Source organism: Nocardia lijiangensis NBRC 108240 (genome assembly GCF_001613045.1).
GTDB lineage: Bacteria > Actinomycetota > Actinomycetes > Mycobacteriales > Mycobacteriaceae > Nocardia > Nocardia lijiangensis.
This window is the reverse complement of record NZ_BDBP01000070.1, coordinates 1-56,120: the sequence shown is the minus strand read 5'-3', so window position 1 is coordinate 56,120 and position 56,120 is coordinate 1. Positions and strand designations below refer to the sequence as shown.

Annotated in this window: 59 protein-coding genes; 28 read left to right on the top strand and 31 right to left on the bottom strand. The window is 69.9% G+C overall.

Annotated features, from left to right (window positions below; all coding sequences use genetic code 11):
* Window positions 1–272 precede the first annotated feature (272 nt).
* Window positions 273–974, top strand: a complete 702-nt coding sequence (locus tag NL1_RS24745; RefSeq protein WP_067843931.1) for a DUF4132 domain-containing protein — start codon at window positions 273–275, stop codon at window positions 972–974.
* A gap of 17 nt (window positions 975–991) precedes the next feature.
* Here the strand turns inward: NL1_RS24745 and NL1_RS24740 are convergent, their stop codons facing one another.
* A complete protein-coding gene (locus tag NL1_RS24740; RefSeq protein WP_067843928.1) occupies window positions 992–2,161 on the bottom strand; it encodes a sensor histidine kinase in 1,170 nt (389 codons plus the stop codon).
* A gap of 204 nt (window positions 2,162–2,365) precedes the next feature.
* Here NL1_RS24740 and NL1_RS24735 point away from each other — a divergent pair, with 204 nt between their 5' ends.
* Window positions 2,366–3,133, top strand: coding sequence for a TSUP family transporter (locus tag NL1_RS24735; protein WP_067843925.1), 768 nt, complete (start codon window positions 2,366–2,368; stop codon window positions 3,131–3,133).
* A 9-nt stretch (window positions 3,134–3,142) separates the two neighbouring features.
* Here NL1_RS24735 and NL1_RS24730 read toward each other — a convergent pair whose 3' ends face one another.
* Window positions 3,143–3,799 carry a TetR/AcrR family transcriptional regulator gene (locus NL1_RS24730; RefSeq protein ID WP_245673506.1) on the bottom strand — a complete coding sequence of 219 codons (657 nt, stop codon included), beginning with the start codon at window positions 3,797–3,799 and terminating at the stop codon, window positions 3,143–3,145.
* Window positions 3,800–4,009: 210 nt separating this feature from the next.
* Here NL1_RS24730 and NL1_RS24725 point away from each other — a divergent pair, with 210 nt between their 5' ends.
* Window positions 4,010–5,554, top strand: coding sequence for a TldD/PmbA family protein (locus NL1_RS24725; RefSeq protein WP_169813606.1), 1,545 nt, complete (start codon window positions 4,010–4,012; stop codon window positions 5,552–5,554).
* Between the two features lie 89 nt (window positions 5,555–5,643).
* Window positions 5,644–6,960, top strand: a complete 1,317-nt coding sequence (locus NL1_RS24720) for a metallopeptidase TldD-related protein (protein ID WP_084510926.1) — start codon at window positions 5,644–5,646, stop codon at window positions 6,958–6,960.
* A gap of 100 nt (window positions 6,961–7,060) precedes the next feature.
* Here the strand turns inward: NL1_RS24720 and NL1_RS24715 are convergent, their stop codons facing one another.
* The 3 genes from NL1_RS24715 to NL1_RS24705 form a co-directional block, all read right to left on the bottom strand.
* Complete coding sequence (locus NL1_RS24715) at window positions 7,061–7,558, bottom strand: DUF4333 domain-containing protein (RefSeq protein WP_067843924.1); 498 nt, start codon at window positions 7,556–7,558, stop codon at window positions 7,061–7,063.
* A gap of 222 nt (window positions 7,559–7,780) precedes the next feature.
* The gene (locus tag NL1_RS24710) at window positions 7,781–8,167 is read right to left on the bottom strand and encodes a PPOX class F420-dependent oxidoreductase (protein WP_067843955.1); all 387 of its coding nucleotides are present in this window, start codon (window positions 8,165–8,167) and stop codon (window positions 7,781–7,783) included.
* A 52-nt stretch (window positions 8,168–8,219) separates the two neighbouring features.
* On the bottom strand, window positions 8,220–8,768 hold the full coding sequence (locus NL1_RS24705; protein ID WP_067843922.1) for a PadR family transcriptional regulator: 549 nt from the start codon (window positions 8,766–8,768) through the stop codon (window positions 8,220–8,222).
* 118 nt (window positions 8,769–8,886) lie between these two features.
* Here NL1_RS24705 and NL1_RS24700 point away from each other — a divergent pair, with 118 nt between their 5' ends.
* A complete protein-coding gene (locus NL1_RS24700; RefSeq protein ID WP_067843919.1) occupies window positions 8,887–9,603 on the top strand; it encodes a DUF8817 family protein in 717 nt (238 codons plus the stop codon).
* Between the two features lie 16 nt (window positions 9,604–9,619).
* Here the strand turns inward: NL1_RS24700 and map are convergent, their stop codons facing one another.
* A complete protein-coding gene (gene map / locus NL1_RS24695) occupies window positions 9,620–10,387 on the bottom strand; it encodes a type I methionyl aminopeptidase (protein ID WP_067843952.1) in 768 nt (255 codons plus the stop codon).
* Between the two features lie 206 nt (window positions 10,388–10,593).
* Window positions 10,594–10,740 (bottom strand): hypothetical protein, encoded by a 147-nt coding sequence (locus tag NL1_RS37825; RefSeq protein WP_156095024.1) that lies wholly within the window; start codon window positions 10,738–10,740, stop codon window positions 10,594–10,596.
* Between the two features lie 439 nt (window positions 10,741–11,179).
* Between NL1_RS37825 and NL1_RS24690 the strand changes: the two genes are divergently transcribed.
* The 8 genes from NL1_RS24690 (at window position 11,180) to NL1_RS24655 (ending at window position 17,561) form a co-directional block, all read left to right on the top strand.
* Window positions 11,180–12,955, top strand: coding sequence for a hypothetical protein (locus NL1_RS24690; RefSeq protein ID WP_245673509.1), 1,776 nt, complete (start codon window positions 11,180–11,182; stop codon window positions 12,953–12,955).
* Window positions 12,952–13,143 (top strand): hypothetical protein, encoded by a 192-nt coding sequence (locus NL1_RS24685; protein ID WP_067843916.1) that lies wholly within the window; start codon window positions 12,952–12,954, stop codon window positions 13,141–13,143. Before NL1_RS24690 ends, NL1_RS24685 begins: the two co-directional genes overlap by 4 nt.
* Window positions 13,140–13,523 (top strand): hypothetical protein, encoded by a 384-nt coding sequence (locus NL1_RS24680; protein WP_067843913.1) that lies wholly within the window; start codon window positions 13,140–13,142, stop codon window positions 13,521–13,523. The genes NL1_RS24685 and NL1_RS24680 overlap by 4 nt, the downstream gene beginning before the upstream one ends.
* A complete protein-coding gene (locus NL1_RS24675) occupies window positions 13,520–14,857 on the top strand; it encodes a hypothetical protein (RefSeq protein ID WP_067843910.1) in 1,338 nt (445 codons plus the stop codon). The genes NL1_RS24680 and NL1_RS24675 overlap by 4 nt, the downstream gene beginning before the upstream one ends.
* A 58-nt stretch (window positions 14,858–14,915) precedes the next feature.
* A complete protein-coding gene (locus NL1_RS24670; RefSeq protein WP_067843907.1) occupies window positions 14,916–15,179 on the top strand; it encodes a helix-turn-helix domain-containing protein in 264 nt (87 codons plus the stop codon).
* A gap of 66 nt (window positions 15,180–15,245) precedes the next feature.
* Entirely contained in the window at window positions 15,246–15,644 is a 399-nt protein-coding gene (locus NL1_RS24665) for a TOBE domain-containing protein (protein WP_067843905.1), read from the top strand.
* A 112-nt stretch (window positions 15,645–15,756) separates the two neighbouring features.
* On the top strand, window positions 15,757–16,515 hold the full coding sequence (gene modB / locus NL1_RS24660; RefSeq protein WP_373862591.1) for a molybdate ABC transporter permease subunit: 759 nt from the start codon (window positions 15,757–15,759) through the stop codon (window positions 16,513–16,515).
* Window positions 16,512–17,561, top strand: a complete 1,050-nt coding sequence (locus tag NL1_RS24655) for an ABC transporter ATP-binding protein (RefSeq protein ID WP_067843903.1) — start codon at window positions 16,512–16,514, stop codon at window positions 17,559–17,561. The genes modB and NL1_RS24655 overlap by 4 nt, the downstream gene beginning before the upstream one ends.
* 25 nt (window positions 17,562–17,586) lie before the next feature.
* Here the strand turns inward: NL1_RS24655 and NL1_RS24650 are convergent, their stop codons facing one another.
* Window positions 17,587–17,988 carry a Dabb family protein gene (locus NL1_RS24650; protein WP_067843901.1) on the bottom strand — a complete coding sequence of 134 codons (402 nt, stop codon included), beginning with the start codon at window positions 17,986–17,988 and terminating at the stop codon, window positions 17,587–17,589.
* Between the two features lie 107 nt (window positions 17,989–18,095).
* Here NL1_RS24650 and NL1_RS24645 point away from each other — a divergent pair, with 107 nt between their 5' ends.
* Window positions 18,096–18,740: a TetR/AcrR family transcriptional regulator gene (locus NL1_RS24645; RefSeq protein ID WP_067843899.1), complete on the top strand. Its 645-nt coding sequence runs from the start codon at window positions 18,096–18,098 to the stop codon at window positions 18,738–18,740.
* Window positions 18,741–18,831: 91 nt separating this feature from the next.
* Window positions 18,832–19,281, top strand: coding sequence for an SgcJ/EcaC family oxidoreductase (locus NL1_RS24640; RefSeq protein ID WP_067843898.1), 450 nt, complete (start codon window positions 18,832–18,834; stop codon window positions 19,279–19,281).
* Window positions 19,282–19,892: 611 nt separating this feature from the next.
* Here the strand turns inward: NL1_RS24640 and NL1_RS24635 are convergent.
* The 3 genes from NL1_RS24635 to NL1_RS40440 form a co-directional block, all read right to left on the bottom strand.
* Complete coding sequence (locus tag NL1_RS24635; protein WP_067843897.1) at window positions 19,893–20,402, bottom strand: DUF8020 domain-containing protein; 510 nt, start codon at window positions 20,400–20,402, stop codon at window positions 19,893–19,895.
* Between the two features lie 325 nt (window positions 20,403–20,727).
* Window positions 20,728–24,384, bottom strand: a complete 3,657-nt coding sequence (gene cobN / locus NL1_RS24630) for a cobaltochelatase subunit CobN (protein ID WP_067843896.1) — start codon at window positions 24,382–24,384, stop codon at window positions 20,728–20,730.
* Window positions 24,385–24,448: 64 nt separating this feature from the next.
* Window positions 24,449–24,715 carry a hypothetical protein gene (locus NL1_RS40440; RefSeq protein WP_162272766.1) on the bottom strand — a complete coding sequence of 89 codons (267 nt, stop codon included), beginning with the start codon at window positions 24,713–24,715 and terminating at the stop codon, window positions 24,449–24,451.
* Window positions 24,716–24,731: 16 nt separating this feature from the next.
* On the opposite strand from NL1_RS40440, the gene cobG reads away from it, so the two are divergent.
* Window positions 24,732–25,913, top strand: a complete 1,182-nt coding sequence (gene cobG / locus NL1_RS24625) for a precorrin-3B synthase (protein WP_067843894.1) — start codon at window positions 24,732–24,734, stop codon at window positions 25,911–25,913.
* 152 nt (window positions 25,914–26,065) lie between these two features.
* Here cobG and ddaH read toward each other — a convergent pair whose 3' ends face one another.
* Window positions 26,066–26,911, bottom strand: coding sequence for a dimethylargininase (ddaH, locus tag NL1_RS24620; RefSeq protein WP_067843891.1), 846 nt, complete (start codon window positions 26,909–26,911; stop codon window positions 26,066–26,068).
* 136 nt (window positions 26,912–27,047) lie between these two features.
* Between ddaH and NL1_RS24615 the strand changes: the two genes are divergently transcribed.
* The 5 genes from NL1_RS24615 (at window position 27,048) to NL1_RS24595 (ending at window position 31,070) form a co-directional block, all read left to right on the top strand.
* Window positions 27,048–27,485: an Lrp/AsnC family transcriptional regulator gene (locus tag NL1_RS24615; protein ID WP_067843888.1), complete on the top strand. Its 438-nt coding sequence runs from the start codon at window positions 27,048–27,050 to the stop codon at window positions 27,483–27,485.
* A gap of 94 nt (window positions 27,486–27,579) precedes the next feature.
* Complete coding sequence (locus NL1_RS24610) at window positions 27,580–28,215, top strand: precorrin-8X methylmutase (protein ID WP_067843884.1); 636 nt, start codon at window positions 27,580–27,582, stop codon at window positions 28,213–28,215.
* The gene (gene cobJ, locus NL1_RS24605; RefSeq protein ID WP_067843882.1) at window positions 28,212–29,771 is read left to right on the top strand and encodes a precorrin-3B C(17)-methyltransferase; all 1,560 of its coding nucleotides are present in this window, start codon (window positions 28,212–28,214) and stop codon (window positions 29,769–29,771) included. Before NL1_RS24610 ends, cobJ begins: the two co-directional genes overlap by 4 nt.
* 98 nt (window positions 29,772–29,869) lie before the next feature.
* A complete protein-coding gene (locus tag NL1_RS24600; RefSeq protein WP_067843880.1) occupies window positions 29,870–30,475 on the top strand; it encodes a TetR/AcrR family transcriptional regulator in 606 nt (201 codons plus the stop codon).
* Window positions 30,476–30,545: 70 nt separating this feature from the next.
* Entirely contained in the window at window positions 30,546–31,070 is a 525-nt protein-coding gene (locus NL1_RS24595) for a PadR family transcriptional regulator (RefSeq protein WP_067843878.1), read from the top strand.
* Here NL1_RS24595 and NL1_RS24590 read toward each other — a convergent pair whose 3' ends face one another.
* The 4 genes from NL1_RS24590 to dprE2 form a co-directional block, all read right to left on the bottom strand.
* Window positions 31,071–31,820, bottom strand: a complete 750-nt coding sequence (locus NL1_RS24590) for a cobalt-precorrin-6A reductase (RefSeq protein WP_067843944.1) — start codon at window positions 31,818–31,820, stop codon at window positions 31,071–31,073.
* Entirely contained in the window at window positions 31,817–32,422 is a 606-nt protein-coding gene (locus NL1_RS24585) for a DUF8020 domain-containing protein (RefSeq protein ID WP_067843873.1), read from the bottom strand. The genes NL1_RS24590 and NL1_RS24585 overlap by 4 nt, the downstream gene beginning before the upstream one ends.
* A 112-nt stretch (window positions 32,423–32,534) precedes the next feature.
* The gene (locus tag NL1_RS24580; RefSeq protein ID WP_067843863.1) at window positions 32,535–33,770 is read right to left on the bottom strand and encodes a bifunctional cobalt-precorrin-7 (C(5))-methyltransferase/cobalt-precorrin-6B (C(15))-methyltransferase; all 1,236 of its coding nucleotides are present in this window, start codon (window positions 33,768–33,770) and stop codon (window positions 32,535–32,537) included.
* Between the two features lie 85 nt (window positions 33,771–33,855).
* Window positions 33,856–34,611, bottom strand: a complete 756-nt coding sequence (gene dprE2 / locus NL1_RS24575; protein ID WP_067843859.1) for a decaprenylphospho-beta-D-erythro-pentofuranosid-2-ulose 2-reductase — start codon at window positions 34,609–34,611, stop codon at window positions 33,856–33,858.
* 104 nt (window positions 34,612–34,715) lie between these two features.
* Here dprE2 and NL1_RS24570 point away from each other — a divergent pair, with 104 nt between their 5' ends.
* Entirely contained in the window at window positions 34,716–35,114 is a 399-nt protein-coding gene (locus NL1_RS24570; protein ID WP_067843846.1) for a PPOX class F420-dependent oxidoreductase, read from the top strand.
* 16 nt (window positions 35,115–35,130) lie between these two features.
* Here the strand turns inward: NL1_RS24570 and NL1_RS24565 are convergent, their stop codons facing one another.
* Window positions 35,131–36,258, bottom strand: a complete 1,128-nt coding sequence (locus NL1_RS24565) for a M24 family metallopeptidase (protein WP_067843841.1) — start codon at window positions 36,256–36,258, stop codon at window positions 35,131–35,133.
* Window positions 36,259–36,381: 123 nt separating this feature from the next.
* Between NL1_RS24565 and NL1_RS24560 the strand changes: the two genes are divergently transcribed.
* The gene (locus NL1_RS24560) at window positions 36,382–37,350 is read left to right on the top strand and encodes a 5'-3' exonuclease (RefSeq protein ID WP_067843840.1); all 969 of its coding nucleotides are present in this window, start codon (window positions 36,382–36,384) and stop codon (window positions 37,348–37,350) included.
* A gap of 491 nt (window positions 37,351–37,841) precedes the next feature.
* Here NL1_RS24560 and NL1_RS24555 read toward each other — a convergent pair whose 3' ends face one another.
* The 7 genes from NL1_RS24555 to NL1_RS24525 all read right to left on the bottom strand — a co-directional run bounded on the left by NL1_RS24555 (window position 37,842) and on the right by NL1_RS24525 (window position 45,864).
* Complete coding sequence (locus NL1_RS24555) at window positions 37,842–38,570, bottom strand: DUF4333 domain-containing protein (RefSeq protein WP_067843942.1); 729 nt, start codon at window positions 38,568–38,570, stop codon at window positions 37,842–37,844.
* 123 nt (window positions 38,571–38,693) lie between these two features.
* The gene (locus NL1_RS24550) at window positions 38,694–41,393 is read right to left on the bottom strand and encodes a DEAD/DEAH box helicase (RefSeq protein ID WP_067843839.1); all 2,700 of its coding nucleotides are present in this window, start codon (window positions 41,391–41,393) and stop codon (window positions 38,694–38,696) included.
* Between the two features lie 3 nt (window positions 41,394–41,396).
* Entirely contained in the window at window positions 41,397–42,335 is a 939-nt protein-coding gene (gene tatC, locus NL1_RS24545; RefSeq protein ID WP_067843837.1) for a twin-arginine translocase subunit TatC, read from the bottom strand.
* A 141-nt stretch (window positions 42,336–42,476) separates the two neighbouring features.
* Window positions 42,477–42,737: a Sec-independent protein translocase subunit TatA gene (gene tatA, locus NL1_RS24540; RefSeq protein ID WP_067843836.1), complete on the bottom strand. Its 261-nt coding sequence runs from the start codon at window positions 42,735–42,737 to the stop codon at window positions 42,477–42,479.
* A gap of 103 nt (window positions 42,738–42,840) precedes the next feature.
* Entirely contained in the window at window positions 42,841–43,872 is a 1,032-nt protein-coding gene (locus tag NL1_RS24535) for a 2-dehydropantoate 2-reductase (RefSeq protein ID WP_084510924.1), read from the bottom strand.
* 19 nt (window positions 43,873–43,891) lie between these two features.
* On the bottom strand, window positions 43,892–44,827 hold the full coding sequence (locus NL1_RS24530) for a helix-turn-helix transcriptional regulator (RefSeq protein ID WP_067843937.1): 936 nt from the start codon (window positions 44,825–44,827) through the stop codon (window positions 43,892–43,894).
* Window positions 44,828–44,868: 41 nt separating this feature from the next.
* A complete protein-coding gene (locus NL1_RS24525; protein ID WP_174553463.1) occupies window positions 44,869–45,864 on the bottom strand; it encodes a helix-turn-helix transcriptional regulator in 996 nt (331 codons plus the stop codon).
* Between the two features lie 103 nt (window positions 45,865–45,967).
* Between NL1_RS24525 and NL1_RS24520 the strand changes: the two genes are divergently transcribed.
* Window positions 45,968–46,264: an MTH1187 family thiamine-binding protein gene (locus NL1_RS24520; protein WP_067843830.1), complete on the top strand. Its 297-nt coding sequence runs from the start codon at window positions 45,968–45,970 to the stop codon at window positions 46,262–46,264.
* Window positions 46,265–46,284: 20 nt separating this feature from the next.
* Here NL1_RS24520 and NL1_RS24515 read toward each other — a convergent pair whose 3' ends face one another.
* From NL1_RS24515 to dop, 7 genes are all read right to left on the bottom strand, one after another.
* The gene (locus tag NL1_RS24515; RefSeq protein ID WP_245673503.1) at window positions 46,285–46,671 is read right to left on the bottom strand and encodes a type II toxin-antitoxin system VapC family toxin; all 387 of its coding nucleotides are present in this window, start codon (window positions 46,669–46,671) and stop codon (window positions 46,285–46,287) included.
* 10 nt (window positions 46,672–46,681) lie between these two features.
* Window positions 46,682–46,921: a FitA-like ribbon-helix-helix domain-containing protein gene (locus NL1_RS24510; protein ID WP_067843824.1), complete on the bottom strand. Its 240-nt coding sequence runs from the start codon at window positions 46,919–46,921 to the stop codon at window positions 46,682–46,684.
* 96 nt (window positions 46,922–47,017) lie between these two features.
* Entirely contained in the window at window positions 47,018–48,376 is a 1,359-nt protein-coding gene (gene pafA / locus NL1_RS24505) for a Pup--protein ligase (protein ID WP_174553462.1), read from the bottom strand.
* A 351-nt stretch (window positions 48,377–48,727) separates the two neighbouring features.
* Complete coding sequence (gene prcA, locus NL1_RS24500; RefSeq protein ID WP_067843819.1) at window positions 48,728–49,504, bottom strand: proteasome subunit alpha; 777 nt, start codon at window positions 49,502–49,504, stop codon at window positions 48,728–48,730.
* The gene (prcB, locus tag NL1_RS24495) at window positions 49,501–50,349 is read right to left on the bottom strand and encodes a proteasome subunit beta (protein WP_067843816.1); all 849 of its coding nucleotides are present in this window, start codon (window positions 50,347–50,349) and stop codon (window positions 49,501–49,503) included. Before prcB ends, prcA begins: the two co-directional genes overlap by 4 nt.
* 14 nt (window positions 50,350–50,363) lie before the next feature.
* Window positions 50,364–50,558 carry a ubiquitin-like protein Pup gene (locus NL1_RS24490; protein WP_067781199.1) on the bottom strand — a complete coding sequence of 65 codons (195 nt, stop codon included), beginning with the start codon at window positions 50,556–50,558 and terminating at the stop codon, window positions 50,364–50,366.
* A 187-nt stretch (window positions 50,559–50,745) separates the two neighbouring features.
* Window positions 50,746–52,245: a depupylase/deamidase Dop gene (dop, locus tag NL1_RS24485; protein ID WP_067843814.1), complete on the bottom strand. Its 1,500-nt coding sequence runs from the start codon at window positions 52,243–52,245 to the stop codon at window positions 50,746–50,748.
* A gap of 93 nt (window positions 52,246–52,338) precedes the next feature.
* Here dop and NL1_RS24480 point away from each other — a divergent pair, with 93 nt between their 5' ends.
* From NL1_RS24480 to NL1_RS24465, 4 genes are all read left to right on the top strand, one after another.
* Complete coding sequence (locus NL1_RS24480; protein WP_084510917.1) at window positions 52,339–53,550, top strand: DUF418 domain-containing protein; 1,212 nt, start codon at window positions 52,339–52,341, stop codon at window positions 53,548–53,550.
* A 130-nt stretch (window positions 53,551–53,680) separates the two neighbouring features.
* Window positions 53,681–54,391 (top strand): hypothetical protein, encoded by a 711-nt coding sequence (locus NL1_RS24475; RefSeq protein WP_067843811.1) that lies wholly within the window; start codon window positions 53,681–53,683, stop codon window positions 54,389–54,391.
* Window positions 54,392–54,406: 15 nt separating this feature from the next.
* Window positions 54,407–54,943 carry an NUDIX domain-containing protein gene (locus NL1_RS24470; RefSeq protein WP_067843806.1) on the top strand — a complete coding sequence of 179 codons (537 nt, stop codon included), beginning with the start codon at window positions 54,407–54,409 and terminating at the stop codon, window positions 54,941–54,943.
* A gap of 222 nt (window positions 54,944–55,165) precedes the next feature.
* A partial coding sequence (locus tag NL1_RS24465; protein ID WP_156095023.1) for an AMP-binding protein occupies window positions 55,166–56,120 on the top strand: 955 nt, incomplete at its 3' end.

Sequence of the window (56,120 nt, the reverse complement as noted above, 5' to 3'; positions counted from 1 at the left end):
TAGGCCCTGTGTCGAAGTCCGGCCGGATGCATCCGTGGCTCAGATCGTCGCCTGGCAAGGCGGAGGAGGAGCCGATACCGGGGTTGTATCGGTGACGACGACAACGCGGCCAGGCGGCGATCTGGGCCGCGGAGGCGCCGGATGGGACTTCGACACAGGGCCTAACGGTGCCCGGCCACGATTCGGTTACCCCTTGCGCGCGTCTCGCGGAGTTGTCGCCGCGCGCCGATAGGCTCTGGCGTTCCCTGTTAATCGACTCTCGTGGTGGAGAGATGTGCGAACAGATTCGGCTTCTGGAGATCGCGATGATCCAGCAGCGCACCTGGACCGGCGGCCAACATCGGACCTCCGTCCTGGACCATCCGTTCCTGCGCCATCCGGCGCGACGGCTGGTCTGGCTCGGCTTCGACGAACGGGCCAACCCGGAGGTTTCCTTCCGTATCGCGGTGGACGGCACCGCGACAGACCGCGACGGGCGAACTATCGGCGTCGACTCGGCCCGCATCGCGGTGGCCCACCCGCTCCAGCTCGCGGGCGAGCTGCCGTACTGGGTCAGCCACTTCACCGATCACGAACTACGCCAACCCTTCCCGCAACTGGCCAGGGAGGTCCACGCGCTGACCGAGCGGGAACGGATGGCGACCTCGCTGGAACGTTTCGCGCACCGCATGGTGCCCACCTCCGCGCTGCTGCGGTTGGAGGGCTTCGGCTGGCGTCGCGGCGCGCCGGTCGACGGGGTGCACGATCACCTGTACCGCCAGGTCGACGGCGACCTGCAGGTGCTGCTGCACCTGGACGACGGCATCGCCGTCGAGGATTCCGAACCGGAGGGCGAGCAGGTCATCGAGGCGGTCGAGCTGAGTTCCCGGCCCGCGTCACCGTGGTGGCGCCGGTGCGGTGACACCGCCTTCGGCGCATTGAACCCGATCACCGCCAGCGAGGTGCTGCGCGAGCTGGCGGCGGTTTTCGAGTGAGCGAGCGTCGGTGGCGCCTAGTAGTCCGCGCGCTCCTGATCGAGCGGGATGGTCGCGCGCACCCGCCAGGCGCCGTCGGCGGCGCGGCCCACGTCCAGCGCCCCGCCGAGCACCGCGATGCGTTCCCGCATGCCGACCAACCCGAGGCCGCTGCCCTTGATCGGGTTGTCGTGCATCGGGACGCCGCCGGAGTCGGTGACCTCGACGAGGACGTCGCTGTCGCGCCGGTGCACCCGAACCCACGCCTTGGGGTGGGCGCCCGCGTGGCGCAAGGTGTTCGTGAGCGACTCCTGCACGATCCGGTGTACGCCGAGACTCACCTCGGGCGCGATGTCATCGATGTCGCCGGTCAGCTCGAGCTCGACGGCGAGACCGGTGCCGCGCATCATCTCGACCACCCTGGCGATGCCTGCCGTGCCGTGCTGCGGCAGCTGATCGGGCGCGTGTTCGGTGCGCAGCAGCGCGACCGTGCGGCGTAGCTCGCGTAGCGCCTCGCGGCCGGTGCTCGCGATGGTGGTGACGGCCTGTTCGGCGATGTCCGGATCGTGGCGCAGCGCGTACTTCGCGCCGTCTGCCTGCACGATGATGACGCTCACCGCGTGCGCGACGACATCGTGCAGTTCGCGCGCGATGCGGGTGCGTTCGAGTGCGACCGCGTCGTGCGTGCGTCGCTCCCGGTCGTAGTCGGCGACCGCGAGACGCGCCGCCACCTCCGCGTCGTAGGCGTGCCGCGCACCGTTGAACTCCGCGAGCGTCCAGCACAGCGCGTAGTACAGCGATATGAATGCGACTGTCGACCACACCGGTTGATCGAGCAGCAGCGTGGACAGCGTGCTGTCGAGGACCAGACCCGCGAGCAGCAGCATGCCCTCGCGCCTGCCGACGTAGGCGACCAGCGTGTACAGCATGATCCCGAGCGCGATCAGCGCCGGGTGCATGGCCTTGTCGTCGAGCACGTAGCTCAGCAGGGTGGTGCAGAGCGCGAGGCCGAGCATGATGGCGGCGGTGGCCCTCGGGTAGATCCGGCGGAAGGCGACCGGGATCGGCAGCAGTCCGCCGACCACCAGGTACACGGCCTTCTGGTCGGTGTCGCCGAGAGCGGTGAGGTCCAGCAAGAGCAACCCGAACGCCAGGATGGAATCCGCTACGAGGGGCTTGCCGCGAAGCCACAGACTGAACCGGCGCACGCCAGCCAGCCTAGGCGTACCTCCGGCCCGCGCCGCGACCGTGCGCGGGCTGTCGACGCACGTCGTCCGGCAGTGCCTCCTTCACTGCAGAACCGGTCATGGGCTGGGCTGTCGACGCACGTCGCCGGTCCGAATCCTCCCGGCTGTCGACGATCAACCGTCCCAGGCAGCGTGAAAACATGGGACGTCTGGTTGTGTTGCACCGTGGATCTTGCAGACTGGGCGGCCCTGGTGGCGGCCGCGACCGCCGCCGGATGGGTCGACGCGGTGGTCGGCGGCGGCGGCCTGATCATCCTGCCGACGTTGTTCCTCGTGGCGCCGGGCATCGCGCCGCAGACCGCGCTGGGCACCAACAAGCTGGCCGCGGTCGCGGGCACCACCGCCTCGGTGCTGACCTTCGCCAGGAAGGTGCCGATGCAGTGGCGGGTGCTGTTGCCCGCGGCGGGCATCGCCGCCGTGGCCGCGGCGGTGGGCGCGGCCGCGGTCTCGCTGATCGACCGCGACCTGTTCATCCCGATCGTCATGGTGGTCCTGGTGACGGTCGCGATCGTCGTGACTCTGCGCCCGTCGATCGGCGTCACCGTGGCGACGCATCCGCCGACCCGCCGCAAGGTGGTGCTGGTCGTGGCGCTGTCCGCCGGGCTGATCGGGCTCTACGACGGCTTGCTCGGGCCGGGCACCGGCACCTTCCTGATCATCACCTTCGCCACGCTGCTCGGCACCGAGTTCGTGCGGGCCGCGGCCATGGCGAAGGTGATCAACTGCGGGTCCAATCTCGGCGCGCTGATCTTCTTCGGCCTGACCGGGCACATACTGTTCGCGCTCGGCGTGACGATGGCGGTCGCCAATATCGCCGGCGCGATCGCGGGCTCGCGGATGGCGCTGAGCCGAGGCGCCGAATTCGTCCGCGTCGTGCTGCTCGTGGTCGTGGTGGCGATGGTGATCCGCCTCGGCTGGCAGCAGTTCGGCTGAGCCGCGCGCTCAGCCCACCGGTTCGGCGTGGGCCGGGCAGGTGGCGGTGAGCCACGGCCGCAAGACGCGGGAGGTGGTCTCGTGGATTTCGCGGTGCAGCCGTTCGCCGTCGTCGGGACCCGAGTGCGGTCGCTGGAAGAGCACAGTGAGCGCGCCGGACACCGCACCGACGACCGCGCCGACCAACGCTGCGGCGCCGACCTCGTCGAGTTCGTCGGGGAACGCGGCGTGCAGCTGCCTGCCGATCTCGCGCTGCGCCACCAGCTGCGCGTGCGCGGCGCGGCCGCTCACCGCGGGCACGGTCCGCGAGACCTGGGCGCGAACCGCGGCGATGCGGGCGCCGAGATCATCGATGAGATGTTCGCCCGGATTGTCGCCCGCGGCCCGCAGCGCGCGCAGCAGCACCTCGACCGGAGGCTCGCCGACGCGGCGGCTCGCGATGGCGGCCACCGCCATCCGCACCCGCTCGTCGGGCTCGGGGAAGAGCAGTTCTTCCTTGCTGGCGAAGTAATTGAAGAAGGTGCGCGTGCCCACCTCCGCCGCGGCGGCGATGTCGGCCACCGTGGTGTCGTCGTAGCCTCTGGTCTCGAAGAGCTCGACGGCGGCCTCGAGCAGAGCGCGGCGGGTACGTTCACGTTTACGGTCACGGAGGGCGGATGGCGGCACGCGGGCACAGTACGGCATTTCGCAGCGCCGATGCGGTAACCCGCGTCTCGCGCGCGCCGTTCGCGCCGGTGCGATCGCACACGTGCGAGCGGCCCTCGGCAGATGTCGTCTTGCGCCGCTGGGCATTTCGTGCGGGTGTGGCCACCGCGCCGAGGCAGGCGGCGGGTCGGCCCGCTGCCGGGTCCGCGGGCACCCGGTAGCGTAGCCGGGGTGAGCATCGCGACTTCCGAGGATGCGTCGGGCTCGGTGATCGACGCCGAATTCCTCTCCCTGCCACTGTCCGCGCTGGCCGACGCCGCGCTCGCGGCGGCCACCGCCGCGGGGGCCGAACACGCCGATCTGCGCGTGCACCGCTTGGTCTCCCAGTCCATCCGGCTGCGCGACGGCCGCGTCGAGGCGATCAGCAACGCCACCGATCTCGGGTTCGCCGTCCGCGTGATCGTCGACGGCACCTGGGGTTTCGCCTCGCACGCCGCGCTCGCGCCGGACACCGCCGCGGAGGTGGCGCGCCGGGCGGTCACCGTCGCCAAGGCGCTGCGCGACCTGAACCGGGAGCGCGTCGAACTGGCCGACGAGCCCCGATACACGGACGCGCGCTGGGTCTCTGCCTACGACATCGACCCGTTCACCGTGCCGACCGCCGAGAAGGTTGCACTGCTGCAAGACTATTCGGGCAGGCTCGCCGCCGCCGACGGCGTCGATCACGTGACCGCCTCGGTGTTGCAGGTCAAGGAGCAGACCTTCTACGCCGACACCGCGGGCTCATCGATCGCTCAGCAGCGGGTCCGGCTGCACCCGCAGTTCGAGGCCACCACCGTCGACTCGGCCGCGGGCGTCTTCGAGACCATGCGCACCCTGGCCGCCCCCGCCGGACGCGGCTGGGAGTACGCCACCGGCGCCGACGGAATCTGGGACTGGGATGACGAACTCGCGCGGATCCCCGGCTGGCTCGCCGAGAAGGTGAAGGCGCCCAGCGTCACCGCGGGCCCGACCGATCTGGTCATCGATCCCAGCAACCTGTGGCTGACCATCCACGAATCCATCGGTCACGCCACCGAATACGATCGCGCCATCGGCTACGAATCCGCCTATGCGGGCACCTCCTTCGCCACCCCGGACAAGCTCGGCACGCTGCGCTACGGCACCCCGATCATGCAGGTCACCGGCGACCGCACCGAGCGTCACGGCCTGGCCACCGTCGGATACGACGACGAGGGCGTGGCCGGGCAGCGCTGGGATCTGGTGCGCGACGGCGTGCTCGTCGGCTACCAGCTGGACCGGGCGTTCGCCCCGCGCCTCGGGCTGACGCGCTCCAACGGCTGCTCCTACGCCGATTCCGCGCACCACGTGCCGATCCAGCGGATGGCCAACGTCTCGCTGCAACCCGACCCGGTCCGCGACACCAGCACCGAGGAACTGATCTCGCGGGTCGAGGACGGCCTGTACATCGTCGGCGACAAATCGTGGTCGATCGACATGCAGCGCTACAACTTCCAGTTCACCGGGCAGCGTTTCTTCCGCATCCGCAACGGCGCCCTCGACGGTCAGGTGCGCGACGTCGCCTACCAGGCCACCACCACCGATTTCTGGGGCGCGATGGAGGCCGTCGGCGGTCCGTCGACGTGGCGGCTGGGCGGCGCGTTCAACTGCGGGAAGGCCCAGCCGGGTCAGGTGGCGGCGGTGAGCCACGGCTGCCCATCGATCCTGGTGCGCGGCATCAACGTTCTCAACACCAGGACGGAGGCCGGTCAGTGAGCGAGTCGAGCATCGGCACGGCGCGCGGCGTCGCGCCCGCGGGCGAGGTCGTCGAAAAGGCGCTGGCGCTCTCCCGCGCCGACGAGGTGATGGTGATCGTCACCGACGCGCACGAGGCCTCGCTGCGCTGGGCGGGCAATTCGATGACCACCAACGGCTCGTCGGTGTCGCGGGACTGGGCGGTGGTGTCGATCTTCCGCGACGGACCGCATGCGGCCCGGGTCGGCAGCGTCAGCTCGACGAGCGTCGAGCTCGCCGAGATCGAGGCGGTCGTGCGGGCCAGCGAGGAGGCGGCGCGCACCGCCGAACCCGCGAAAGACGCCATGCCGCTGCTGGAATCGGACGCCGCCGCCGAGGACTGGGCCGCGGCCCCCGGCAGCACGGGCATCGAGGTCTTCGCCGATCTGGCCCGCGACCTGTCGGCCGGTTTCGACGGCGCCGACCTGCTCTACGGCTTCGCCCATCACCAGATGCACACCACCTGGCTCGGCACCTCCACCGGCATCCGCCGCCGCTTCGTGCAACCGACCGGTTCGGTGGAGATCAACGGCAAACGCGGCGCGGGCGCGGAGCTGGCCAGCGCCTGGGTCGGCGTCGGCACCGCCGATTTCACCGATGTCGACACCCAGGGCCTGCTCGCCGAGCTGAGCCGCCGCCTGGATTGGTCGGGGCAGCGCGTCGAACTGCCCGCGGGACGTTACGAGACGCTGTTGCCGCCCTCGGCGGTCGCCGACTTGATGATCTACATGGCGTGGTCGATGGAGGGCCGAGGCGCACAGGAGGGGCACAACGCCTTCGCTCGCGCGGGCGGCACTCGAATCGGCGAGCGGCTCACCGACATTCCGCTCACGCTGTACTCCGATCCGAGCGCGGCGGGGTTGGAGTATCGCCCGTTCGTCGCGACGCCCGCGTCGTCGGAGTCGCTGTCGGTCTTCGACAACGGCCTGCCCGCCACGCGGGTGGACTGGCTGCGCGAGGGGGTGGTCGAATCGCTGGTCTATCCGCGCGCCACGGCCGCGGAGTTCAACGCTCCCGCCACGGTGCCCGGCGAGAACCTGTTGCTCGCAGGCGGTTCCGGGGCGAGCCTGGACGAGATGATCGCACGCACCGAGCGCGGCCTGCTGCTCACCACGCTCTGGTACATCCGCTTGGTCGATCCGGCCAGTCTGCTGCTGACCGGTCTCACCAGGGACGGCGTGTACCTGGTGGAGAACGGCGAAGTCAGCGCGGCGGTGAACAACTTCCGTTTCAACGAGAGCCCGATCGATCTGCTGCGCAGGGCCACCGAGGCGGGCGCGACCCAGGCCACGTTGCCGCGCGAGTGGAAGGACTGGTTCACCCGGACTGCCATGCCGCCGTTGCGGATTCCCGACTTCCACATGTCCTCGGTCAGCCAGGCCACCTGACACACGACCCACCCGGCACACGACCCACCGCACCTACGACACAGGGCCGCTCCGCGCTCGGAGCGGCCCTGTGCGGGTGGGATCGTTGTGGCGACCGGCCTCAGTGCGGGCGGCCGACCTCGTAGGTGCCGTCGCTGTCGGTGATGGTGACCGCCACGGACTTCTGTGTGCTGCCGACCTTCACGAGGCAGTCGAAGGTCGCGCCGACGATGACGGCCTGGCCCGCGGGGCAGCGGACGTCGCGGACGTCGTCCACGCCGTAGGAGTCGACGAGTACCAGCTGCACGCCGCGTTGTAGGTCCACCTGGTCGAGCTGCTGGGCAGGTGGGTCGACGGCGCGAACCGGCGCGGCGGGGGCCGAGGTCTGCGCCAGCGGCGCCGAGGCGGCCGGTGTCCGCGCGGGGCTGTCGGCCACCGTGCTCTCCCGGAGGTTGACCACCACGAGACCGGCGATCACGCCGGCGATCGCGATGACGACGGCGCCGACCAGAGCGGCGACGAACACGGAAATCCAACCGCCGTCGGTGGTTTCGGCTTCCGGGTGGTCGGCGACCGGATAGGGCTGCGAGGCCCGCGGCGGCCGAGTCGGTGCTGTCATGAACGATCCCTCCCCCCGGGGCAGGGTCGAGACATCGTGTCCGCCTGGGGACTACCCCGGTATGCCCGACGAACAATAGCCGAGCCGTGATCGCCGCGTCCGCCGGTCCCCCCGGAATCCCCGTGTCCGCCTTGCCTATTCCGGACTTACCGGGCATTCAGCCGAATCCGCTAACCTCGCTTCCGCGCCGAGTGTGCCCGGGCCGGAGACGGGCGGCGCCGGTCAGGCGTCGGGGGTGAACTCGATGCCGATCGTGCCCGCCTTGCCCCTGCGCAGAGTGCTGCCGAGGATGAGCAGCGGTCCCAGCAGCCAGTACTTCTTGCGCAGCAACTTGCGTACGCCTTCGGTACCGTCGGCGTCCAGCACACGCCCCGTGCCCGCGACGACGGCCCCGCGCACCCGCTTACCTCTGGCGTCGCACGCCTGCACGGTGCAGGCGGGATTCCGGCGCAGCCGCTTGACCTTCCAGCTGTCGGTCTCCGTCCAGATGTACAGCTTGCCGCCGTCGGCGACCGCCCACACCGGCGTTCCGACAGGCGTGCCGTCCTTGCGGTAGGTCGTCAGCTGCACGTAGTCGGCGGAGCCTGCGTCCCCGAGCGAGTTCGTCATGATCACAGCGTATCCGCGGGCGCGGCGGGGGTGCGAGAGCAGCGCGAGTAGATCACTCCGGCATGCGGTAGTCGCCCGCCTCCAGGCGGGCGAGCAGTCCGTCGGTCCACCGGGTCAGGTTGTCGAACACGCCGCTCCACAGCTCGAGCAGATCGGGCATGTGCGGCGCCTCGTAGCGGCCGGGGAAGGTCGGGATCATGGCCAGCAGGTCGTCGCGGACCGCGGCCGCGTTGCGCCGCTGCTCCCCCAGTTTGGCGATGACGTGCGCGCGCGGCAGCGCATCCATGAAAGCGATCGCGGCGCCGAGTTCTTCCATGTCGATGCTCACCAGCGCGGCGTCCATGAGCCTGCGGAACTCGGCCTCACCGGCCTCGGTGAGTTCGAACAGCGTCCGGCCGGGACCCTGGTCGCTGTCCTCGGTGCCGAGCGCCCGCAGCTTCCCTTCCTGCGCCAGCTGTTTGAGCGCGTGGTAGATCGAGCCCGGCTTGACGTTCGTCCAGGTTTCGGCCCGCCACGACAGCAGCTCGCGCCGCACGGCATAACCGTGGGCCGGTTGCCTGCTGCGGATCACCCCGAGGACGAGCAGACGCACGGCCGCCACGCACGGTTCCTTTCTCCCTGCCGCAATGAACGACCCATGCTACTCAAATTTGACTTCCGCGAGCGAACGCACCTAGCGTTGCGGTAATCAAATTTGACTAGTGTCGGAGGAACGACTCATGGACGACTTCCCGGTCCCGGTGCTCTGGACCGCGTCACCGGCCACCACCCTCGACTTCTACCGGGCCCTCGGCTACACGGTGACCCACGAACAGACCCGCCCCTACGTCTATCTCGCGCTGGAATTCCATGGCTGCCCTGTGCATTTCAACTCGCCCCAGGGCTTCGAGCCGCCGCCGGAGCAGGTCGGGTGCCTGGTGATGGTCGACGACGTGGCCGCGCGCCACCGCGAGTTCACCGCCGCGTTGCGCGCCGCCTTCGGCAAGGTGCCTGCCAAGGGCCGTCCGCGCATCACTCGTTTCCGCCCCGGACAGAGCCGCTTCACTCTCGTCGACCTCGACGGCAATACCCTGCTGTTCATCCAGCGCAACGAACCCGCGAAGCTCGAGTACGGCGGCTCGAGCGACCTGGAGGATCTCGCGAGAGTCCTCGACAACGCGCGAATCCTGCGCGATTTCAAGAACGACGACAGGGCGGCAGCGCGCGTGCTCGAAGTGGGCCTCGGCCGCTTCGCCGCCACCGCCGCACCGGTGGAGCGCGCGCGGGCGCTGGCCATGCTCGCCGAGATCGCCGTCGCCGCGGAGGACCCGGAGCGCGCCGCCCGATACCGGGACGAAGTGCGTGCGCTGGAACTCTCGGCCGAGGATCGCGCGGCGGTGGCCGCCGAGCTCGGCGCGGGCGCCGACCTCGAGCGGTGGTTGGCCGAAACGCACTGAACCGAAACGGATTCCGTCAGGCCGCGCGGGTCAGCACCAGCGGCCCGTCGGCCGTGACGGCGACGGTGTGCTCGGAATGCGCGGTGCGCGAACCGTCGGCGGAGCGGATGGTCCAGCCGTCGGGGTCGGTGTAGATACGGTCGGTGGTGCGGGCGAACCACGGCTCGATGGCGATGGTCAGCCCGGGTCGCAGCGCATAGCCGCGTCCGGGGCGGCCCACGTTCGACACATGCGGGTCCTCGTGCATCGTGCGCCCGATACCGTGCCCGCCGAACTCGGTGTTGACCGGATAGCCGTAGGAGCGGGCCACCGCCTCGATGGCCGCGGAGAGATCGCCGAGGCGATTGCCAGGCACCGCCACCGCGATGGCCGCCGCCAGCGCCTCCTCGGTGGCACGCACCAGCCGCAGGTCCGCTTCCGCCGCCGTCCCGACGATCACCGTGATCGCCGAATCCGCCACCCACCCGTCGACACCGACCGCGAGGTCGATGCTCAGCACGTCACCGTCGCGCAGGACGTAGTCGAACGGAAGGCCGTGCAGCACGGCATCGTTCACGGACAGGCACACCGTGTTCCGGAACGGGCCGCGCCCGAACGACGGCGCGTAGTCCCAATAGCACGAGACCGCACCGCGCTCCCGGATGCGTTCGCGCACATAGGCTTCCAGGTCCAGCAGGTTGACACCGACCCGCGCCCGGGTGCGTAGCTCGGCGAGCACGTCCGCGACGAACTCCCCGGCCACTCGCATTCGAGCGATCTCCGCGGGCGACTTCAACTCCACCATTCCGACCTCCACTGCACCGGTTCCACTACCGGACCGAACCCGACCGCCGGGGCGCGCCGAAGCGCCATCGACCGGTATTTTTATACCAGCGTAGCGCCAACGGTATTTAAATACCAACCGGGCGCGAGAGCCCACCGCACCCGGCGATCCCCGGGCGCGGCCGAACTCGGGAGACGCATACGCGCCGGATCACCCGGCGGGCGGCCCTACTCTGCGTCGTCCTCGCCTTGCTCCATGGCGCGCAAGGCCTCCGCCAGCTCGGCGCGCAACCGTTCGGACGCCTGGCGATCATTGCAATCCTCGGCCGTGGTGATGTCCTGACGAAGCTGGGCGATCGTGTCGCGGGTAACCATGGATCTTTCCTCTCACCCTCGCGGCGTTGTCGTTCCACTCGGGGTGTGTCCGGTTTCCCGGCGCGGAAACCCGTCGTCACGGGCGCGAGATTCCGCGCCGCGACCGGGCATTCGGCCTATGAGCGGCATCACATCAGACTGGTGAACAGTCGTACTCCGAAGACGGACGGACGACGTCGCACGCGCCACCCCTCGCGACGCATGCGACGCCCGTTCCAGCATCGACGGAATGCGGTCCGAACTGCCCACCATTGGCGCAGCTCAGCAAGCACACCACACGGTCTCTATTATGTGCTACCGTTCGTAACATCAAGAGGCGACGAGTGTAAACTCAGTGCGGTTGGAGGTTCTCGTGTCCGGCACGATCCACGAAGCGATAGGACGGCTCGCCGCGCCCGGCACCGAGGGCGGCGGCGCGGCGTTGGATCAGGTGGCGATCATGACCGGCTCCGCGGGCCTGATCGCGTTGGCGCTGCTGTGGGTCGGGTATCTGCACCGGACGCGGCGCATCACCTGGCTCGGCGCCGCGGCCGACCGCATCGGCGCCGTCTTCAACCGGCCCGGCTGGGTGGCTTTGCCCATCGTGATGTTCCTGGCCACCATCCTCACCGCACTGCTCGGCTTCATCTGGGACGTCAGCCTGCACGTGGGCAACGGCCGCGACGAAGGGCCGCTGGCCAACCCGGCGCACTACTTCATCCTGGCCGGCCTGTTCTTCCTGTTCACGGCCGGAATGCTGGCGATCGTGCTGCCCTTGGACGAGAAGCCGGGCGCGGCGGCGGTGCGGATCACGCGCACCTGGTACGCACCCGTCGGCGGCGTCCTCATCGCGGGCGCGGGCCTCTACGCGCTCATCGGGTTTCCGCTCGACGACATCTGGCACCGGATGTTCGGCCAGGACGTCACGCTGTGGGGACCCACGCACCTCATGCTGATCGGCGGCGCGGGCCTGTCCCTGGTCGGGGTGCTGCTGCTGGAATTCGAGGGCGGCCGTAACCGGCCGGATCCGGACCGCGCGGACGGCCGTCTGATCTGGATGCTGCGCGCGTTCGCGTTCGGCGGCCTGATCATCGGCCTCTCGGTGTTCCAGGTGGAGTTCGATTTCGGTGTCGAGCAGTTCCGGCTGGTCCTGCAGCCGATGCTGATCGTCGCGGCGGCGACGATCACGTTGGTCGCCGCCCGTGCGACGCTCGGCGCGTTCAGCACCTTCGTGGTGGTCGGCTTCGCCGCGGTGGTGCGCGGCGTGGTGGCCTTCCTGGTCGGCGGGCCGATCATCGACGCGCCGCGCAACGTGTTCCCGCTCTACCTCGGCGCCGCCGTGGTCGTGGAGCTGGTCGCCCTGCTCCCGTTGGCGCGCAAGCCGCTGTGGTGGGGCGCGGTGGCGGGCTTCGCGGTGGCCACCGTCGGCGTCTGGCTCGAATCCCTGTGGGTCGAGGCCGTATTCGTCGATCCGTGGCCCGCGGCGATGTGGCCGGAACTGCTGGCGATGAGCGTGCCCACCGGTATCGCGGGCGGCGTCGTCGGCGCACTGCTCGGCACGGTGCTGCGCGGCGAGCCGCTGCCGCGCCCGCCGGTGCGCCGCGCCATCATGGTCGCCGCGGTGTTGATCGTCGCCGCCGCCACGACCAACGGCCTGCTCATCCGTGTCCCGGACCAGGCGAGCGCCACGGTCACGCTGCGCGACGCCGAGCCCGTCGACGGCGGCCGCATGGTGACCGCCGACGTGCGGCTCGATCCGGCGGATCTGGTCGGCTCCGATCCCGAATGGGTGCAGATCCTGGCCTGGCAGGGCGGTGCCGGGTCGGACAGCCCCGGCCGGGGCCTGGTCATCGACCAGCTGCGGCGCGTCGGCGACGGACACTACGTCTCGACCGAACCTGTTCCGGCGCACGGCACCTGGAAGACCGTGCTGCGTGTGCAGGACGGCCGCATGCTGACCGCGCTGCCGATCTTCATGCCCTACGACGCCGGCATCGGCGCCGCGGAGGTGGCCGCGCCGCCGGAGTTCACCCGCCCGTTCGTCGCCGAGATCACGGTGCTTCAGCGGGAGCGTTCCTTCGACCACCCGGCCTGGCTGTTCGGCGCGGCCTCGCTGGTCGTGCTGGTGTGCAGCCTGATCCTGATCGGCGCCCTGTCCTGGGGCGCCGCGCGGATCAACGACCGTTATGCGACCGCCGCCAGGACCGCACCGACCGCACCGGTGACGGCGGGATGACCGCGCCCGCCGACGGTGTGGACCTGCTGGCGGACCATTCCATCCTGCTGGCGATACCCGCCTTCCTTCCCGCGTTCGCGGTGGTGGGCATCATCGTGCTCATCGCGGTGCGCGACCGCCGCGCCGAGCGGCGGGAGGGCGAGCAGAGCGCGACGACCCCGGCGAGCAGCGACGAGGAGACCCGATGACCCGCACGTGGCGCTACGCGGCACTTGCCCTCACGGTGGCGGCGGCCGCGCTGGGCTGCGCCGCGGAGGAGACCCCCGACGCGGGGCAGCCGGGCGCGAGTTCGCTCGCCGACGCCGTCGTCGTCGAGTTCCGCATCGCGAACGGGTCGGTGAGCCCGGTGAACGCGCGCAAGGAGGCCGAGGTCGGACAGCCGATCGACTTGGTGGTCGACAGCGACGCCGCAGACGAGCTGCACGTGCACGCCACGCCGGAGTACACCTTCGCGGTCCGCCCCGCGGCCGGTCAGCGTTTCCGTTTCACGGTGGAGGTGCCGGGCCGGGTCGAGGTCGAGCTGCATCACGCCGGCAAGATCGTCGCCACGGTGGTCGTCCGCCCGTGACCGAGGTCAGCGCGCACGGGATCTCCGGTGCGACCGATCTGCCGATTCCGTTGTCCTATGCGCTGATCGGCGCCGCCTGGGCTCTCACGTTCTCCTTCGCCGTGCTGGCCGTCACGTGGCGCGAACCGCGACTCGATCCGGATTCGCCGGGCGCGGCACTGCCCGGGTTCGCGCGCGCCGTGGTCGATTCCGCCGCGGTACGGACGGTGCTGGGCGGACTCGGGCTGCTCGGCGCGATCGCCCTCCTCGCGGTCGGGTTCTTCGGTACGTCCGAGCCTGCGCGCAATCCGGTGCCGGGGATCGTCTACATCTTCCTGTGGGTCGGGGTGATGGTGGCCTCGCTGGTGCTGGGGCCCGTGTGGAAGGTCCTCTCCCCCGCGCGCGCTCTGCACCGCGTGGTCTGCCGGATGACGGGGCGAGCGCCGGAGCGCGGACTGCTGTGCTATCCGGCATCGTGGGGCAACCGTCCCGCGGCGCTGGGTCTGTTCTCCTTCGTGTGGCTGGAATTGGCGTTCCCCGAACCGGGTTCGGTGCTCGCCGTGACGATCTGGTTTCTCGGCTACCTGATCGTCGCCATGGCGGGCCTGGTGGTGTTCGGCACGGCATGGGGCGAACGCGGCGATCCGCTGGAGGTGTACAGCAGTCTGCTGGCGCGGCTGAGTCCCTTCGCCCGCCGCGACACCGGTGTCCCGGTGGTGCGGTGGCCGCTGAACAATCTCGCGGGCACACCCGCACTCGCCGGATCGGTCGCGGTGGCGGCGACGCTGCTGGGATCCACGGCCTTCGACAGCTTTTCGATGTTCGCCGGATGGCGCGACTTCCTCGATCGCGTGGGCGGCGATTCCACCCTGCTGACCACGCTGGTGCGCACGGCGGGGTTGCTCGGGTTCATCGCCGTGGTCGGCGGCGTCTTCGGGTTGTCCGCGCGCGCAACCGGCGGCCTCACGAAGCCGGAGCGGGCGCTGCTGCCGAGACGGCTCGCGCACAGCCTCACCCCGATCGTGGCGGGCTATCTGGTCGCGCACTATCTCAGCTTCCTCGTCGAAAAGGGACAGGCCACGCTGATCCTGTGCGCCGACCCGTTCCAGCGCGGGTGGAACCCGCTCGGGCTGGCCGACCTCGATGTGCACTACGTGCTGTCCACCCATCCCGCCGTGCTGGCAGGTATGAAGGTGCTCGCCGTTCTCACCGGGCACATCCTCGGCGTCGCCGCCGCACACGATCGGTGCTTGCGGCTGCTGCCGCCCGCGCACCGGCTGACCGGCCAGCTCGCGCTGATGCTGACCATGGTCGGCTTCACCTTCACGGGCCTGTACCTGCTGTTCGAGGCATGACCGTCCCGGACAGGTCAGGCCATTGCGGTATTTAAATACCGCCTCTACTCTGGTGCGCATGGTTCGTCTGCCGCTGACACCCGCCCAGATCGAGGCGGGTCGCCGCTTGGGCACTCGGCTGCGCGCGGCGCGTGGCACGCGCGATCTCACCGAGGTCGCCACCGCCGCGGGGATCTCGCCGGAGACGCTGCGCAAGATCGAGACGGGGCGGCTGCCGTCGCCGGCGTTCGGGACGGTCGTGGCGCTGAGCCAGGCACTGGACCTTCCGCTGCAGGAACTCGCCGACACCTGGCGCTCGGCCGGGCTGGCCGAAACCGCCTGAGCCGCTAGCCGGGTTCGCGGCCGTCCTGGTTTCCCTTTCCGTGCCTGCGACAATAAGCTCCCGTTCGTGACGAATCTGCGGATCAGCGAGGCGGCCGCCCTCATGGGCGTCAGCGATGACACCGTGCGTCGGTGGATCGATCAGGGCCGGCTGCCCGCGATCCAGCTCGACAATGGTCGCAAAGGCATCGACGGCCGCGAGCTCGCGCAGTTCCTGCGCGCCAACGCGGAGGCTCCCGAACCGGGCGTGACGGTGGCGGCGTCGGCGCGCAACCGCATGCGCGGCATCGTGACACGCATCGTCAAGGACACGGTGATGGCCCAGGTCGAGATGCAGGCCGGGCCGTTCCGGCTGGTGTCGCTGTTGAGCCGGGAATCGGTCGACGAACTCGGCCTCGAGGTCGGCAGCGTGGCCGTCGCATCGGTGAAGTCCACCCACGTCGTGGTCGAGATACCGGAAAGCTGACGAGGATGCGGGTGACACGCGGCGACGCGGTGTTCGCGCGGGCGGGGTCCGGCACGCCGTGATCGGATCCGCGCGACGGCGGGCGGTCCGAGGGCGACGTCCGCTCATCCTGGTGCTGCCTGCCGTCTGCGGGCTGCTGTTCCTTCTCGTCCCGCTGGCCGGTCTGCTGCTGCGGGCGCCGTGGGCGACCATGCCGGAGCGCTTGTTCAGCCCCGAAGTGGGTGAGGCGCTGCGGCTTTCGCTGTTCTGCGCGAGTCTGGCGACGGTCGTCTGCCTGATACTCGGTATTCCGCTCGCGTGGCTGCTCGCGCGCGGCGAGGTGCCGGGGCACGGGCTGATCCGCGCACTCGTCACCGTGCCGCTGGTGCTGCCGCCCGTGGTGGGCGGCGTCGCCCTGCTACTGGCGCTCGGTCGGCGCGGATTGGTCGGCCGGTACCTGTACGACTGGTTCGGCGTCTCGCTGCCGTTCACGACGGCGGGCGTGGTGGTGGCCGAGGCCTTCGTGGCGATGCCCTTCCTGGTCATCTCCGTGGAGGGCGCGCTGCGCGCCGCGGATCCGCGGTTCGAGGAGGCCGCCGCCACCCTCGGCGCGTCCCGCTGGTACACCTTCCGGCGCGTCACCCTGCCCTCCGTGCTGCCCGGCGTCGTCGCGGGCGCGGTGCTGTGCTGGGCCCGCGCGCTCGGCGAATTCGGGGCGACGATCACGTTCGCGGGCAATTTTCCCGGCAAGACCACCACCATGCCGCTGGCGGTGTACCTCGCGCTGGAGACCGATCCGGACGCCGCGATCGTGCTGAGCCTGGTGCTGCTGGTGGTCTCCGTCGCGGTGCTCGTCGCACTGCGGGAGCGCTGGATTCGAGGTGCGCTGTGACGCTGGACGCCGAAATACGCGTCACCCGGGGCGCATTCACCCTCGATCTCGCGCTCGTCGCGGAACCGGGCGAGGTAGTGGCGCTGCTCGGGCCGAACGGCGCGGGCAAGACCACCGCGCTGCGGGCGCTGGCGGGTCTGCTCGCGGTGACCGACGGGCACCTGCGCCTCGGCGAGCACACCTGGGACACACCGCCGTCGGTGTTCGTGCCCGCCGAACACCGCGAGGTGGGCGTGGTCTTCCAGGACTACCTGCTCTTCGCGCACCTCTCCGCACTGGACAACGTCGCCTTCGGCCTGCGCGCCCGCGGCCACCGTCGCGCCGCGGCCCGCCTGCGCGCCGCCGAATGGCTCGATCGCGTCGGGCTCGCCGAGCACGCGCACCGCAAACCTCGCGCACTGTCGGGCGGCCAAGCTCAGCGCGTCGCGCTGGCCCGCGCGCTGGTCACCGACCCGCGGCTGCTGCTACTCGACGAGCCGCTCGCCGCGCTCGATGCGAGCACCCGGCTCCAGGTGCGCTCCGATCTGGCCCACCATCTCCGCGACTACCCCGGCCACACGGTGCTCGTCACCCACGACCCGCTCGATGCCATGGTGCTCGCCGACCGGCTGATCATCCTCGAGCACGGCCGGGTCGTTCAGCAGGGCCCACCCGCCGAGGTAGCCAGGCAACCTCGCTCCGATTACGTGGCAAACCTGGTGGGCCTCAACCTGTATCGCGGAACCGCCCGCGACGGCGCTGTCGATCTGGACGAGGGCGGCAGCCTCACCGTCGCCGAACCCGTCGACGGCCGCGTCCATGTCGCTTTCCCGCCGAACGCGGTCAGCCTGCACCTGGAACACCCCGAAGGCAGCCCGCGCAACACCTGGCCGGTCACCATCACCGGCATCGAACAGCACGCCCACACCACCCGCGTCCGCCTCGACGGCCGCCCACCCGTGCTCGCCGACATCACCCCGGCCACCGTCGCCGAACTGCGCCTGCAACCCGGCCTGCGCTTGTGGGCGGCGGTCAAGGCGACCGAGGCGCGGACGTATCCGGCCTGAGCCTCGCCGCCCCGTTCGGGTTTCGCTAGGCGACCCGCACGTCCGGGATCGTCTCCATCAGCCGGGCCCAGTCCGGGTACATCGCGAGCTTGCGTTCGTGCAAGGCCATGATCTCGGCTCCGAGATCGGGGTCCATGTCGTCGGAGACGTCCGGGCCGATCGCGAGCTTGGCCAGGTGCGGGATGATGCCGGGATCGCCCGCGAGGTGCACCGGGTCGTGCATGTAGCGCTCCAGCGCCGCCAGGTCGGCGATGCCGACGCAGTAGCCGTGCGTGTATCCCGCCGCAGGATCCCCGAGGTGCTGCCCCACCGCCGAGAACGACACCGATTCCACCGCCGCCGTGCGCCGCATCGCGGCGAGGACATCCGCCTTCTGCTCCTCTGTCGCCTCGTCGCGGAACGCGAAACGCAGCAGGTGAACGATCATGACAACCTCCTGAATTGAACTGGCTGGTTCAATCTAGTGTTCTTCGCAGTAGTTGCACAAGACTTGAACCCGAGGGTTCATGGAAGTGGACGCGATAGGATGCGCCGGTGACTCGCGCCAAAGCCGCGCGCGGACGGATCGACAAGCGCCGCGCCATCCTGGAGGCCGCCTTCACCGTGTTCGCGCGCCGCGGCTACAACCAGGCCTGCGTGCAGGAGATCGCCGACGCGGCCGAGGTCGCCAAGCCCACCGTGTACAACCACCTGAACGACAAGGAAACGCTCTTCCGGCACGCGGTCGAAGCGGCCGCCGACGCGGTCGGCGCGCAATGCCTGGACGCCATCGAGCGCCTGCGCGATCCCGGCGCGGATCTCCCTGCCGCGCTGACGGATTCGGCTCGCCGCCTGCTGCGCGTCTGCGCGAGCGATCATGCCAGGGCGCTCCGGTCACTGACCTACGCGCAGCTCACCACCTTCCCCGACCTGGCCGGCACCGTCCAGGAACGCACCTCACGCCACTTGGCCGACGCCTTGAGCGACCGCCTCGCGCGGCTCATGCTGTCCGGACGCCTTCGCACCACCGATCCCGCCCGCGCCGCCGAGCACTTCCTCGCACTGCTCACCGGCCCCCTGGAAGCCCACTCGCGCCTCGGCACCCGCAAGGTCCCGGTCGCCGAACTCCGCGAGCTCGCCGACAGCGCGGTCGACACCTTCGTCCGCGCCTACGCCACCACGGATACCGCCGGGAGCTAGCGCTTCCCGCCGCGTAGCGTCACGGCAGCATCTCCCAATCGGCATTGCCCGAATTGACCTGAACCTTTGTTCAGGTACCAAGCTGATCTCCATGAACGCAACGACATACGAATCACCGGTGGTCGAGGACACGACCGTGGATCACACCGAGGACATCGCCGCGATCGAGCGGTTGGTGGCCGATGTGGAGGAGGGCTTCAACAACAAGGACGCGGAGCTGATGGTCAGCGGCTTCACCGCGAACGCGTCGGCAGGGAACGCGGTCGGCACGGTGATCACCGGACGGGAGGCGCTGCTCGAGGCCGGCCGCAAGGGGCTGGCGGGTTTCCTGAAGGACGAGTACGTGCGGTACGAGGTGACCGACATCGTCTTCCTGCGGCCGGATGTCGCCATCGCACACAAAGCGGCGCGGGCGATCACTCCCGAGGGCGACGCGATCGATGCGGATCCGGCGATGGTCGCGCTGTACGTCCTGGTGAAGGAGGACGGCCGGTGGTGGACGGCGGCGCGGCACAACACGCTCGTTCCGAAGGCCGGATGAGGAACCGCCGCCGCAGGCCCGGACGCCGGGCGAACACCCCCCGAACAGAACAGTCCCCGGTAGTCTTCATCGAAACCATGAGTATCAGTCGTCGCTGACTACTCCGGTCTTCGACTGGCTTGCCGGGGGCCTGGCCGGATCTTGGAAAGTTGTCACTACTTTCTTTGGACGTCTCCGCCGATTGTATGACTCTCTCCGGTGTTCCGGTGTATAGATTAGTGTCCTCGGTTTTCGCCGGTAGTCAATACCTGGACACCCCCGATTTCGGGGTATTTCCGCTGATCACCACCGCCATCGGCATCCGGCGGTGCGAACCCCGCGAATCCGGAGCGGACGCCCGTCACGAACCCCCGAAACGGCCGTCCGATCGTCCTTCGGCAGCCGCTGCGCCGACCCGATCCGCGCCCCCCGGAGTTCGCCCGGAGACTTCTGCCGCCGCACCGATGTCGTGTCCTCGGCGAGGCCCGAGAAAGATCGGCAACGACCTATTTCGAGAGAAATTGAAAAACGGCGTGTCCGGAATTCGAGAGGGCGCGAGTGCGGCCCGTCCGGTTATTCGCCCGGACGGGCCGCAGGTGGTCGCGGGGTGGTTCACCCCGCGGTTGCTCGCCTCACGCGTTGGCGCCGATGATCCCGCCGATCACGCCACCGATGATGCAGCCGGGAATGGCGGGCAGGATCAGGAAGATCGCCCCGATCAGCGCGCCGATCACACAGCCGATCGCGATACCCGCGATCGTCGTGCCCGCATCGCCGATGAACGCCAGTTCCGGCTGGGCGGGTCCGCTCACCGGGGTGAGCGTCAATTCCGTCGCGCTCGCGTCGACTACCGGCGCGATCCGCACCTGCTGCCCCGTCACGGTGTGCAGCGTGGTCGGCAGGCTGCCGACCACGGCGCCGTCGGGCGCAAGCACCAGCACCGCGTCCGGCGCGACCTCGAAGGTCCCGGACGCGAGGGTGAGCGTCGCACCCGAGCGATCCGGCGCCACCGAGGCGGTGTACTCGACACCCTGGTCCACCCCCGCCACCACGCCGCCGGGCGAGCCGTTGGCGGTCGCGGTGGCGATGCCGGTGGTCGCGGCAACAGTCAGCACCGCGGCCGCTATCAACTTTTTGATCATGATGAATTCCCATCATCCGGCCGATCCGAATAGTGTGTGCCCCGAGAATCGGCTTTCAGGACATCGATAATGATGCGCCTCAGGCACTCTCGATGTCGATAGGATGACGAGATCGAATTGTGTTGCAAGATCAGCGAATCGGCCCTGCAATTGGGGGGTTGCCATTACGGGCCGATTGTATTTGCACGTCCGAATCCAGCGATAACCCACACGAAACAACATGCGGCACAATAAAAACCGAGGTGTCGTTTTGCGCTGGTGTACCGAAGAATTGAGGGCGCGGGCGGGCCCGATCACGATCGGGTCCGCCCGCGCACCGGCCCGGCTACTCGAGCTCGCCCTCGGTCTCCAGGTACACCTGGCGCAACCGGTCCAGCGTCTCCGGCTCGGGGGCCGCCCACATGCCGCGCTCGGCCGCCTCCAGCAGCCGTTCGGTGATGCCGTGCAACGCCCACGGGTTGGACTGCTCCATGAACTTGCGGTTCACGTCGTCGAAAACGTAACTCTCGGTGAGCTTCTCGTACATCCAGTCGGCGACCACGTCGGTGGTGGCGTCGTAGCCGAACAGGTAGTCGACGGTGGCGGCCATCTCGAACGCACCCTTGTAACCGTGCCTGCGCATCGCCTCCAGCCAGCGCGGGTTCACCACGCGCGCACGGAACACGCGCGAGGTCTCCTCGGAGAGCGTCCTGGTGCGCACCGCGTCGGGGCGGGTGCTGTCGCCGATGTAGGCCTCCGGGTTCTTTCCGGTGAGCGCGCGCACGGTGGCGACCATGCCGCCGTGGTACTGGAAGTAGTCGTCGGAGTCGGCGATGTCGTGCTCGCGGGTGTCGGTGTTCTTGGCCGCCACCGCGATTCGGCGGTAGGCCGAGCGCATGTCGTCGGCCGCCGGCGCGCCGTCGAGATCGCGGCCGTAGGCGTAGCCGCCCCACGCGGTGTAGACCTGCGCGAGATCGTCGTCGGTGCGCCAGCTCTTGGAATCGATGAGCTGGAGCAGACCCGCGCCGTAGGTGCCCGGCTTGGAACCGAAGATGCGGGTGGTGGCACGGCGGGCGTCGCCGTGCTCGGCCAAGTCCGACTCCGCGTGCGCGCGAATGTAATTCGATTCCGCGGGCTCGTCCAGCTCGGCCACCAGCCGGACCGCGTCGTCGAGCAGGGCGAGCACATGCGGGAAGGCGTCGCGGAAGAAGCCGCTGATGCGCACCGTCACATCGATGCGCGGCCTGCCGAGTTCGGCGAGCGGGACCGCTTCGAGGGTCGTGACACGGCGGCTGGCCTCGTCCCACACCGGCCGCACACCGAGCAGCGCGAAGACCTCCGCGATGTCGTCGCCGGAGGTGCGCATGGCCGAGGTGCCCCACACCGAAAGACCCACCGAGCGCGGGTATTCGCCGTGGTCGGCGCGATACCGTTCGACCAGCGATTCGGCCATGGCCTGACCGGTCTCCCAGGCCAGCCGCGACGGCACCGCCTTCGGGTCGACCGAGTAGAAGTTGCGGCCGGTCGGCAGCACGTTGATCAGGCCGCGCAACGGCGAACCGCTCGGGCCCGCCGGGATGAACCCGCCGTTCAGCGCGTGCAGCACCCGCTCGATCTCGACGCCGGTCTCGCGCAGGCGCGGCACCACTTCCGTTGCGGCGAAGCGCAGTACGGCACGCACCGCACCGGCCGTACCCGGTTCCGCGCCGCCGATGGCCGCCGCACCCGAGGGCACGAGGGTGTCGGCGAATTGCGCGACCAGTCCGTCGATCGCGTCCACCGACCAGTCGGCGGCCTGCAACGCGCCGAGCAGTTCGCGCGCGCGGCCCTCGATCACGTCGACCCGCTCGCGCGCCTCGTCACCGGATTCGTTCAGCCCCAGCGCCTCTCGCAGCCCGGGCACCGACACCTCGCCGCCCCACAGCTGCCGGGCGCGCAACATCGCCAGCACCAGATCGAGCTCGCCGTCGCCTGCCGGCGCCTGGCCGAGGACGTGCAGTCCGTCGCGGATCTGCACGTCCTTGATCTCGCAGAGCCAGCCGTCGACGTGCAGCAGCATGTCGTCGAAGGACTCTTCGTCCGGGCGTTCGGCGAGCCCGAGGTCGTGGTCCATCTTGGCCGCGCGCATCAGCGTCCAGATCTGCTGGCGGATGGCGGGCAGCTTGGCCGGGTCGAGCGCGGAGATGTTGGCGTGCTCGTCGAGCAGCTGCTCCAATCGCGAGATGTCGCCGTAGCTTTCGGCCCGTGCCATGGGCGGGATCAGGTGGTCGACCAGGGTCGCGTGCGCGCGGCGCTTGGCCTGGGTGCCCTCGCCGGGATCGTTGACCAGGAACGGGTAGATCAGCGGCAGATCGCCGAGCGCCGCGTCGGTGCCGCACGAGGCCGACATGCCGAGGGTCTTGCCGGGCAGCCACTCCAGGTTGCCGTGCTTGCCGAGATGCACCATGGCGTCCGCACCGAAACCGCCCGCCGCCTCCGGCGCCGCCAGCCAGCGGTAGGCGGCCAGGTAGTGGTGGCTCGGGGGCAGGTCGGGATCGTGGTAGATCGCGACGGGGTTCTCACCGAAGCCGCGTGGCGGCTGCACCATCAACACCACGTTTCCGAAACGCAGTGCGGCGATGACGATTTCACCCTTCGGGTCGGCCGAACGGTCGACGTACAGCTCGCCGGGCGGCGGGCCCCATGCTTCGACGACGGCCTCGCGCAGGTCTTCGGGAAGGGTCTCGAACCACGCGGTGTAGGTGGCGGCGCCGATGCGGATCGGGTTGCCCTCCAGCTGTTCTGCGGTGAGCCAGTCCGGGTCCTGGCCGCCCGCCGCGATGAGCGCGTGGATCAGGGCGTCGCCGTCCCGCTCGTCCAGGCCGGGAACCTCGCTCGAGTCACCGAGATCGTAACCGGCGGAACGCAATTCGGTGAGCAGCCGGATCGCGCTCGCGGGTGTGTCCAGGCCGACGGCGTTGCCGATGCGGGCATGCTTGGTGGGGTAGGCGGAGAGCATGACGGCCAGCCGCTTCTCGGCGGCCGGAATGTGTCGCAACCGCGCGTAGCGCGTGGCGATGCCCGCGACTCGCGCGGCCCGCTCCGGGTCGGGCACGTAGGTGGACAGGCCGTCGGCGTCGAACTCCTTGAAGGAGAACGGCACCGTGATGATGCGGCCGTCGAATTCCGGCACCGCCACCTGGGTCGCCACGTCCAGCGGCGAGAGACCGTCGTCGTTGTCCTCCCACTGGGCGCGCCCACTGGTCAGGCACAGGCCCTGCAGGATCGGCACGTCCAGCTCGGCGAGCGCGCCCACGTCCCACGCCTCGTCGTCGCCGCCCGCCGACGCGGTGGCCGGTTTGGTGCCGCCCGCGGCGAGCACGGTGACGACCAGCGCGTCGGCCTGGCGCAGCGTGTTCAGCAGCTCGGGTTCGGCGGTGCGCAGCGAGGCGCAGTACAGCGGCAGCGGTCGCGCGCCCGCGTCCTCGATCGCCGTGCACAGGGCATCGACGTAGCCGGTGTTGCCCGCCAGATGCTGAGCGCGGTAGTAGATCACCGCGACGGTCGGCATGCCCGCGACGGGCGCGGGGTGGCGGGCGTCGCGCTCGAGCTCGCCCCAGCTCGGCAGCTGCACCGGCGGCGCGAAGCCGTGGCCGGTGAGCAAGACCGTGTCGGACAGGAAGTTGTGCAGCTGCAGCAGATTCTCCGGGCCGCCCGCGGCCAGATAGTTGTGCGCGTCGGCCGCGACGCCGCCGGGCACCGTGGAGCATTCCATCAGCTCGGCGTCCGGCGCGATCTCGCCGCCGAGCGCCACCATCGGCACGCCGCTGTCGCGCAGCGCGGCGAGCCCGTCCTCCCAGGCGCGCTTGCCGCCGAGGATGCGGACGACCACGAGATCGGCGCCGTCCAGCAGCCCGGGCAGATCGTCGACCAGCAGACGGGCGGGATTGCCGAGCCGGTAGTCCGCGCCGCAGGCGCGCGCGCTGAGCAGATCGGTGTCGGACGTGGACAGCAGCAGGATCACGGGTGACCTTCCTCGGGTGACGCGCCCATCGGGGTGTGGTGCTCGCCGGAGAGGGTCTGGCTGTTCACAGTGGCGCGACCGCACCGGAATTGCACCGGTTTCCTCGACGCCCGCCGAGCACGCCGATGCTACCCGGACCGGTGCGGATAACCTCACACCCGGTTCGGGACAATTCGGCGTTGCCGTCGATGACGTCGAGGAGCACGCGAGTCGCCGCGCTCGGCGAACTCCCGCACCACGCGCGGTCTTCGGCGTCGGCGCGGCCGCCGCCGGGGTCGCCGTCGAACTCGGCGGCTGCGCGGACGACGACGATCGCGGCGCGGCCGCGCACGTAGGCTGAAGAAGTTATGACCCGAACCGCCCCCGACTCCTGCCCCGGCGTGCTCCGGCTGCACCAGGCCGCCGACGGACCGCTCGCGCGCATCAGGGTGCCCGGCGGACACCTCACGCCCGCCCAGCTGGTGGCCTTGGCCGCCGCGGCGACCGAACTAGGCAACGGCGCGATCGAACTGACCTCGCGCGGCAATCTCCAGCTGCGCCAGGTGCGCGACGCCGCGCAGCTGACCGAACATGCGACCGCGGCCGGGCTGCTGCCGAGCCCGACCCATGAGCGGGTGCGCAACATCGTGGCCTCGCCGCTGTCCGGTCGGGTCGGCGGGCTCGCGGATGTGCGCGGCCTGGTCGGCGAGCTCGATGCCCGGTTGTGCGCGGAGCCGCGATTGGCGGACTTGCCGGGGCGGGTGCTGTTCACGCTCGACGACGGGCGCGGTGACGTCAGCGCGCTGGGCGGGGACATCGGCGTGCACGCGGTCGGGCCCGACGAGTTCGCGCTGCTGCTGGCGGGGTCCGATACCGGCATCCGCGGCACCGGAGCCGAGGCCGTCGATCTCGTGCTGGCCGCGGCAGAGGGATTCCTCGAGGCGAGCTCGGGACAGTGGCGGCTGCACGAGATCGCCGACGGTCCGGCCCGCATCGTCGAGTCGGTCGGCCTGACCCCCGGCATCGAGCGCGTGGAAATCGAGGGCGCCCAGGACATTCCGATCGGCTGGCTGGACCAGCACGACGGCCTGGTCGCACTCGGCGCGGGCATCCGGCTCGGCGCGCTCGACGCCCGGCTCGCCGAGTTCCTCGCGGCCGTGGAACGTCCGGTGATCGTCACCCCGTGGCGCAGCCTGGTCATCGCCGACCTCGACGAGTGGGCGGCCGAGCAAGTGGTCCGCGTCCTCGCCCCGATGGGCTTGATCTTCGACGCCGCCTCACCCTGGCTGCACGTCAGCGCCTGCGCCGGACAGCCGGGATGCGCGAAATCGCTGACCGATGTGCGCGCCGACGTCACCACTGCCGTCGAGTCCGGCCGCGTCCTGCCCGAGGGCGCGTCGACCGACACCGCAGGCGAGCAGGTCGTCTCCGCCGAGGACGTCACGATCGCCGGCCGCCAGCACTGGTCCGGCTGCGAGCGCCGCTGCGGACGCCCGCGCGGCGACGTCACCGATGTGGTGGCGACTCCCGACGGTTATCGCGTCGACTGATCGCACGCGGCCACCGTCGGAAGCTCGCGAGGTCGCTCGTCATGACTCCGAGGACCCCGTGGGTACCGGTAACTGCCGACGACTCTCGCCCGTGGCGACCGAGCCGACGGGCAGGTGCGATATCCGCGGGCAGAGGCGATCACCGCTCTAGGTCAATGCAATTCCAGGGTGCAGCACTTGATTCCGCCTCCTGCCTTCAGCAGTTCCGAAACGTCCACCGGGACAGGGAGGTAGCCGCGGGCGCGAAGGGCGGCGTCGAGGTCGGTGGCCAGCGGGCTGAGGAAGACGTGGTACCCGTCGGAGACGCCGTTCAGGCCGAGAACCGCCGCGTCGGCGTCGGTCGCCTCGATGGCGTCGGGGAAGAGGCCGGTCAGGACGGTGCGGCTGGTTTCGTCGAAGGCGGGCGGGTAGTAGGCGATGGTGGTGTCGTCGAGGACCATCAGCACGGTGTCCAGGTGGTAGAAGCGCGGATCCACCAATTCCAGTGAGATCACCGGGATTTCGAAGTGCACCTCGACCTCGCGGTGGGCCGCCGCGGAGCTGCGGAAGCCGGTGCCCGCCAGGAAGCGTCCGCCGATCAAGGCGAAATCGCCCTCGCCCTCGTTGAGTTCCGCGGCCGCCGCGACCTCGACGCCGCCGCGTCCGGTGAACCAGCGGTGGAAGGCGGGGCCTTCGGCGGCGCGCTCGGGGTGGGTGAAGCGCGCCGACATGATTCGGTCGCCGACGACGAGGCCGCCGTTGGCGGCGAACACCATGTCGGGCAGACCGGGTTCGCCGGGCACCACGTCGACCCGGTGGCCGTGGCGCTCGAAGGTCTCGCGCAGGGTGTCCCACTGGGCGAGCGCCCGTGCGCGGTCCACCGGCGCTTCCGGATCCATCCACGGGTTGATCGAGTAGCGGACGTCGAAATGGTCGGGGCGACACATCACGAACCGGCGCGGCACGGGTCGGCGTGCGGAGGCGGGCTCGGTGGTCTGGAGGGTAGCTACTGAGGTCATCGTGGCTCCCGGGGTAGGCGCGGCTGTTCGGCTGGTCCGAAGGTAATCGGCCTACCATTGCGTGAGGAACGCCGAATCGTTGCGCAAATAGACGCGCAGACGGTGAATCATTGCGCCGCGCAGAAAGTGATGTGACGTGGACGATATCGACCGCCGGATCCTCGGCCACCTGCTGCGCTCGGCCCGCGCCTCCTTCCAGGAGATCGGCTCCGCGGTCGGCCTGTCCGCGCCCGCGGTCAAGCGCCGGGTGGACCGCATGGTCGCCAGCGGCCAGATCACCGGCTTCACGGCGCTGGTGAACCCGGCCGCGCTGGGCTGGACCACCGAGGCCTACGTCGAGGTGTACTACCGCGACAACATCACCCCGGCCGAGCTGCGGCGCAGTCTCGAGCCGATCCCACAGGTGGTGGGCGTGTGGACGATCGCGGGCGAGGCCGACGCGCTGGTGCACGTGATGGCCACCGACATGGCCGAGATCGAGTCGACCGTCGAACGCATCAGGGAGAACGCGCGCGTCGGGCGCACCCGCAGCGCGATCGTCATGTCCCGCATCCTCGAACGACCACGCACCTGACCCACATCCGGAGAGCACGCTCCCCTGCCTGCGCTCCAGGCCGTGCGCGGGCTGTCGGCGAAGTCCGTCCAGCGGTGCCTTATAGGGTGGACCCATGTCCGACGTGCGCACCAGCTACCTCACCGACGGGGCCGAGATCTATCGGCAGTCGTTCGCGACGATCCGCGCCGAGGCGGACCTGAGCGCGTTCCCCGCGGACGTGGCGCGGGTGATCGTCCGCATGATCCACGGCTGCGGACAGGTGGACCTCACCGAGGACATCGCCTTCTCCCCCGGCGTCGTTGCGGCCGCGCGGGCGGCGCTGCACGCGGGCGCGCCGATCCTCTGCGACGCCACCATGGTCGCCTCCGGCGTCACGCGCAAACGGCTGCCCGCCGACAACGAGGTGATCTGCACCCTCGCCGACCCCCGCGTGCCGGAACTGGCTGCGGCACTGGGCACTACCCGCTCGGCGGCGGCGCTGGAGCTGTGGCGCGAGCGGCTGGACGGCGCGGTGGTGGCCATCGGCAACGCACCGACCGCGCTCTTCCACCTGCTGGACATGCTCGACGCGGGCGCCCCGCGCCCGGCCGCGATCCTCGGCATTCCGGTCGGTTTCGTCGGCGCCGCCGAGTCCAAGGACGCGCTCGCGGCCTACGGCGGCGTCGAATACCTGACGGTGCGTGGCAGGCGCGGCGGCAGCGCGATCACTGCGTCGGCACTCAATGCGATTGCGAGCGAAGCGGAATGAACACGGCGGGCAAACTGTGGGGCATCGGGCTCGGACCGGGCGACCCCGAGCTGGTGACGGTCAAGGCGGCGCGCATCATCGCGGCCGCCGACGTGATCGCCTTCCACAGCGCGCGGCACGGCCGCAGCATCTCCCGCGGTATCGCCGCGCCCTACATGCGGCCCGGCCAGCTCGAGGAACACCTCGTCTACCCGGTGACGACGGAGACCACCGACCATCCCGGCGGATACCAGGGCGCGATCGACGAGTTCTACGAACAGGCCGCCGAACGACTGGCCACGCACCTCGCCGCGGGCCGGTCCGTCGCCCTGCTCGCCGCAGGGGATCCGCTGTTCTACAGCTCCTACATGCACATGCACCGCAGGCTCGCGGACCGCTTCGAAGCCGAGATCATTCCCGGCATCACCTCCGTGAGCGCGGCCTCGGCGGCGCTGGGCACCCCGCTGGTGGAGGGTGATCAGGTGCTGACCGTGCTGCCGGGCACCATGCCGACCGAGGAGCTCACCCGCCGCCTTCGCGACACCGACGCCGCCGCCATCATGAAGCTCGGCCGCACGTATCCCGGTGTGCGGCAGGCGCTCTCGGACGCCGGACGGCTCGGCGACGCCTACTACGTGGAGCGGGCGAGCACCGACCGCGAACAGGTGCGCACCGCCGCGGAGGTGAACGACGCCGACGTGCCGTACTTCTCGATCACGCTGGTGCCCGGTCCGCGACCGACCACGCCGCTGCCCAGGGTCGCCGCGGCGAGCGACGACAAGGACTCGCCCGCCGCAGACTCCACAACCGTTCCGGCGGAAGCGGATTCGCCCGGCGAGGTGGTCGTCGTCGGCCTCGGCCCCGGCTCGGCGGACTGGACCACACCCGAGGTGCGGGAGGCACTGGCCGCCGCCACCGATCTGGTCGGCTACACCACCTACATCGACCGCGTCCCGCACCGGCCCGGCCAGCGCAGGCACACCAGCGACAACCGCGTCGAGTCCGAACGCGCCGCCATGGCCTTGGATCTGGCCAAGCACGGCGCCAGGGTCGCCGTGGTCTCCTCGGGTGATCCCGGCGTGTTCGCGATGGCGGCCGCGGTGCTGGAGGAAGCCGCCGATCCGCAGTGGCGGGACGTGCCGGTGCGGGTGCTGCCCGGCCTCACCGCCGCCAATGCCGTCGCCAGCCGGGTCGGCGCTCCGCTCGGCCACGATTACGCGATGATCTCGCTGTCCGACCGGCTCAAGCCGTGGGAGGTCGTCGCGCAACGTCTTTCGGCGGTGGCCGCGGCCGATATGGCGATCGCCGTCTACAACCCGGCGTCCTCGCAGCGCACCTGGCAGGTCGGCGCAATGCGCGATCTGCTGCTCGAGCACCGCAAGCCCGACACCCCGGTGGTGCTCGGCCGCGACGTCGGCGGTCCCACCGAGTCGGTTCGGGTGGTCTCGCTCGCCGATCTCGATCCCGCGGACGTGGACATGCGCACCCTGCTGATCATCGGTGCATCGACCACGGCCGTGGTCGACACCGCGCACGGCACGCGCGTCTACACCTCGCGGCGCTACAGCCGACCGTGAGCGGGCCGAACGTGAGCGCACCCTTTTTGGTATGCGCTTACCAATACGGCAACTGCCGCTTACCATAGGGCACTTCGGCGGGACGAAAGGAGACCTCGGTGCCGCGGCTGGCGGATCACGAGCAGCGCAGGCGGGAGATCACCGACGCGGCGCGGCGCGTCATCGCGCGCGGCGGACTGGAGTCCGCCACCTTCCAGTCGGTGGCCGCGGAAGCCGGGATCTCGGTGCGCTTGGTGCAGTACTACTTCGGCACCAAGAAGGACTTTCTGCGCGCCACTCACCTCGCGGTGAGCGCGGACGCGGGCGATCGCTTCGCCCAGCGGTTCGCCGCGCTCGGCGAGGCGGCCGAACCGCGCGACGTCATCTACGCGATGCTCGAGGAACTGCTCCCGATGAACGAGGCGCGGCGCCGAGATACCATCGTGCTCGGCGCTTTTCAGGCCGCCAGTCTCGCCGGGTCCGGCCTGTCCATGGACGAAACCCTCGGCGGCACAAGGTGGCTCATCGCCGCGGTCGCCGAGCAGCTCCGCCGGTCCTGCGACTCGGCCGACACCGACCGCGACGCCACCCTGATCGTGCTCGCCGCCGCCGCGCTCACGCAGAGTATGGTGGCCGGAGTTCACACCAACGAAGCGGCGACCGAGCTGCTCGAACACCTGCTGCACCGCATACCCGGACCGGACGCCGCCCGGCGGAGCGAATGAGAACCCGAACGCCGACAGCGGGGGTTTTCCGCTAACATTCCACTATGGAACGTCGAGAAGGGAGCGTCCGGTGACAACGATCCGGCGCAAGCCGTTGAATTCGACGGCCGCGTCACTGCTGGGTTTCCTGCACGAGGGGCCGATGTCCGGCTGGGACCTGGTGACGCTCGCCCAGGACCGGATCGGCGATTTCTGGACGATCACGCAGAGCCAGGTGTACCGCGAACTGGCGGCGATGGACGCGGCGGGACTGGTGGTGAAAGGCGAAACCGGGGCGCGCGAGCGCACTCCCTACCGGATCACCGACTCGGGCCGGGAGGCCTTTCTCGAATGGGTCATCCGCGATCCCGGCGCCGAGACGATCCGGGTGCCGCTACTGCTCACCATGTCCTTCGGCGATCACGTCGACCCCGACCATCTCGATCGGATCATCGCGACCAACCGCGAGGTGCACCAACGCCGCCTCGACCACTACCTGAAGGACGAGTGCGACACCCTGCGGCCGCACCAGCGGGCCACCCTGGAGTTCGGCATCGGCTACGAACGCGCGGTGCTCGCCTGGTTCGATCGGCTGCCCGAGCTGCTCGGGCGCTGATCAACGCGCGCCGGATGCCCTGGCCCGCAACCATTCCCAGGCCTCCGCCACCGTCTCGACGACCTCGGCTCCGGCAGGCAGGGGCGGCCGGTCGATCACGACCACCGGAAGGCCTGCCGCGCGGGCAGCGACCAGTTTGGCCTCGGTCCGGTCGCCGCCGCTGTCCTTGGTGACGAGCACCTCGATGCGACGGCTCGCCAGCAGCCGGGACTCCTCATCCACCGCGAAAGGTCCTCGGGCCAGCAGCACTTCGTGCCGCGGCGGCAGCGGAGCCTCGGGCGGGTCGATGGCGCGGATGAGGAACCACTGCCGGGTGAGACCGGCGAACGCGCCGACGCCCTGCCTGCCGATGGTGAGGAACACGCGCTCACCCAGTTCCGGAAGCGCGCGGGCGGCGGCGGCCGGATCGGGCACGCGAATCCATCGGTCACCCGGCGTTTCGGACCAGCCGGGCCGTCGAAGGTGAACCAGCGCCACACCCGAATCCCGTGCCGCAGCAGCAGCATTCGCGGAAATAGTGGCGGCGAAGGGGTGGGTGGCGTCGACTACGGCCTCGATCCCGTTGGCCACCAGCCAATCCCGCAGACCTTCGACGCCGCCGAAGCCGCCGATCCTGACCTCGCCCTCCGGCAACAGCGGGTCGCGAACGCGACCGGCGAGCGAGGAGACGATGTCGAATCCTCGCTCGCCGGAAGCGATGTGGGCCAGCTGCCGGGCTTCGCCGGTGCCGCCCAGAATCAGAGTCCTCAGGGCTGACCGCTGAAGTAGGCCATGCCTGCGTTCAGCAGCGACGGGCCGCCCGCGACCAGCAGGCCGATCACGCCGCCGATGATCGCGCCGGGGATGACGCCGACGACCAGACCGAGCAGGCCGATCAGACCACCGATCACGGCGCCGACCGCGGCGCCGAGCGAGGCGCGCTGCAGCTCGGCGAAGAACCACTCCTGCGCGCTGATGTCCTGCACGGCGATCACGTCGGCCTTCGGGGTCAACTTGAGGGTCTGGCCGGTGGCGTCGAGCGCGGCGGCGATCTCCACCGGCGCGCCGTTGCTCGCCTCGCGCGCGGCGAGCGGGATCGACGTGACGACCTCGCCCGCATCGTTCTTCAGCGTGACGGCCTTGCCGTCCGCATCCAGGGTGAACGCGCCGCCCGTCACGGTGGTGACGATGGACTTGCCCGCTTCGCCGAGCTGCGCGGTGTAGCCCACGCCCTGGTCCACGCCCTGCGCCGCGAGCGCGGTCTGCTCCTGAGCGACCGGGGGCTCGCCGGGGGCGGCGTAAGTGGTGCCCGCGGTGACACCGGTGGCAGCGATCGCCAGCAGCGCGGTGGCGGCGAACTTCTTGTATTTCATCTATCTCCCCATCAGTAATCGGTTGTCCGATAACGACTGGATTTCGCGACCCGACCCTACCCGCTGACAGATGCGTATTTCACCCTCGCATCGACGATTTCAGGGTGAACCCTTACGCCGTTTTGACGACCGACCACTGGGCGACCGGCAGCTGGGGACGCCACGCGGTGAACCCGCCCAGCGGTTCGGCCCGATAGATCTGGAACTTCCGCAGCTCACCGCCCCGCTCGGCGGCCATGGCGACCAGCAGCGCTTCCGATTCGGCAGTGACGGCGTTCGCGACCAGACGGCCGCCTTGGCGCAAATGGGCAAAGCATGTCTCGAGCAGGCCAGCCTGGGTGACGCCGCCACCGACGAAAATCGCATCGGGCGCGGCTGTTTCGTGCATATCGGCCAGTTCGGCGAGCACCTCGCCGCGCACCTCGACATGCGGGACGCCCAGCGCGGTGGCGTTGGCGATGATCTGTTGCCTGCGGCGCTCGAGCCGCTCGAAGGTCACCGCACGGCAGGCCGGATGGGTGCGGCACCACTCGATGGCGATGCTGCCCGAGCCGCCGCCGACGTCCCACAGCAGTTCGCCCGGCGCGGGCGCCAGCGCGGACAGAGTCAGCGTGCGCACCTCCGCCTTGGTCAGCTGGCCGTCGCCGCCGTAGACCGCGTCGGGCAGGCCGGGGACGCGGGTGCGGCGGGTGTGGCCTGCGTCGGCGGCGCAGTCGATGGCGACGATGTTGAGCGGATCGCCCGGGTCGAGCTGCCAGGACGTCGCCGCGCCGGAGCGCAGGCGTTCCGCCGCACCGCCGAGCTGCTCGAGCACGGTGAGGGTCGATTCGCCGAATCCGTTGTCCCGCAGGAGTTCCGCGAGGCGCGCCGGGGTGTGTTCGTCGCTACTGAGTACCAGCAGGCGCCGCCCGTCGACCAGTTCGGGCAGCACAGCGGCGATGGGGCGGCCCACCGCGCTGACGACCGGCGTCTCCGCGAGCGCCCAGCCGAGTCGCGCGCACGCCAGCGACGCCGAGGAGGGTTGCGGCAGCACGCGCAGGGCGGTGGGCCCGAACAGCCGGGCGAGCGTGACACCGATGCCGTAGAACATCGGGTCCCCGCTGGCGAGCACGCAGATCCGCCGCGCGGTGTGCTCGGCGAACAATCCGGGCAGCGCGGGCAGCAGCGGCGAGGGCCATGTTCGCCGCTGCCCGCCGAGATCCGTTGGCACCAAAGTCAATTGCCGCTCGGAGCCGAAGATCACCTCAGCTGTGGCGACCGCTTCCCGTGCCGCGGTGCCGAGTCCGTCCCATCCATCGGCTCCGATTCCGATGACCGCGATCGGGAAGCCGTGCCGAGGGCCCGTCATAGCGCGGCAATCTCTTTCGCGCGGCTCGAACTCGCCGCAAAGCCCTTCTGCCGCAGCGGCATTCGCGCCAGTGTCGCGAACGGGCTCATCGAGGCATCCGGCGCCAGAGGAATTGCGGGACCATGCGCGCCACGACAGCGGCCGGGCCGAGGGCGCGGGGCACCCAGATCTTGCCCGCTCGGCGGCGCAGCCCGTCGACGACGGCGTCCGCCACCCGGCTGGGAGAAACCGACAACGGCGCGGGCTTCATGCCCTCGGTCATCCTGCCGATGACGAAACCCGGGCGGACCAGCAGAAGATGGACGCCGCTGCCGTGCAGCGCGTCGGCGAGGCCGCTGGCGAAACCGTCCAAACCGGCCTTGGCCGAGCCGTAGACGTAGTTGGCGCGCCGTACGCGCGCACCCGCGATGGAGCTGAAGACGACGATCTGGCCGTGCCCCTGGGCGCGAAGAAGATTCGCGAGAGTGGTGAGCACGCCGACCTGGGCGACGTAGTCGGTGTGCACGACGGCGAGAGCGTGCTCGGGTTCGCGCTCGGCGCGGGCCTGGTCGCCGAGCATGCCGAAGGCCACTACGGCGACGCCGATGGGCCCGTGTTCGGTGGCGATCTTCTCGAGCAGCGCGGGGTGGCTGCCGGTGTCGTCGGCGTCGAATTCCACCGCGTGCACCGCGGCCGCCCCGGCCTGTTCGACGGTCGCGATCGGCGTCGCCAAGTCGTCGCTGCGCCGCGCCGCGAGGATCACCACCCGGCCGGGGGCCAGGCGCTCGGCGATCTCGAGACCCATTTCGCTACGTCCGCCGAGTACCAGTACCGAACCCTCGGCGATCCCTCGCTTTCCCATGCGCTCAGTCTGTCATCCCGGCTTGTGATCTCCACGATCCCCTCGCGACGCGAAAACGCCCGTGCCGTGACAACCGCCGCGCAACGCAGGACTACCGTCGAGGGATGCCGACCACCACCGCCGGGCTCTCCCCCGCCGCCCTCGAATTCGTCGCCGAACGCCACCTCGCGACCTTGACCACGCTGCGCGCCGACGGCACGCCGCACGTCGTCGCGGTGGGATTCACCTGGGACGCCGACGCCGGGATCGCGCGGATCATCGCCGACGGCGGGTCGGTCAAGGTGCGCAACGTGCGCCGCTCCGGATACGCGGCGGTGAGCCAGGTGGACGGCATCCGGTGGCTGACGCTGGAGGGGCCCGCGACGGTGCTCGACGACCCGGACAGCGTCGCCGACGCCGTCGAGCGGTACGCGGGCCGCTACCGGGTGCCGCGCGAGAACCCGACCCGCGTGGTGATCGCGATCGAGGTGCGCCGCGTCCTGTCGTCGAGCATGCTGCGCTGACTTCGCCTTTCGCCCGTCACAGCACGGTCAGGCCGTGCGGGCGAGCGTTCATGGACTCGCAGCCCTCCGGCGTGACCACGACGATGTCCTCGATGCGAGCGCCCCACTCACCGCGGAAGTAGAGGCCCGGCTCGATGCTGAAGGCCATCCCCGGCTGCAGGACGAGGTCGTTGCCCGCGACGATGTAGGGCTCCTCGTGCACGGACAGGCCGATGCCGTGACCGGTCCTGTGCACGAATGCCGCACCGAAACCGGCCTCCGTCAACGGATTACGGGCCGCGGCGTCCACCGAGGCGGCGGTGACGCCGGGGCGGGCGGCGGCGACGGCCGCGGCCTGGGCGCGTTCCAGTTCGGCGTAGCGCGCCGCGATGTCGGGGCTCGGCTCGCCGAGGACGTAGGTGCGGGTGGAGTCGGAGTAGTAGCCGGGATCGACGGGGCCACCGATATCGATCACCACCACGTCGCCCTGCTCGATGCGCCGATCGGAGACCCCGTGGTGCGGGTCGGCGCCATGCGGTCCGCTGCCGACGATCACGAACGCCGCCTCGGTGTGCCCTTCTGCCACGATCGCCGCCGCGATATCGGCGCCGACCTCGGCCTCGGTGCGGCCGACCTGGAGGAACTCGCCCATCCGTGCGTGCACCCGATCGATGGCCGCGCCCGCTCGGCGCAGCGCGTCGACCTCGGCGGCGTCCTTGAGCATGCGCAGCTCCCGCAGGACGGGCGTGGCCGAGACCGGCAGGCCGCTGAACGAGGCCGCCAGCGGCAGCAGGTGCAGGGCGGGCATGGCGTCGGCGACCGCGACCCGGGAACCGACGTGCAGCGTGGACTTCACCACCTGGTACGGGTCGACGCCGTCGACCCAGTCCAGCACCTGCAGGCCGAGTTCGCCCGCCGCCGAGGCGGACAGCGACGCCAGCTCGAGCTTGGGGATGATGACCGACGGTGTCGCGCCATCGGCAGGGATCACCAAGCAGGTGAGCCGCTCGAAGGATTCGGCCGCCGAACCGATCAGATAACGCAGGTCCGGGCCGGGGGTGATGAGCAGGGCGTCGAGGTGCGCCGCGCGCATCGACTCCACCGCCCGCTCGAGCCGGTCTCCGTAAACATCCGCCGCGAACCTGGACTCCGTGTGCCCACTCATACCCGTCGACGTTACCCGCCGTCGGCACGCGGCAAACCCGAACGCCGGGCGGCCCTGGCGGTCTGGGCGAGTGTCGCGCCGGATACGGTCCGGCCTGTCGGAGCGTGCGGGTAGCCTCAGCGCGTGACCTCTGCTGCGACTTCCGGCCCGCTGCTGCTGCTCGACGGGGCCAGCCTGTGGTTCCGCGCGTTCTACGCGATTCCGGACAAGATCACCGCGCCGGACGGGCGTTCGGTGAACGCGGTGCGCGGCTTCACCGACATGGTCGCCTCGCTGATCACCAAGCACGCGCCGAGCAGGCTGGTCGTGTGCCTGGACCTGGACTGGCGGCCGAGCTTCCGCGTGGATCTCGTGCCCTCCTACAAGGCGCACCGCCTGGACTCCTCGGCCGACGCGGCGCCGGGTGCGGAGGAGGTGCCCGATCGGCTGACCCCGCAGGTCGACATGATCCTCGAGGTCCTCGACGCCGCGGGGATCGCGACCGGCGGCGCGGCGGGGCTGGAGGCCGACGACGTGCTCGGCACGCTGGCGAGCCGGGAGCGCACCGACGCGGTGATCGTGGTCAGCGGCGATCGGGACCTGCTGCAGCTGGTTCGCGACGAGCCCGCGCCCATCGTGCGGGTGCTGTACGCGGGGCGCGGGCTGGCCAAGGCCGAACTCTTCGGTCCCGCGGAGGTGTCCGCGAAGTACGGCGTGCCGGTGCCCAATGCCGGACCCGCCTACGCCGATCTGGCGACGTTGCGCGGCGACGCTTCCGACGGCCTGCCCGGTGTCTCCGGCATCGGCGAGAAGTCCGCGGCGACACTCATTTCTCGCTTCGGGTCGCTGGACGCGCTGGTGGCCGCGGTGGACGATCCGGAATCCGACCTGGCGCCGGGCGTGCGCGGAAAACTGCGCGCGGCCGAGGACTACCTGAAGGCGGCGGCCCCGGTGGTGCGCGTGGTGCGCGACGCCGACGTCGACCTCTCGCGCCCGGACACGCTGCCCACGGCACCCGCCGACCCGGACCGCCTGCGGGAACTGGCGGTGGCCTACAACGCGGAAAGCCCGGTCGGCCGGCTCATCACCGCGCTCGCGGCACCGCGCTCCTGAAGCGCGAGCACTCCCGCGACGACATTCACCGCACCTCCGCATGGGCTGCAATTTCGCAGCTCATGCAGACGCGCACCGAGCGGCGCCGCCTCCCGCAGACCTGACCACGCGATATGGGGCTGGCGGCGTCTGGTGCGGCGATCCGATCGGTGAGCGCGTCGATGAGAAGGGGTGTGGTCACCGAAGCCGACGTGCCCGAGAGCCGTTTCCATGGTTTGGGCTGGAGGATCTCGCTCGCTCGATCGCTGCGGTCGTGCTGGTCCTGGCGGGGCCCAGTGAGCCACCACCGCCCGCGCTTCCGGACTGACGAAGGTCCGGCTTCCGAGTTCGCGTTCTCACCTGCTCACCCTTCGGCGAAAATGTAACGAGCCCACGAACGACGACGGCTGATACCGCGATAGCGGTGTGCCGCCGAACCCGTTCGTGGGCTCGATCTCCCTACCCCACCGGACGCCCGCGCCGTAGCACGGGCCGCCCGGCCCGGATCACGCTCAGTTCGGTCGACCGACCTCGTAGGTGCCGTCGTCCTTGGTGATCTTGATGTTGACCTTCTTCTGCTCGCCGCTGACCTTCAGGGTGCACTCGAAGGTGGCGTCCACCTTGACCTCCTGGCCCGACGGGCAGGAGACGTCGGAGACGTCCTGGATGCCGTAGGAATCCGTGAGCACCTTCTTGACACCGTCCTGGACGGCGGCCTGGTCCAGCTTGTCCTTGGAGGTCAGCACCACCACGAGGGCGACCACCGCGCCGATCACCAGCACGCCGAGCGCTGCCAGACCGATGATCAGGCCCTTCTTGCCGCCCTGCTTCGGCGGCTGCTGCTGACCCTGGCCCCACTGCTGCTGCGGCTGCTGGGGCTGCTGACCCCACTGCTGCTGAGGCTGCTGCTGGCTCCAATCCTGCGGCTGCTGCTGCCCCCACTGCTGCTGCGGCTGACCCGGGGTCTGCCCCCACTGCTGCTGTTGCGGCTGCTGAGGTTGTTGCGGCTGGCCCCACTGGGGCTGCGGCTGACCGGGCGTCTGACCGGGCGTCTGCCCCCACTGCTGCTGGGGCTGATTCTGGTCACCCCAATGCTGGGTGGGCTGCGCCTGCGACGGAGTCTGCTGGCCACCCCAGTGCTGGGTCGGTCCGGCGCCACCGGGCGCCTGCTGTCCGCCCCACTGCTGGGTGGGATCGTTGCGTCCCTCCCCGGGGTCGTTCGGTCCGTACGGGCCGCTCATCTGCTTGCCTCCACTCGCATCGTTATTCATACGGTAGCCCCCCGCCGGCGACTGGTCGTGGTATATCACGACTCCTCCCGCCACGGTCGGTACGCGAAAGAAATCAAATCACAATCGAATCCGCTACGCGGCGTCCACCGCCACGACACCCCGCCGGATCGCCCGGACCGCCTTCGCCGCCGTCCCCGCGATCTCCGGGTCGTCGGCCGTGCTGTGGATCTGGTCGAGCAGGTCGATCACCTGCCTGCACCACCGGACGAAATCGCCGGCGGACAGCGGCGCGCCCTGGTCGCCGCTGGCCAGCAACGACTCGGCCAATCCGTCGCCGTGCGCCCATTTGTAGACGCCGGTGACGAATCCGAGATCAGGTTCCCTGGTCGGCGGCAGCTTGTGCCTTGCCTCGTCGGAGCGCAGTTCGCTCCACACGCCGATGGTCGAGGCGATCGCCCGCCGGATCGGCGCGGTGGGACCCGACGCACCGAGAATGCCGCCCTCCTGGCGGGATTCGTAGACGAGCGTGGATACCACGCCCGCCAGTTCGGCGGGGCCGAGACCACGCCAGAGACCGTGCCGCAAGCATTCGGCGACCAACAGGTCGCTCTCCGCGTAGATGCGGGCGAGCCTGCGCCCGTCCGTGGTGACCTCACCCTCGTGCACGAAACCGCGTTCCTCCAGCAGCCCCACGATGCGATCGAAGGTACGCGCCAGCGAATTGGTCGTGGCGGCAACCTTCTGGCGCATGCTTTCGGTCTCGCGCAGCAGCCGGTTGTAGCGCTCACCGATCCGGCTCATCTGCTCGCGGTCCGGCCGGGTGTGCGCGGGATGCGCGCGCAAGCTCCGGCGCAACGTGGCCAGTTCGCGGTCGTCCGCCGCCTCGGAACGCTTGCCGCGGCGGGACCGGCCCGGCGCGCTGATGCCGGTGCTGCGCAGAGCGGACGCGAGGTCACTGCGAGCGCGGGCCGTGCGGTGGTCGACGCGCCGGGGCAACCGCATGTGGCCGAGCGGCTCCGCGGGCACCGGGAAGTCGGCGACCGACACCCGGCCCGCCCACTTGTCCGCGGTGAGCACGAGCGGTCGCGGATCGTTGGGTGTGGTGTCCGGTTCCAGGATCACCGCGAGCCCGGCGCGGCGGCCGTGCGGAATCGCCACCACGTCGCCGCGACGCAGCGCGGTCAGTGCGCTGACCGCAGCGCCGCGCCGGTCGGTGCGGCTCTGCTGGGCCAGCTGACGTTCCCGCTGCCTGATCCGCTCGCGCAGCGAAATGTATTCCAGGAAGCCGCCGTCCTCGCCCCCGAGCTGCCCGCGCAGCTTGCGCAGCTGGCCTTCGTTGCGCTCGATGCCGCGCACCAGCCCGACCACCGAGCGGTCGGCCTGGAACTGGGCGAACGAGCGCTCCAGCAGGGCGCGCGATTCGTCGGCGCCCATCCGATCGATGAGGTTGATCGACATGTTGTAGCCGGGCCGGAACGAGCTGCGCAGCGGATAGGTGCGGGTGGATGCCAGGCCCGCCACCGCGCTGGTGTCGACCTCCGGCTGCCAGAGCACCACCGCGTGGCCCTCGATATCGATACCGCGACGGCCCGCGCGACCGGTCAGCTGCGTGTACTCACCGGGGGTGAGCTCGGCGTGCGTCTCGCCGTTGAACTTGACCAGTCGTTCCAGCACCACGGTTCGCGCGGGCATATTGATGCCGAGCGCGAGCGTCTCGGTGGCGAAGACGGCCCGCACCAGCCCGCGCACGAACAGGTCTTCCACGGTGTGCCGGAAGGCGGGCAGCATGCCGGCGTGGTGGGCGGCCAGCCCGCGGTGCAGCGCCTCGCGCCACTCCCAGTAGCCGAGCACCTCGAGATCGGTCTTCGGTAGATCGCCGGTGTGCTTCTCGATGATCGCGTCGATCTCGGCGGTCTCGCCCTCCCTGCTCAGATCCAGCCGGGACCGCAGACACTGGGCCAGTGCGCCGTCGCACCCCGCGCGGCTGAAGATGAAGGTGATCGCGGGCAGCAGGCCCTCGTCGTCGAGGCGCGCCAGCACCTCGGGGCGGGGCAACGGCCGGAAGTCGCGGCGCATGCCGCCGCGGCCGCGCGGCACACCCCAGTTGTTCATCCGGTCCGCGGACTCGCGATGCCTGATGTAGCGCACCAAGTCCTCGTCGACGAGCACCTTCTGCTCGCTGGACTTGGTGTCGAACAGGTCGAACATCTTCTTGCCGACCATCACGTGCTGCCACAGCGGCACCGGACGCGTCTCGTCCACCACCACCGCGGTGTCGCCGCGCACCGTTTCCATCCAGGCGCCGAACTCCTCGGCGTTGCTGACCGTGGCCGACAGGCTCACCAGCCGCACGTCCGAGGGCAGGTGCAGGATGACCTCTTCCCACACCGCGCCGCGGAACCGGTCGGCCAGGTAGTGCACCTCGTCCATCACCACGTACGACAGCCCGCGCAGCGCGTCCGAGGATGCGTAGAGCATGTTGCGCAGCACCTCGGTGGTCATCACCACCACGGGGGCGTCGGGGTTGATCGACTGGTCGCCGGTGAGCAGGCCGACGCTGTCGCGCCCGTAGCGCTCGGTGAGGTCGGCGAATTTCTGGTTCGACAGCGCCTTGATCGGTGTGGTGTAGAAGCATTTGCCGCCGGAGGCCAATGCCAGGTGGACGGCGAACTCGCCGACCACGGTCTTGCCCGCGCCGGTCGGCGCGCACACCAGCACGCCGTGGCCGTCCTCGAGCGCACGACAGGCGTCACGCTGGAAGGGATCGAGAACGAACTTCAGCTCGGCGGAGAACCTGGCCAGCTCGCTGGTGCGGGACCGGTGATCTGTCACCGTTCAGAGAGTATCGGAGTAGTCCGACACCGGTCGCGTGGATTTTGCCGCCGGATCCATGATCGGCTCCGTCGCTCCGATCGGCTCCGGCGTGGCGATCGAGGAGGCCTCGTCGTCGGCCAGCGCGTCCTTGCGCGCCTTGCGCTTGTCGTTGAGCCTGGCGACCTGCACCGCCACCTCGAACAGCACCGTCAAAGCGCAGGCGAGCGCCAGCATCGAGAACGGGTCCTGCGGGGTGACCACCGCCGCGAAGACGAACAGACCGAAGATGATGCCGCGCCGCCACGCCTTGAGCCGCTCGTAGGTGAGCACGCCCACCAGGTTCAAGCCGATGATCAGCAATGGCGTCTCGAAGCTGACGCCGAAGATGATCAGCAATTGGATGATCATGCTGAAGTACTGGGAACCGCTCAACGCGGTGATCTGCACGTTGTCGCCGATGGTGAGCAGGAAGCTCAACGCGTGCGCGACCACCATGTAGGCGAGCACGGCGCCCGCCGCGAACAGCACGGTGCCCGAGGTGACGAAGCCGACCGCGACCTTGCGTTCCTTCGCGTAGAGGCCGGGGGTGATGAACGCCCAGATCTGGTAGAGCCAGATCGGCGCGGCCAGCACGACGCCCGCGGTGAAACCGACCTTCAACCGGAGCATGAACTGCTCGAACGGCGCGGTCGCCAGCAGGCGGCACGACCCGTCCGGGGTCAGCGCGGCCCTGGACTCGGGCGGCAGCGAACAGTACGGTCCGCGCAGGATCTCGCCGAGGCTCTCGATGCCGAGGAACGAATGCGCGTACCAGAAGAAGCCGAGCACGGTGGTCAGCAGCACCGCGAACAGTGACTTCAGCAACCGGCTGCGCAGTTCCTGCAGGTGCTCGACCAACGACATGGTGCCGTCGGGATTCGTCCTGCGTCTGCTGCGCCGGGGATCGAACGGGATTCGCATATCTGTGGTTGCCCCTGTGCTCGAGTGCCGCGACTGGCGCGGCGGTATCGCGTCCCGCGGGTACGGGACCGACGCCTTCACGGACCGGCCGAACAGCACTGACCGGGGTGAGTCCGACTCACCCCGGAGGGAGCATTCGACTCAGGCCGACTTGGTCTCGGTCTGCGGCGTGGTCGCCTGGTTCGCGGGCTGCGCCTGCGGCAGCTGCGGCGTGGGCTGCTGAGCGGGCGCGGCACTCGCGGTGGGGCTCGCCTCGGTCTGCATCTGGCTGACCTCGCTCTTGAAGATGCGCAAGGACCGGCCGAGGCCGCGCGCGGCGTCCGGCAGTCGCTTCGCACCGAACAACACCACGAACAGCAGCGCGATGATCAGCAGGTGCGTCCAGCTGAACGTGCCTGACATCTGTTACCTCCCAAGACTGTGGTAGCTCCGATGCTACCGGACCGCCTGACGCCCGAACTCCCCCGACTTCGCCCGTTTGCCGGGCGTTCAACCTCGACTTTTGCTATAGGGGCGGCGCGGCCGCAGCGGCGGCGCGCAGGTCCGCGAGCAACTCCGGCCCCGTCCAGGTCCGCCCGTCGCCCTGCTCGGCCGCGACGATGAGCTCGATGAGCCGCTGGTTCACGGGGGTCGGCGCGCCGACCATCGCACCGAGGCCCACGATTTCGCCGCAGAGCCAAGAGATTTCGGTCTTGCGCCCGGCGGCGAGATCATCGGCCATCGAGGAGCGGGCCACCGGATCGATGGCGAGCACCTGCCCCGCGACCCGGCGGAACACGCCGTCGGGCACGGTCAGCAGCCGGGTCATCAGCTCCGCCGGCAGCGGGGTGAGCCGGGCCGGGCGAATTCGCGCCTTGTTCATCGCGGCGAGCGCCTCGCGCTGGGCCAGCGCCAGGCAGCGGCGATAGTCGCGGTCGGCCAGTTCCTCGCGCAACGGGCGTCCGGAGAGCGCGTTGATCGGGTTGTTCAGATTGAGCAGCAGCTTGGCCCACTGCACCGGCCGCAGATCCGCATAGCGGCGCAACGGCAGCCCGGCCCGCTCGAAGACCTCGACGTACTCGGCCAGCGCAGGATCGTCCTGCACCGCGAGCCCGCCCTCGGTGCCGCGGTGGAAGCGGCCTTCCGGGTGGTGCACGACGTTGAACATCACCATCCCGGCGAGCACCACACAGGTGGGCAGGATCTCCCGGATCACCGTGTCGTTGCCGATACCGTTCTGCAGGCTCAGCACCAGCGTGCCGGGGCGGATCTTGCCGGTCAGCTCGCGCACCGCGGTGGCGGTCGCACCGGATTTCACCGCGACGAGCACCAGGTCGGCCGAGCCGACGTCCTCCGGGCCGGTCGCGAGGGTCAGCCGGTCCGGTGCGACGAGCACCTCACCGCCCTCGAGATCGGTCAGGCGCAGGCCCGAGGCGCCGACCTCGTCGATCAACCACTGCCTGCCGACGAACGTGACGTCCGCACCGGCCGCCGCCAGCTTTCCGCCGACGAAGACGCCGATGCTGCCCGCGCCGAGCACCATGACCCGCCGCGGCATCTTGTCGAGCCCCGTCACCTCACTCCAATTCCTCTAGTCCGGCGTCCCGGTACGCGGCCAGCGCCGCGTTGGACCGCTCACGCACGGCGGCGACCAGCTCCGGCGGGCCGAGAACGGTCACGCCCGATCCGAAGCCGAGCAGCAGGCGCGCCATCCAGTCCAGGGTGGCGAAGCGCATGGTCGCCTCCAGGCTGCCGTCCGGGTGCACGGCCAGCCGGTGCATCGGGTACTGGTCGAGCACCCAGCCGTAGTCGCCGCGAATGCGCAGCCGCGCGGACGGGACCGCGGGATCGTCCTGGAACAGGTCCAGCGAGGCGGCCGCCTCGGTGGCGGCGTGGCTGGGCGGCCGGGCGGGCTCGGCGAGTTCGGTGGCCGCCTCGATCCGGTCGAAGCGGAACAGCCGCACGCCTTCGGCCTCCCGGCACCACGCCTGCAGATAGCTGTTGTCGTCGACGAGCACGATCCGGATCGGATCGACGACGCGCTCGGAGACCACGTCGCGGCTGGCCGAGTAGTAGACGATGCGCAGCGCGTGCTGACGGGCAAGGGCCGAGCGCACGGTCGCGACCGCGGGCGCCTCCACCGGCGTCGCCGGGGCGCCGTCGGCGGGCCGCGGTGCGCCACCGGAGATGGCGGACTCGATCTTGGCAATGGCCGCGTGCGCGGCGGTCGGATCCACCATGCCCGGCATCTCCACGATCGACCGCAGGGCCACCAGCAGCGCGGTGGCCTCGGTGGAGGTCAGCCGCAGCGGCCGGTCGATGCCCGCGGAGAAGGTGACCTCGATGCTCTCCTCCGAGAAGGACAGATCGATGAGATCGCCGGGGCCGTAGCCGGGCAGGCCGCACATCCACAGCTGATTCAGGTCGCTCATCAGCTGCTTGGTCGTCACGCCCAAGTCGGCGGCGGCGTCCGCGGCGCTGATGCCGGGGTTGGCGATCAAGTACGGAATCATGTTGAGCAGCCGGGAAAGCCGCACCGAAAGCCGGCTGGTCGTCACGCCCGCACCTCCGTCGTGTCGAACACCGAACGCAGCCGGGTCACCACATCGGCGCGCAAGTCGTCGGGGGCCAGCACCAGAGCGTCCGGTCCGAGACCGGTGATGAGCCTGGCCAGCCAGTCGCGCGAGCGGACGGGCACTTCGACCACCATGCCGCCGCGCCCGCCGACACTGCGTTCCTCGACGACCTGCCCGAGCCTGCGAATCTCCTGACCGCGTCCGTCGGCGACCCACACCGTGGCCGAGCCGCTGACCGGCGCGCTGCTGGTGACGCGCGCAACGATTGCGCGCAGGTCGACGTCCACGGGTTTGTGCACCGCGTTGACGGGCCCGTACGGCGTCACGTCGTCGCCGATGCGGGAGAGCCGGAAGCTGCGCACCGCGTCGCGGTCGCGGTCGTGGCCGACCAGGTACCAGCGACCGTGATGGGTCACCACGCCCCACGGCTCCACGTCACGCATCAGATAGGGCGCGTTGACCGCGCCGCGATGCTCGAAGCGCACGGCCTGCCCGGCGTCGACGGCCGCGAGCAGCTTGCCGAGCACCGGCTCCGACCCGCGGGCGCGGGCGGGCACGGCGGGCACCGAGGCGACGGCCGCGTCCGTTTCGACGTGGATGCCCGCGGCCCGCAGCTTCAGCAGGGCGCCCTCGGCGGCCGCCGCCAGCTCCGGTGACTCCCACATCTGCACCGCGACGGCGACCGCCGCGGCCTCCTCGTCGCTCAGGTCGATGTCGGGTAGCTCGTAGGCGTCGCGGTTGATCCGGTACCCCTCCAGCGTCGAATACCGGTTCACCGGTCCGACTTCCAGCGGAATGCCCAGGTCGCGCAGCTCGTTCTTGTCCCGCTCGAACATTCGGCTGAACGCCTCGTCGCTGGCGGAGTCCTCGTAGCCCGCGACGCTCTCCCTGATCCGCTCCGCGCTCAAGAACTGCCGGGTCGACAGCAGCGCGATGACCAGATTCATCAGCCGCTCGACCTTGGATATCGCCACCCGATAGAGGGTAATCGCCGCCCCCGAATCACCGCGCGGCGGCGCGCATTAATTTCAGCGCGGCGGCGCGCAACGAATCCAGCGCGCCGGGGACAATGGTCCGGTGATCGTTGCCTTCTCAGTGACCCCACTCGGCACGGGCGTGGATGTCGGCCCGGCGGTAGCGGAGGCGGTGCGCGTCGTGCGGGCCAGCGGACTGCCGAATCGCACCGACGCCATGTTCACCACCCTCGAGGGCGAGTGGGACGAGGTGATGCGCGTCGTGAAGGACGCCACCGACGCCATCCTCGCCATTGCCCCGCGCTGCAGCCTGGTCCTGAAGGCCGACATCCGCCCCGGTGTCACCGACGCGATGACGGCCAAGGTGGAGTCGGTCGAGCGCTACCTGGCCGAGGGCTGACCCGCAGCGACAGCTGGCCCTCAGGACACCAACTCGACGCGGCAGGGCAGACCGGGCGCCTTGCTGAGCTTCTCGTCCGCGGTCAGCAGCGGAATATCGAGCCTCGCAGCCAATGCGACATAGAGCGCGTCATAGAACGTCACCGTGTGCCGCAACGCCCACGCGTCGACGGTCATCCAGCCGTGGTGGGCATACCGCTCGTTCACCATCGACTTCAGCAAGCGCAGGCTTGTCATTGCGGAGGTCTCGCTGATGAGCCCCTTCTGCTCATGACGCCGCAAGACGCTGCCGACCTCTGCATCGATCAGGTGCGGTGCATGGCATACCGATGAGGCGATGCGGTGGGTGACGACCTCACCCACCGCGTCTTTGCGCAGCAGCGCCTCCGCTGCGGCGGAAGCGTCCACGACGTACTCGTCATTCACCACGGACCTCCCGCAGCGCTTCCATGATGCTCTCGCGGTCGCCACCGGGTCCAGGATCGCGCTCCAGCGCATCTCGGATCGCGGACATGGCTTCGGCCTTGGTCCGCCGCCGTGCCATCGCGATCAGTTCTTGACGCATGTACGCCTGGAGCGACATTCCGGCGGCTTCCGCACGCTGGCGGAGCACCTCCGCGTCCGGCTCGGGAATGTCACGAATCTGAATAGTGGCCATAGCGCTACTTTAGCGCGCCTCTAGCGCTGAAGCAGCGCCTCCTCCTGTCGACAAGCCGCTGGTTCACGACCCGGAGGTCGCGGACCAGCGCTCCGGCTACATCGAGGCGATCAAGCGGTCGACGCGCTCGTCGACCGAGCGGAACGGATCCTTGCACAGCACGGTCCGCTGCGCCTGGTCGTTCAGCTTGAGGTGCACCCAGTCGACGGTGAAGTCGCGGCCAGCCTCCTGGGCGGCGGTGATGAAATCGCCGCGCAGCTTGGCGCGCGTGGTCTGCGGCGGGGTGTCGACCGCAGCGTCCACCGCGTCGTCCTCGGTGACGCGCTTGGCCAGGCCCTTGCGCTGCAGCAGGTCGAAGACGCCGCGGCCGCGCTTGATGTCGTGGTAGGCCAGGTCGAGCTGGGCGATCTTGGGATCGGACAGCTCCATGCCGTAGCGGTCCTGGTAGCGCTGGAACAGCTTGCGCTTGATCACCCAGTCGATCTCGGTGTCGACCTTCGCGAAGTCCTGCGCCTCCACTGCGTCCAGGGTGCGGCCCCAAAGGTCGACGACCTGGTCGATCTGCGGATCGCGGTCCCGGTTGCGCAGGTGCTCGACGGCGCGGGCGTAGTACTCGCGCTGGATGTCGAGCGCGCTCGCCTGCCTGCCGCCTGCCAGCCGCACGGGACGGCGGCCGGTGAGGTCGTGGCTGACCTCGCGGATGGCGCGGATCGGGTTGTCCAGCGCGAAGTCGCGGAACGAGACGCCCGCCTCGATCATCTCCAGCACCAGCGCGGCCGTGCCCACCTTGAGCATGGTCGTGGTCTCGGACATGTTCGAGTCGCCGACGATCACGTGCAGGCGCCGGTACTTCTCGGCGTCGGCGTGCGGCTCGTCGCGGGTGTTGATGATCGGGCGCGATCGCGTGGTCGCCGAGGAGACGCCCTCCCAGATGTGCTCGGCACGCTGCGACAGGCAGAACGTGGCCGCCTTCGGCGTCTGCAGCACCTTGCCCGCTCCGCAGATCAGCTGCCTGGTCACCAGGAACGGCAGCAGCACGTCGGAGATCCGGGAGAACTCGCCCGCGCGCACCACAAGGAAGTTCTCGTGACAGCCGTAGGAGTTGCCCGCCGAGTCGGTGTTGTTCTTGAACAGGTAGATGTCGCCGCCGATGCCCTCTTCGGCCAAGCGTTGCTCGGCATCGATCAGCAACTCCTCGAGCACCCGCTCGCCCGCCCTGTCATGGGTGACCAACTGGTGCAGACTGTCGCATTCGGCCGTGGCGTACTCCGGATGCGAGCCGACGTCGAGATACAGCCGAGCGCCGTTGCGAAGGAACACGTTAGAGCTACGGCCCCAGGACACCACCCGGCGGAACAGGTACCGGGCTACCTCGTCGGGGGACAGCCGACGGTGACCGTGGAAGGTGCATGTCACACCGAACTCGGTCTCGATCCCCATAATTCGTCGCTGCACACCATCGACATTACAGCCATGTCATGTACTCGCGTGGCGCTGCGGACAACACGGACGCATACGTCTTCACAACGATTCGGCACCGTATGCCCGCTAGCCTCGGCCGGTCAGACGCGGATTCCTGCCCGCGGGGCCGCGGCGAAAACTCGTGCGCCGAGCGAACGGAAGCACACAGAATCGTCGGCTGCTCCGACGGCACGCGACAGATCTTTCGACGCACCGCCGATGCACGCGGACCCGGCGCCGTCCGCGTGAGCTCTTGCGCGGCGCGTTCACGACGCACCGAGAACGGCGGAGGGCCCGCGTGGGCCGCCTCGAGGCGGTCCACGCGGGCCCTGCGTCTTTCTTCGACTACTCCGAGTCCGACGACTCCTCGGGGAGCTCGACCACGGTGGTCTTCGCCGCACGCCCCGGCTTGCCTGCCGGCAGCAGCTTCTCCAACGCGGAGTCGGAGATCCTGCGGAACGCCCGGCGTGGCCTCGCCTGCTCCAGCGTGGCCACCTCGAGCGAGCTCACGCCGAGCATCCGCTTGTCCTTGTCGGCGCCCTCCGGAAGCCCGGCCTGCAGCGCCTTGATCGCGACGCCCATCGCGGCGGACAAGTCGAGACCGGGCCGGTAGGACGCCTTCAGCGCGGAGACGATGGGCTCGGTCGTGCCGCCCATCACCACGAACTCGCGCTCGTCCACGATCGAGCCGTCGAAGGTGATCCGGTACAGCACCGACTGCGGCGACTGCTCCGGATACCCCACCTCGGCCACACAGAGCTCCACCTCGTACGGCTTGAGCTGATCGGTGAAGATCGAGCCGAGGGCCTGCGCGTAGGCGTTGGCCAGCGCCCTGCCGGTCACGTCCCGCCGATCGAACTGGTAACCGCGCAGGTCGGCCTGCAGGATGCCGCTGCGGCGCAGATTCTCGAACTCGTTGTACTTGCCGACGGCCGCGAACCCGATGCGGTCGTACAGCTCACTCACCTTGTGCAGCGTCGCGGAGGGATTCTCCGCGACGAACAACACGCCCTTGTCGTACGCCAGCACGATGACACTGCGACCACGAGCGATGCCCTTGCGCGCGAGCTCGGTCTTGTCGCGCATGATCTGCTCGGCCGACGCGTAGTACGGCAGTGTCATGCGTTGGCGCTCCCTTCCTGTGCCGCCGCGCGGTCGGCGACGATGCCGCGGGCGATCTCCTCCACACGCTCCTCCGGCACTTCCACCGCACCGTCTTCATCGATCGTGACGATCGTCGGGTAGATGCCGCGCGCCAGATCCGGGCCGCCGGTCGCGGTGTCGTCGTCGGAGGCGTCGAACAGCGCCTCGACGGTGATCCGCATCGCGCGGTCCGCGTCGATTCCCTTGGCGTACAGCTTCTTCAGCGACGTCTTGGCGAACATCGAACCGGAACCCACTGCGGTGTAACCGAATCGCTCCTCGCTGCGCCCGCCGACCACGTCGTAGGACACGATGCGACCGGTTCGGTCGGGATCGGTGGCCTGCTGGTCGTAGCCGACCAGTACCGGCACAACGGCCAGACCCTGCAGCGCGGCGGGGAGGTTGTCGCGCACCATCTTCGATAGCTTGTTGGCCTTGCCGTCGAAGGTGAGCGGAACGCCTTCGATCTTCTCGTAGTACTCCAGCTCCACCGCGAAAAGGCGCACCATTTCGACCGCCATGCCCGCGGTGCCCGCGATGCCCGCCGCCGAATAGGTGTCGGTGATGTACACCTTCTCCATATCCCTGCTCGCCACCAGGTTCCCCTGGGTGGCGCGGCGATCGCCCGCGATCAGCACACCGCCGCGATAGGTCACCGCGACGATGGTCGTGCCGTGTGGCGCGACGTCCTTCGCGACGGCGCCACCGGAATGTCCGGTGGCGCCATCGATCGCGGCGAACCTGTTGCCGGGCAACAGTTCCGGTGCGTGTGCGCGCAGGTGTTCGGTGAACGAGGAGAGGGCGTACCCCGGGTGGAGACGCATGGGGTCACCTGCTGTCACTGGCCGCCCTTCTGCACATAGGCGCGGACGAAGTCCTCCGCGTTCTCCTCGAGCACGTCATCGATCTCGTCGAGCAGGTCGTCGGTGTCCTCCGCCAGCTTCTCGCGGCGCTCCTGACCGGCGGCGTCGACGCCGTCGGGACCCTCGTCCTCGTCGCCGCCCCCGGTGCGCTTGGTCTGCTCTTGTGCCATGGCAGCCGACCTCCTCTGTCCTCATCATGACCGGAGCCAAAAGTCTGAGCACGGTTCCGATCATGAGCAATGTGCGTGCTCGTACAACAACACTACCCAGCCGAACCGACACGATGTCGGATCTGTGCTCAATTCGCCGCGCGGACAGTGCCCGATTCGCAACCCGGCCCGCGCAGGAAGCGCGCGATTACGTGGTCAGCTGTTCGACCAGCTGGGCAGCGGTGTCCACGCCGTCGAGCAGCTTGCCGACATGCGATTTGGTGCCGCGGCGCGGTTCCAGGGTCGGAATGCGCACCAGCGAGTCACCGCCGAGGTCGAAGATCACCGAGTCCCAGCTCGCGGCGGCGATGTCCGCGCCGAAGCGCCGCAGGCATTCGCCGCGGAAGTAGGCGCGGGTGTCGGTGGGCGGCTTGGTCATCGCGTCCAGCACCTGCTGCTCGGAGACGAGCCGCTTCATCGAGCCGCGCGCCACCAGGCGGTTGTAGAGGCCCTTGTCCAAGCGTACGTCGGAGTACTGCAGGTCCATCAGGTGCAGTTTCGGCGCGGCCCAGCTCAGGCCTTCGCGCTGGCGCATGCCTTCGAGCAGGCGCAGTTTGGCGGGCCAGTCGAGCAGGTTCGCGCATTCCATCGGGTCGCGCTCGAGCAGATCGAGCACCATCGCCCAGTTGTCCAGGATGTCCTGCACGCGGGCGTCCTCGTTGCCCTCGCGGTCCATGAACTTGGCGACCCGCTCGTGGTAGAGCCGCTGCAGCGCCAGACCGGTCAGCTCGCGGCCGTCGGCGAGCGCGACGGTGGCGCGCAGGCTCGGGTCGTGGCTGATCTGGTGCACGGCGGTGACCGGGCGGGCCAGCTGCAGATCGGACAGGTCCTCGCCCGCCTCGATCAGGTCCAGCACCAGCGCGGTGGTGCCGACCTTGAGGTAGGTCGACATCTCGGCCAGGTTGGCGTCGCCGATGATGACGTGCAGCCTGCGGTACTTGTCGGCGTCGGCGTGCGGCTCGTCGCGGGTGTTGATGATGCCGCGCTTGAGCGTGGTCTCCAGGCCGACCTCGACCTCGATGTAGTCGGAACGCTGGGACAGCTGGAACCCGGCGTGGTCGCCGGACTGACCGATGCCGACCCGGCCGGAGCCGCAGATCACCTGCCGGGAGACGAAGAACGGCGTCAGCCCGACGATGATCTGGTTGAACGGGGTGTCCCGGTTCATCAGGTAGTTCTCGTGGGTGCCGTACGAGGCGCCCTTGCCGTCGACGTTGTTCTTGTACAGCTGCAGCCGCGGGGCGCCCGGCACGCTGGAGGCATGCCGCGCAGCGGCCTCCATCACGCGCTCGCCCGCCTTGTCCCAGATCACCGCGTCGAGCGGGTCGGTGACCTCGGGCGCGGAGTACTCCGGGTGCGCGTGGTCTACGTACAGGCGGGCGCCGTTGGTGAGGATCATGTTGGCGGCGCCGACCTCGTCGGCGTCGATCACCGGCGCCGGTCCGTTCATCCGGCTCAGGTCGAAGCCGCGCGCGTCGCGCAGCGGCGACTCCACCTCGTAGTCCCAGCGCGTCCGCTTGGCCCGCGGCACGCCTTCCGCGGCCGCGTACGCGAGGACCGCCTGGGTAGAGGTGAGGATCGGGTTGGCCGACGGCTCGGTGGGGGTGGAGATGCCGTATTCGACCTCGATACCGATAATGCGCTGCATACCACCGAGCCTAGGCGACACCGGCCAATGTCATACCGAGGGTGGTACTTCCGGAGGATCACGGAGCCCGCTCCCGCGCCGGATAGTCGACGCATGACCGAATCCATCGCCGAAACCGGGGCGGGAGCCGTCCAAGAGGCCCGCGTAGCGGGCCAGCGGCCCGCGCGACTCGTCGCGCTCGACGTGCTGCGCGGGATCGCGATTCTCGGCACGCTCGGCACCAATGTCTGGATCCTGACCAATCCCGAGGGCCTGATCGGCTACATCGACGACCTGGGCACCGCGCCCGAAGGCGGCTGGCTGTGGACCGAGCGTGTCCTGCAGCAGCTGGCCCAGGGCAAGTTCCTCGGCCTGCTGACCATCATGTTCGGTATCGGTCTCGCCATCCAGCAGGCCTCGGCGGTGCGCCGCGGGCGGGCGTGGCCGGGCAGCTATCCGCTGCGGGCCGGGCTGCTGTTCCTGGACGGCGTGCTGAACTTCGTCCTCGTCGCCGAGTTCGACGTGCTGATGGGGTACGCGGTGACCGGTCTGATGGTCGCCTTCGTGCTCGCCACCGGTGAGCGCGCGCAACGCCGCTGGCTGGCGATCGCGGCGAGCGTCCACCTGACCATCCTCACGCTCATCGCGCTCGCGATGGCCTTTGCCCCGCCGCAGGATTCGGCACCGGGCTCGGCCTCGCGCGAGCCGCTCGACCCGAATCCCTATGCGGACGGCTCGTTCTGGGATCTGGTCGTGTTCCGCTTGGAGAACGCGCTCACGTTCCGCGTCGAGGCCGTCTTCGTCTTCGCCATGTCGGTGGCGCTGTTCCTCGCGGGCGCCCGGCTGTACCGGGCGGGCGTGTTCGGTCCGGACGGTGCGCGAATCCGCCGTCGCCTCATGCTGATCGGCGCGATCGCGGCGCCGATCGATTTCCTCGTCGGCGTGATCGGCGGCGATCTGGTGCTGCTCACCCGGTACGGCACCGCGCCGTTCGTCGCCTTCGGCATCCTCGCGGTGGTCGCCGAGTTCTACCTGCGCCGCCCGCGGCTGGGTTTTGCGGGACGACGGCTCACCGAGATCGGCCGGACCGCGCTGTCCTGCTACATCCTGCAGAATCTGGTGGCCTCGGCGGTGTGCTACGGCTGGGGTCTCGGCCTGGCCGCGCGGGTCTCCCCCGATGCGCGGGTGCCGTTCACGATCGCGATCTACCTGGTGGTCGCGCTGATCATCGCGACGGGCGCGCACCTGTGGCTGCGGCGCTTCGAGCGCGGGCCGGTCGAGTGGGCATGGCACACCTGCTACCGGGCACTGGCCCGCGAGGGCTGATCGCCCCGGTCCGCGCCGTGGCACGGAACCCCGGCGGCGAACACGAGTAGCCGACTACTCGTGTTCGCCGCCGCGCCGCGTTTCATGCTGAAACGAAACCTTTCCGCACTATCGACGGAGGGAATCGTCCATGAAGGCCGCGGTGCGCCGCGTCTGGCTGCCGTTCAACGTGCCGTTGGAAGGCCGGGTGCCCTGGATGTACCTGGATTCCGAGGGCTTCGTGACCACCGGTGTCGGCAACAAGCTCGACGACACCGCACGGGTGCGCGCCGCGCCGACCCCGGCCGAGCGGACCGCCTCGCTCATCGCGGCCCGCAGGCTGCCCTGGCGTCGCCCCGACGGCTCGGCGGCCACCGGCACCGAGATCAACGCGGCCTGGGATGCGGTGAAGAGCCGGATGGACCTGGTCGTGGGCGGCAACCGCGGTTTCGCCGCCCTCACCGAGCTCCGGTTGACCGACGAGGACATCGATCGCACCGTGTTCGCCAGGCTCGACGAGCTGGAGACGCTGTTGCGCGGCCGCATGGTGCGCCACGGCACCGGCGCGGTGGTCATGCCGTTCGCGGCCTTCGACTCCTGGCCCGCCGACGCGCAACTCGGCATGCTCAGCATGTGCTGGTCCATGGGGCCGAAGTTCAGCTTCCCCACGTTCCAGGACGCCGCCTTCGCCCGCGACTGGCTGCGCTGCGCCGCCGCCTGCCGGGTCAATCCCGAGATCGGCACCGTGATCCGGCGCAACGATCGCGATCAGGAGTTGTTCCGCAACGCTTTTCGCGTCGAGGAGGAAGGTCTCGATCCGGAGGTCCTGCTGTTCCGGCTTCCTGAACTACCGTCTTCCTGAATTACTGTCGCGCAGGTGAGTTTCGCCGAGCGCTACCCGCTGCTGCACACCCCCGCCCGCTGGGAATGGGGCGGTCTGGACGTCCGCTTCTCCACCGAACTGCCGCCCGACGAGCTCGTGACCAATGTGCACGCGGTGTGTTTCGTCGGCGAGCGGATCGTGCTGTGCCGCGACGACCGTGACATCTGGCTGCTGCCCGGCGGCACCCGCGAGGCGGGCGAATCCATCGACGAGTGCCTGCGCCGCGAGCTGCGCGAGGAGGCAGGCGCCCGCCCGATCGGTCCGGTCCGGTGGCTGGGTGCGCACCACGCGACGAGCGATGCGCCGGAGCCGTACCGGCCATGGCAGCCGCACCCGCACAAGGCGTGGCTGTGGTGCGCCGCCGACATCGTCCTCGACGGCTCCCCCAGCAACCCTGACGACGGCGAGCAGATCCTCGAGGTCCGCGCCTTCCCATTCGAGGACGCCCTCGAGCACGTCGCGACGGACGGCATGCACCTGCCCGAACTCCTCACGCTCGCAAGGGAACTGCACCGGCCTGCCGCGACGTAGCTGCTCGTGGTTGCGGCACGAGCGGGCCCGCCGCGCTGATGTTCCGCGGAGGCCGGGTGCGCGACGGTTTGGTCCGGTGCACAAATCGCGGTCGCACAGTCTTCTGCTTTGCCCCTGGCGTAGGGGGTCCGCGATGCGCTGAGCTTGGACGGGCGACGAGGTCGCCGCCACCGTCCTGGGCGCGGTGTTGCCCCGAACACATTCGAGCAGAAGGTTTCGGTCTTGGCTTCTTCCACAACTGCGGCGGTCGAGCGGGCGCGTCCGGAGACCCTCTGCGAGGCGTTCCAGGCGAATGTCGCGCGCTACGCCGACGCGGTCGCGCTGCGCACCCTCCGCGGCGGGCAGACGATCACCTGGCGTGTTTACGGAGAGCGGGTGCGCGCCATCGCGACCGGACTGGCCGCCCTCGGCGTCCGCCCCGGCGACACCGTCGCGCTGATGCTGACCAACCGGCCGGAGTTCCACCTGTGCGACACCGCCGTGCTGCACGCGGGAGCGACGCCCTTCTCGGTGTACAACACCAATCCGGTCGACCTGCTCGCCTACCAGTTCGAGAACGCCGGCAATCGGGTGGTCCTCTGCGAAAGCCAGTTCGCGCCGCGGATTCTGGAAGCGGTGGCGAAGGCCGCCGTGCAGGGACACCGGGTCGAACACGTGATCGTCGTGGACGACGCGCCGGCCGGTACCCTCGCGCTCTCCGCGCTCGAATCGACCGCCGCCCCCGCGGGTTTCGACTTCGAGGCGACGTGGCGGGCGGTGCGCCCCGAGGACCTGCTCACCATCGTCTACACCTCGGGCACCACCGGCCCGCCCAAGGGCGTGGAGCTCACGCACACCAATTTCATCGAGAACTCCCGCGTCATCGACCAATTCGGCGGTGGCGGCCAGGACGACCGGGTCATCTCCTATCTGCCCGACGCGCACTCGGCCAACCGCTGGTTCGCGCACTACCTGACCATGCTGGAGGGCGGGCAGATCACCACGGTCCCCGACCTGAAGCAGGTGGCCGCCGCGCTGGCGGAGGTGCGGCCGACGGTGTTCCTCGGCGTTCCCCGGGTGTGGGTGAAAGTCAAAGGCGCACTGGAGGAACGCTTCGCCGCGGAGCCGCCTGCGCGCCGCGCGCTGGCCCGGTGGGCGGTCGGCGTCGGGCGGGCCCGTGCGTGCGCCGCCTCCGACG

Coding starts and splice junctions, on each gene's coding strand:
- NL1_RS24745 (WP_067843931.1), top strand. CDS start 273: ATGTGCGAACAGATTCGGCTTCTGGAGATCGCGATGATCCAGCAGCGC.
- NL1_RS24720 (WP_084510926.1), top strand. CDS start 5,644: ATGGTGATCGTCACCGACGCGCACGAGGCCTCGCTGCGCTGGGCGGGC.
- NL1_RS24715 (WP_067843924.1), bottom strand. CDS start 7,558: ATGACAGCACCGACTCGGCCGCCGCGGGCCTCGCAGCCCTATCCGGTC.
- NL1_RS24710 (WP_067843955.1), bottom strand. CDS start 8,167: ATGACGAACTCGCTCGGGGACGCAGGCTCCGCCGACTACGTGCAGCTG.
- NL1_RS24700 (WP_067843919.1), top strand. CDS start 8,887: ATGGACGACTTCCCGGTCCCGGTGCTCTGGACCGCGTCACCGGCCACC.
- map (WP_067843952.1), bottom strand. CDS start 10,387: ATGGTGGAGTTGAAGTCGCCCGCGGAGATCGCTCGAATGCGAGTGGCC.
- NL1_RS37825 (WP_156095024.1), bottom strand. CDS start 10,740: ATGGTTACCCGCGACACGATCGCCCAGCTTCGTCAGGACATCACCACG.
- NL1_RS24690 (WP_245673509.1), top strand. CDS start 11,180: ATGACCGGCTCCGCGGGCCTGATCGCGTTGGCGCTGCTGTGGGTCGGG.
- NL1_RS24685 (WP_067843916.1), top strand. CDS start 12,952: ATGACCGCGCCCGCCGACGGTGTGGACCTGCTGGCGGACCATTCCATC.
- NL1_RS24680 (WP_067843913.1), top strand. CDS start 13,140: ATGACCCGCACGTGGCGCTACGCGGCACTTGCCCTCACGGTGGCGGCG.
- NL1_RS24670 (WP_067843907.1), top strand. CDS start 14,916: ATGGTTCGTCTGCCGCTGACACCCGCCCAGATCGAGGCGGGTCGCCGC.
- NL1_RS24650 (WP_067843901.1), bottom strand. CDS start 17,988: ATGATCGTTCACCTGCTGCGTTTCGCGTTCCGCGACGAGGCGACAGAG.
- NL1_RS24640 (WP_067843898.1), top strand. CDS start 18,832: ATGAACGCAACGACATACGAATCACCGGTGGTCGAGGACACGACCGTG.
- NL1_RS24635 (WP_067843897.1), bottom strand. CDS start 20,402: ATGATCAAAAAGTTGATAGCGGCCGCGGTGCTGACTGTTGCCGCGACC.
- cobG (WP_067843894.1), top strand. CDS start 24,732: ATGACCCGAACCGCCCCCGACTCCTGCCCCGGCGTGCTCCGGCTGCAC.
- ddaH (WP_067843891.1), bottom strand. CDS start 26,911: ATGACCTCAGTAGCTACCCTCCAGACCACCGAGCCCGCCTCCGCACGC.
- NL1_RS24610 (WP_067843884.1), top strand. CDS start 27,580: ATGTCCGACGTGCGCACCAGCTACCTCACCGACGGGGCCGAGATCTAT.
- cobJ (WP_067843882.1), top strand. CDS start 28,212: ATGAACACGGCGGGCAAACTGTGGGGCATCGGGCTCGGACCGGGCGAC.
- NL1_RS24585 (WP_067843873.1), bottom strand. CDS start 32,422: ATGAAATACAAGAAGTTCGCCGCCACCGCGCTGCTGGCGATCGCTGCC.
- NL1_RS24580 (WP_067843863.1), bottom strand. CDS start 33,770: ATGACGGGCCCTCGGCACGGCTTCCCGATCGCGGTCATCGGAATCGGA.
- dprE2 (WP_067843859.1), bottom strand. CDS start 34,611: ATGGGAAAGCGAGGGATCGCCGAGGGTTCGGTACTGGTACTCGGCGGA.
- NL1_RS24570 (WP_067843846.1), top strand. CDS start 34,716: ATGCCGACCACCACCGCCGGGCTCTCCCCCGCCGCCCTCGAATTCGTC.
- NL1_RS24565 (WP_067843841.1), bottom strand. CDS start 36,258: ATGAGTGGGCACACGGAGTCCAGGTTCGCGGCGGATGTTTACGGAGAC.
- NL1_RS24555 (WP_067843942.1), bottom strand. CDS start 38,570: ATGAGCGGCCCGTACGGACCGAACGACCCCGGGGAGGGACGCAACGAT.
- tatC (WP_067843837.1), bottom strand. CDS start 42,335: ATGCGAATCCCGTTCGATCCCCGGCGCAGCAGACGCAGGACGAATCCC.
- tatA (WP_067843836.1), bottom strand. CDS start 42,737: ATGTCAGGCACGTTCAGCTGGACGCACCTGCTGATCATCGCGCTGCTG.
- NL1_RS24535 (WP_084510924.1), bottom strand. CDS start 43,872: ATGCCGCGGCGGGTCATGGTGCTCGGCGCGGGCAGCATCGGCGTCTTC.
- NL1_RS24530 (WP_067843937.1), bottom strand. CDS start 44,827: ATGATTCCGTACTTGATCGCCAACCCCGGCATCAGCGCCGCGGACGCC.
- NL1_RS24510 (WP_067843824.1), bottom strand. CDS start 46,921: ATGGCCACTATTCAGATTCGTGACATTCCCGAGCCGGACGCGGAGGTG.
- prcA (WP_067843819.1), bottom strand. CDS start 49,504: ATGACACTGCCGTACTACGCGTCGGCCGAGCAGATCATGCGCGACAAG.
- prcB (WP_067843816.1), bottom strand. CDS start 50,349: ATGCGTCTCCACCCGGGGTACGCCCTCTCCTCGTTCACCGAACACCTG.
- NL1_RS24490 (WP_067781199.1), bottom strand. CDS start 50,558: ATGGCACAAGAGCAGACCAAGCGCACCGGGGGCGGCGACGAGGACGAG.
- dop (WP_067843814.1), bottom strand. CDS start 52,245: ATGCAGCGCATTATCGGTATCGAGGTCGAATACGGCATCTCCACCCCC.
- NL1_RS24480 (WP_084510917.1), top strand. CDS start 52,339: ATGACCGAATCCATCGCCGAAACCGGGGCGGGAGCCGTCCAAGAGGCC.
- NL1_RS24475 (WP_067843811.1), top strand. CDS start 53,681: ATGAAGGCCGCGGTGCGCCGCGTCTGGCTGCCGTTCAACGTGCCGTTG.